The following is a 57,671-nucleotide window of genomic DNA, read 5'->3' as shown; positions in this document are numbered from 1 at the left end:
CAGCGCCTGGGCATCACGCCGCATATCGCGGTGCGCAGCGGACAGTGGGATTTTCTGGCGGCGATGGTGCAGGCGGAGATGGGGCTGGCGATCCTGCCGGAGCCGATCTGTCAGCGGCTGGATAAGCAGTCGCTGCTGTGGCTGCCGCTGGAGTCGGAGCTGATGTGGAGTCTGGGACTGATCTGGCGGGAGGGGAGCTATCTGTCGCGCAGCGCGCAGGCGTGGATCGCCTGCTGCCGCGAGCACTGGCCGGATGAGGCGCCGCGCCTGTCGGTCTAGGCGCGGCGCGGGGCCTACTCTTCTTTTTCGATCAGCACCGCTTCCAGCAGGTCGAGATCGCGCAGCAGCCGCTGCATGCTCTCATCGGAGATCTGCTGGGTTGCGCGCAGGTGATAGACCTCGGCGCGCTCGGCACGCAGCGCGGTCAGGCGGAAGCGACGCTCCAGGTTCTCGGCGAACAGCGCCTGCTCCAGATCGCTTTTGCCGTCGGCGCGGCGGCGCAGATTGCCGATAACGCGCAGGCTGACCTCTTTCAGCAGCTCAGGATCGATATTCTCTTCGCTGCTGTTCTCCAGCCGCTCTTCCATTTTATGCAGGCTTTCAATCGCCACGCTCGCCATCACCGCACGGGCATTCTGCAGCTCGCGGCGGTGTCCGGCTTTATCAATGCCGTCCACGCCGCGCAGCAGCAGCGGCAGCAGCACCACACCCACCAGCAGCGAAAACAGGATCACGCCGGTCGCGATAAAGACCAGCTCATAGCGTGCCGGGAACGGCTCGCCGGAGGTCAGGAACAGCGGGATAGAGAGCACGCCCGCCAGGGTAATGGCGCCGCGCACGCCGGCAAAAGTGGCGATCAGCAGTTCACGCAGCGAGTAGTTGGCGAACTCCATCGGCTTCTTCTTCAGCACGCGCTTGCTGAGACGCTGCATAATCCAGAGCCAGCCGAAGCGCACCACCATCAGCGCGCCGTAGACCAGGATAATGTCGGTAAACAGCATCCAGAGCTCGACGTTGGGATCGGCGTTGGCGGCGTCGATGGAGGTGCCGATAATGTCCGGCAGCTGCAGGCCGAGCATCAGGAACACCATGCCGTTGAAGACGAATTCCAGCATCTGCCAGACGCTGTTGGCGCGCAGGCGCATCGCCAGCGGCGCGCGACGGATAATGCCGGAGCGGGTAATGGTCATGCCTGCCGCAACCGCCGCCAGGATGCCGGAAACGCCGAGATGTTCCGCAATCAGGTAGGAGGCGAACGGCAGCAGCAGCAGCAGCACGGTTTGCGTCGCCGGATCGTCGCCGCTCCAGCGGCTCAGCAGGCGCAGCGATTTACCGTAGAGCCAGCAGACCGCCACGCCCGCAATCAGGCCGCCGATCGCGACTTTGAGGAACTCGACGCTGGCGCCGCCCCAGGTAAAGACCATGGTGCCCATCGCCACCGCAACGGCGAACTTCAGCGAGACCAGGCCGGAGGCGTCGTTCATCAGCGCCTCGCCCTGCACGATCGACATGATTTTCTTCGGAATGCGCCCCTCGCCGACGATGCCGGAGAGCGCCACGGCGTCCGTGGGCGACAGCACCGCCGCCAGCGCGAAGGCAGGAATCAGCGGAATGCCCGGCACCGTCCAGTAGATGAGGTAGCCAATGCCGACCACGGTAATCAGCACCAGCACCAGCGCCAGGCCGATAATTTCCCGTCCATGATGCAGGAACTCGCTGATTGGCGTCTTCCAGCCGTCGGCAAACAGCAGCGGCGGAATAAACAGCACCAGGAAGAGTTCCGGGTCGAAATCGACATGCAGGCCGAAGGTCGGCCAGGCGAGCAGCGCGCCGGCGAGGATCTGCACCAGCGGCAGCGGGATCTGGAACGGCAAGATGCGCGCGGCCACCCCGGAGAGCGACACCACCAGCGTCATAATGAGAATAGTGAAGAAGATTTCCATGCTTTCCTTAGGCGAATCGTAAAGTCAGAAAAAATGTTGTGAGCGCTAAAGTGTAAAGCAAAGTGCGCAGAGAGTGACACGTCACACGTGCGGTGGGGCAAAAATCAGGAGAATGTAACGGACGAGGCTGGCCCCGCCCGCGTTTACAACTAGATCGCCCAGCCTCCGGCATAGAAAACCACCAGCGCGGCCGCGATGACGACGGTGCCCACGTTCAGCCTGCGCCACTCGCCCGCGAACAGGCGGCCGACCACCAGCGTAGCGAAACCAAGCATGATGCCGGTGACGATATTGCAGGTCAGCACGATAAATACTGCCGTAACCAAACCAGACATCGCATCAACGAAATCGCCAAAGTCGATTTTTGCTATGTTGCTCAGCATCAGCAGGCCGACATACATCAGCGCGGGCGCGGTGGCGTAGGCGGGCACCAGATAAGCGAGCGGCGACATAAACAGAATGACCAGGAACAGCAGGCCGACCACAATCGCCGTCAGACCGGTCTTGCCGCCCGCCGCCGTGCCGGCCGCGGATTCGATATAGACCGCCGCAGGCGACGCGCCGACCAGGCCAGCAAAGAGGCTGCTGACCGAGTCGGTGGTCAGGGCGCGTCCGCCGTTGATGATCTGGCCCTTCTCATCCAGCAGGTTCGCCTGCCCCGCCACCGCGCGGATAGTGCCGGTGGCGTCGAATACCGCCGTCATCACCAGCGCCAGCACGCTCGGCAGCACTACCGGCTGTAGCGCGCCCATAATATCCAGGCTGAACAGCAGCGACTCGCCCTGGCTGTCGCGCAGGCTGGGCAAGGCGAACAGCCCCTGAAACTTCACTGCTGGATCGAAGATCAGCCCGAGAATCGAGATGGCAATGATGGTGAGCAGAATGCCGCCTGGCACCCGGCGCTTCTCCAGCCCGACAATCGCCGCCAGCCCCAGCAGCGACATCATCACCGGAAACGAGGTGAAGTGGCCCAGCGCCACCGGCATGCCGGGCGCGGGGTTCTTCACCACCAGCCCGATACCGTCGGCGGCGATCAGCAGCAGAAACAGGCCGATGCCCACCCCGGTGCCGTGCGCCACGCCCATCGGCAGATTGCGCAAGATCCAGGCGCGGATGCCGCTCACGGAGATAAAGGTAAACAGCAGCCCCATCAGGAAGACCGCGCCGAGTGCCACCGGCACGCTGATATGCTGGCCAAGTACCAGGCTAAAGGCGGTAAAGGCGGTGAGCGAGATGGCGCAGCCGATGGCCAGTGGCAGGTTAGCCCACACTCCCATCACGATAGAACCGACGCTGGCGACCAGACAGGTGGCGACGAAGACCGCCGCAGGCGAAAAGCCCGCTTTGCCCAGCATGCCGGGCACCACAATCACCGAGTAGACCATCGCCAGGAAGGTGGTCAGTCCCGCCAGAATTTCCTGCCGGACGCTGCTGCCGCGTGCAGAAACAGAGAACCAGGCGTCCAGCTTGCCAGCGGACGAGCGTGATTCGTATGACATAGTTGAGCCTCAAGAATTTTTTGTTGTGTGAAACGCCCTGCGTCGCTGCCTGCAAAATCCCTGGTTATCAATCCGGCGCAATGGCGCGCCAGACGGCAGGCAAACGTTTACTTCGCGGCGGATAACTCTCCGCTATGCGGAGAGATAAAAGGCAGAGGATTATCCGGCGTTTGGCAGCCGATTTTCAACTGCTTCCTTGCCTTAATTCAGGATACAAAAGGGTGTGTAAAGTGTGGCTGAAGGTGGGTGCGGCGTCGGCATCAGGGACGTCGCCGCGTTACTTGCTGATGTTGCGGGCTTTTTTGCCGTTTAGCCGCCGGGTATTACCTCGCCGCCCTGCTGAACGGCGCGCTGCCAGGCGGCGCGCTGCTGTGCGCTTTCAAGCCAGGCCGCCGTGGCGGGCATATCTTCCAGGCCGCCGCGCGACTGCAGCGCCAGCAAAGGAAAACTCATCTGAATATCGGCAATGCTGAAGCGCTTGCCGGCGAACCAGGGCTGAGCGGCCAGATGGTGCTCGATCATCTGACGGTGCGGCTCCAGCTGCTTATCAAGCCAGGCCTTCTGCATACCCTTGCCCAGCGCCGCGCCCGCCGGACGCAGCAGCCAGGGCACCGGCGCCTTGCCGAGGCGGCCGAAGATCAGCTTCATCACCAGCAGCGGCATTAGCGATCCTTCGGCGTAGTGCAGCCAGTAATTCGCCTGCAGACGCGCCTGCTCGTCGAGAGAGGTGAGTCGCTGTTCGCTGTCATATTTGCCTTCCAGATAAGAAAGGATGGCGCCTGATTCAGCCACCACCTGGTTGCCGTCGGTAATGACCGGCGACTTGCCGAGCGGATGGACCTTTTTCAGCGCCTCCGGCGCCAGCATTGATGCCTCGCGCTGATAGCGTTTGATTTGGTAAGGCACTTCCAGCTCTTCCAGCAGCCACAGCACGCGGTGCGAGCGCGACTGCTCAAGGTGGTGGACGGTAATCATAGTGAATTCCTGTTATGAATGTCAGGCAAGTATAGCGCTCATCCTCTTTAGCGCGGCGGCTCGCCTTTCTCATCCTGCTCCGGATCGAGCAGCACCGCGCCGGAACCCTGCTGCGCCAGCCGGTCGCCAGGGTTGCGCAGCGGACAGTCGCGCATCGACAGGCAGCCGCAGCCGATGCAGCCGTCGAGGTCGTTGCGCAGGCGCGTCAGGGTTTCAATGCGCTTATCCAGCTCCTCGCGCCAGTGCTGCGTCAGGGCATCCCATTCGTGGGTCGACATGCGCTTGTTGGCGGGTATATGCATCAGGCTATCGCTGACGGTGGCGAGCGGAATGCCGATGCGCTGAGCGATTTTGATAATGGCGACGCGCCGCAGCACGTCACGGCTGTAGCGGCGCTGGTTGCCGCCGTTGCGCGTGCTGGAGATCAGCCCTTTGCTCTCATAAAAGTGCAGTGCGGAGACCGCCACGCCGCTGCGGCGCGCGACTTCGCCCGGTGTCAGAACCGGTTTCGGGTAGTTGCGATCTTTTTTCATCTGGCTCTTTACCTCAAGTTAACTTGAGGAATTATACTCGCCTCCGTCAAATAACGAATCCCTCAGAACTAAAGGACGAGATTATGATGCAAGAAGAGATCATTCACTCCCTGACGCGCTGGATCGACCAAAACCTGGATAAGACGCTGTCGATCGATGAAGTGGCGGCCAGGTCTGGCTACTCAAAATGGCACCTGCAGCGTATGTTCCGTACCGTGACGAAACAGACGCTGGGTGGCTATATTCGTGAACGTCGCCTGACGCTGGCGGCGGAAGCGCTGCGCCAGACGCAGCGTCCGGTATTTGATATCGCGATGCAGTATGGCTATGACTCACAGCAGACCTTTTCCCGCGTTTTCCGCCGTCAGTTTTCGCAGACGCCAACCGCCTATCGCCACTTTATGCGTCGCCAGGCGATTCAGCGTCCACGCATGCTGAGCTTCGACTGCAGCGAACCTGCGGCAAGCTATACCCAGCGCACCACCGGGGAATGCTGCCCGGTTCGCTAAGCCCCAGGCGCCCTTAGCGGGCGCACCTTGCCGTTTTCCTCGCCTGATAGCCTCATGTCACCGCCAACATTGCGATAAAAACTTTCTACCATACCAGGTACAAAGTTTGTTCAAAAAATCAAATCTGGTGATATAATGTGACCCAGCTCACACATTACACCCTTTATGACGGCGAAAAGCCTTTCCCTGACCACGCTTTTCGTCGCCAGTGATGTCCGGTAACCGTCAGGGATAATCACTTAGATTCAGAGGCTTAAGTCGATGGCGACCCTAACCACCAGCTTGATTGTCATGCGCTGGGAACTGCTCAGCGCAATCATGATGTTTTTTGCCAGCACCCTTAAAATTAAATTCCGCCAGAGCAGCCATCACGTGATGGCGTTTATGTGCGGCGGCGTCGGTCTCGGGATGACCTGCTGGTTCGTGATGGGGCTGCTGGGCATCTCGCTGAGCATGGAAAACGTGCATCACTTTATGCTGGTGACTAAGGATACCTTTATTCAGGTGATGAGCCAGACCCCGCCCGACTGGCCAATGCCTTAATCGTTAGCCAATAAAAAACCCCGCAGCGCGGGGTTTTTTATTTTGCTGTGATTACACAGAGCTGACGAAGCTGGCATGGCCCGATCGCAAAGTCGCTTAACGCATCCATGCTCGCTCGGCCCGCGCCTTCCATGGCGCGGGACGCTTTGCTCTTCGGCCCATGCCAGCTTCGTTTTGGCTTCGTTAGCCGTCTGTAATAAAAAACCCCGCAGCGCGGGGTTTTTTATTTTGCTGTGTGACTCAAACTTTCTTCAACAGCGCAGGGATGTTCACGTCCTGCACCGAAACGCCCGGTATCTGCGTGCCGCGGCGATCCTGAATCCACATATCTCCCATCATCTGATTAAGCCCACGATCCAGTCCCGTCACCAGACCTGCGCCCGGCGTAAAGGTCAGCTCGCCGAAGTAGATATGATCTTCGTGGATATACCAGTCCACACGCACATAGTCGAAATCGCTCGCCAGCTTTTTGCTCAGATCGAGCGCGTGCTGCAGCGAGTCAGCGATTTTCGTTACATCCAGGCCGGTATCGCGAATCTTGTGGAACGCTTCGGTCAGATTGTTGACGTAAAAATTCATCGAGAGCTGCGGCTGGCAGCGGTTGTAGATCACCTGCAGCACATATTCAAAGCGGCCGTCGCGCTTGTTGAACATATGGAACTTGTAATCAATCGGCGCCGTTTTGCCGTCGCCGATATACTTCTCGACCAGAATACGCGGCTTGATATAGCGATAGTGGATCTCGCGCGCCTCGTTGGCAAAATCGGTCTTCAGCCACTTATAACAGCTGTTGATAATCTGCTGCTTGCGCAGCGCATCCGGCTCTTCCAGCAGGATCTCTACCATGTTGGAAGCGTGGTTCGGCTTGATTACCGTGCCCTTCCAGCATTGCAGGCTGTTTAACGACGCGGGATCGGTCGACTCATGCACCAGCGGAATCAGATACTCGTTGCCAATCTTCTCGGCGATATAGTCACGCACCGAATACTTATCTGAAAGGCGGCCGTAAATCTGGTAGTCGCCATAGACGAACTTGCGATACAGCACCTTTTCGTTGAAGACCTTAGGTTGACGCAAGTTGGGCAATTTTTTGAACTTGTGGAAGTAGTAAATGCGGTCCTGGTATGCCCAGGGCATCTTCTTAATGAAGTACTGCACACTTCTTCTGAGTTCATCTTTCAACTTAAACATATCTGACCTCATTTGTAGGTTTTGTAGTTGAGTGAGGAAACCTGAATTCTTTGAATGACGCCGTTTTTGAAGAAGTAATTCATTACGGTGAGGGACAAGAGTTCCGACACGAAGACGCTCCATGCGGCGCCCATAATGCCGTAGCCCTGGATCAGCCACCATGAAAGCGGCAGGCTGATAACCATCAGGCAGATGATTTTCTTCAACAGATAGTTGAAACCACCCTCTTTCACCATGTAGCGGTAGGCTACGGTGCCCATAGCGGAGAAACAGGTCGCCATTGACAACAACGTAATGAGACTTCCTGACTGTGTGTATTCTGAACCGTACAAAGCGATGATGATTTTCTCGCCGAACAGCGCGATAACCAGCAGCATCATCAGTGAAACTCCCATGACATAGCCGTTAAGCCGCGCTGCCAGCTTAATAGCCACTTCGCCGCGTTCTCTGAAGATTTCAGTGAAGCATGAAGTTATGAGCGCCACGGGGATAAAAATCCACGAAGCCGCAATCGTATTGGCCGCCGCAAAGAGCCCGAGGTCGCTTGCCGACGCGATGCCGGCTAAGAACATCTGCGCCGCTTTTACCTGTACTGAAATAAAGATGCTGGAGATCGCCAGCGGCAACCCGGCGTACATCAGATAGCGCAGATAGGCGCTGCGTTTCTCCTGCGGCGGCGCAATATCCTGCGCTTCGCGGTAAAAGTTGTATCGCTTGATAACGTAAGGCACCAGCGTCACGGCCACGATAGAGAGCGTCAGCCATGCCGGATTCAGACGCAGCCAGGCGATAACGAAGCTAATGGTGAAGCTCAGCAGCATGCCGAGCGAGTTCGCCACGGTATTGAGCCGGGAAGCGAGGCGCGCGTTGTTGTAAACGCTGAAGGTATCCTGCGTCACGAATACCGAAGCGACGAACGACGCCAGCGTGAACGCCAGAAAATTTTGCGGCATGGTAAACCACACCCAGGCCAGCACCGGTACCGCGGTGACCAACAGCAAAATCATGCGCAGCGTGCGCGCTACGTTCATCAGACGCAGCCCCTTCGGCGCGCTTTTGCTGATCCGCTTAAACAAGATAGTTTCGGTACCGAAGATGGCGACGGTCTGGACCATTGAAAATAAAGAGGTAGAAAACGCCATCTGACCAAATACGGTTGGCCCGAATGATTTCGCCACGTAGGAGGTCACAAATATGACGCCAAAAACCGAGACGATCTTCTCAGACATCATCCAGGCGGCATTAGACATTACGCTTAATTTCATTGACTCATCCTTTGCATTACTTACTTCAACCGCTTCGGTACAACGTCCCTGTAACGAATTAACAAGCGCTCAGTGGGCCTGGCGTTATTTAAAGATTTCAAACCAGGCTGGTCCGAAAAATGAGAATCAGAACACGATTCGGTGAATTTTTTCAGGATAATTCTGATTAAATTTGGCTCAGAATGGCAAAACTGGAATCGATTTCACGATGAAAACAGAACCCATTCGTAAGTCATTTCCCTGTGAATTTAGCAAGTACGTTGTGCTAAATATCAAATGTACGTAGAAATTTTTCGTATTTGGGATGGGAAGAATCTATAACAAAAATCCCCCACCAGGAAGGTGCGCCCATCGGATAAGAATAAAATAAGATTTATCCCATGATGATATTTATTCTAAATATCTTAATTTAACCTACGCAATTCTAATCGCGCACTTTAATACTGCATTAATAGTTTATTTACAGTGCCAGATATTAATACAGTACATCTCATCCATTAATCGATAAGAAAGGTAAGAGCATTTATGAGAAAGTCACGATATAGCGAAGAGCAAATCACAAATGCCATTAAAGCTTCTGAATCAGGGGTTAAAGTCAGGGAGATTTGTGACGAGCTGGGGATCTCTGAGGCCACCTTCTATAGCTGGAAAAAGAAATTCTCCGGCCTGTCTTCGGAAGAAGGAAGAAGAATCAAAGAGTTAGAAGATAAACTACAAACACTTACCCGCGAGCTGCAAACGCTCAACTCAGATAAGGAGATGCTGCAAAGCGTATTGAAGAACTTCTTTACTACCAACGAGAAGCGTCAGGCGGTCAACTTTCTGCAGAGCACGTTCGACATCGGCACGCGCCGCAGCTGCCGCCTGCTCGATATTAGCCGCAGCGTTTATCACTATCCATCAGGTTCGGAAAATCGATAAAACCAATAATACTGCTGTAAACTGACATAGCGCTGAGATTGTTCTTACCAGAAGAGATGATGACACTTTAAGATACCATTCGTGGCTTTAATTTTCGCTCCATGCATTCCTGATGGATTTGCAGCCGGATCGATTTTCATTTTTTACGGTAATTTTGATAAACACCAGCAAAAGTCTCGCATTTCTCGCTACTTCTCCTCTTGCCCAATCTCATTTCGATGAGATTGGTGCTTCCTGCTTTGCATCAGGCATGTTAATGCACGGCGCTAAAATCCTCTTTTTCCAGTAAGCCGCGTTGAACAGATTTTCTGATAGCAGCCGTTTTTACTTCAACATAGGCTGGCACTAAGTTTGCATCCAGTGGAGAATATTTAATCAACTCTGAATAAGCGGAGCGGTAAAAAAATGCCAGGATTTTTCCTGGCTAAATGGTTTATCAGTGCTTATCGCTTTTCTTATCCGGATGCCAAATCATATAAGATTATTCAGCCTAAAGATCGCCAAAGCTAAAGTTTCGTAAATTTTCTCATCGGGAATTATTCTTAATAGCCATCCTCTTTCTGGAAAAAAAGGTGGTTTATCAGACGCTATTCTCAGGGCCAAACACCAATAAAAACGCACCGGCAAAAGATAAATATGCAGCAAAATGGCGAATTGTTCGCCACTGATTAAGGCTTTAAGGCCTGTTTAGAATGAAACAGGGCCGTTCGGAAGAGGTGATAACGACTGGAAAAAGGCGTTAAGTGCGCGTTCAGAAGAGAGAAAAATGAGATCGGGATCGCTTTTTATTACGCTGCACGCGGCGGCTTTAGCGATTTAATAGCAAAAGAGCGGCAAATTTTGCCGCTCCGCTCTGCGTATTATTCTTAAAACGGGGTGAAATCAACGGGTCAGCGTCTGTTAAAGAGGGGGCTGTCCGGGGAATTAATGTTCAATCGAAGCCAACAGCGGCTCAGGCTTGATGCGCATCGCCCAAATCACGCCGAGGATCAGACAGAAAATACCGCTCAGCGTCAGCAGCGGTGGCCAGCTTTGCCGCCAGATAAAGGTCCACAGCAGGCCGGACAAGGTTTCGAAGACGATAAGCGGCCCCATGAAAACCGTCGGCAGTCGCTGGCTGGCAGCATTCCAGCACAGGGTGCCGAGCCAGGAGCAGAGCAGGCCAATCATCAGCATCAGCGGCAGAAACCGCTGCGGCTGCGGGCCAAACGGCAGCGTAAAGTTCGGCTGCTGCCACGCCAGCTGGGCGCTGACCAGCGCATACATCATCAGCGCCAGCGGCAGCGTCACGATCCCCTGCGCTGTCGCCCAGGTGGATGGCTTATGCTGCGGATGGGTGCGCAGCCAGCGCGCGTTGCGCAGCGGATACCAGGTCCAGCACGCCACCGCCAGCACCGCCAGCGCGATGCCGCTCAGGTAGCGGGTTAAATCCCACTCGCCCTCCTGCCCGCGCAGCTCGGCGATATTAACGCACGCCAGACCGGCGAAGATCGCCAGTAATGCAGGCGCCAGCCGACGCCAGGCCAGGCGTCCTTCCAGATGGCCGTAAAGAAGGTTGGCGGTAATCGCCATCACCACCGGCAGCGTGCCGATAATCATGGTGGATACCGGCGCGCCGGTGCGCTGAATCGCGCTGGCGAGCAAAGAGTAATAAAGAAGGTTGCCCACCAGCGACAGCTTTAGCGCTTCGCGCCAGTCAGAAGGCAGCAGCTTACGCAGGCGACGGCGATCCAGCCAGGCGAGCGGCAGCGCGATCAGACCAAACGCGACATAGCGTCCGGCAGACTGCAGCGCGCCAGGATAGTCCGGTACCAGCAGCGGCCCAACAAATATCAGTCCCCACATCAGCCCTGCGGCAAGGGCAAACAACACGCCAGCTAACATCATCTCTTCCTTTATTAAAGCGCTTCAGGAAGTGTGGCGGAAAAAGCAGGGAAAAATCTTGTAGCAGATTGCGGTTCGCCCTAAGCGCTGCGCACCTGTTTTTGATAGCGCACCGGCGTAATGCCGTAACGCTGGGCGAAGGCGCGGGTGAGATGCGCCTGGTCGCTCAGGCCGACGTTCGCCGCCACGCTGGCGGCCGACAGCCCGCGCGCCAGCAGCAGCTTGGCTTCATATAGCCGATAGGCCATCAGCATCTGATGCGGTGTCACATGAAAGTGGGCGCGGAAGGCGCGCAGGAAATGCCACGGCGAGAGCCCTGCCAGCAAAGCCAGCTCTTCCAGCCTCACCGGCTCGGCCAGATTGTCGCGCAGATAATCGCGCACCTGGTCAAAGCGGTGCCTCCCCTCTTCTTTGCCTTTTTGCGCCATGCGCGCCAGCGGTCGCAGCTGTGCCAGCACTTCGCCCAGCAGGCTTTGCCGCGCCAGTGGACTATCGGCCAGCCACAGCGCCGACAGCGTCTGCGACAGCGGCCGTGCCAGATGCGGATCGGTGCGCAGCGCATCGCTGAACCACCAGCCGCGGTCGCCGGTGAGCTGCGCCATTTCATCTGGCTGGATATAGATCATCTGGTAACGCCAGCCCTCGTCGCAGGCGGACTCGCCGGTGTGCAGCTCATCGGGATTCATCATGACCAGCGAATGGGTCGGCGCCGTGTACTGCGCACCGCGATAGCGAAATCGCTGCGCGCCTGCCTCAATAGTGCCGATGCCGAAAGCCTCATGCGTATGCGGCTCAAAAGCATAGCGGGTGATATGCGCCTGGTAGAGTTCTACGCCTGGCAGCTCGGCAAACTGGCGAAACTGCGCGCGATCTTTTTCGCAGGGAAAAATAGCCGGAACGCCCTCCACCTTAATCTCCTCGTTAACCAGACAGGCTTTCAGCATGCCAGCGAAAGCTGGCGAATTGCAAAAGAGTTTTGCTCTTTCGCCACGGCTGGTTGACACTGAAGCGCACCGTTCACAAGGAGAAAGAAGATGGCCCAGCGAGTGCTTGTCATTGTCGATATGCAAAACGGCGTTTTCGCCACGCCGCGCTTCGATCGCGCCGGACGTGTCGCGCGCATCAATCAACTGACGGACGCAGCCGACCGGGCAATCTTCATCACTCACCGTGAAGGCGAGATGCAGCCAGGCACCGAGGCGTTTGAACTGCTGCCGGAGCTGCGCCAGCCGGCGAGTTCGCTTTACGTGACGAAGACCGCCTGCGACAGCTTCTGGCAAACCGAACTGGCCACCGTGCTGGCGCAGCTCGGCGTCGATAGTTTTGTGATTTGCGGCTGCGCGAGTGATTACTGTGTCGATACCACCGTTAAAGTCGGCGCGGGCTCAGGCTATCGCATTACCGTCGCCGCCGATGCGCACACCACGGCGGATCGCACCTACGCCAGTGCGGAGCAGCTGATTGGGCAACACAATGAGGTGTGGGCAGGTTTGTCTCTGCCGGGAAATGTGCCGCAGGTTGTCAGCACGGCAGACATATTAACCCGATGGGCTGATTAGCTCCATTTTGCCGGGCGATTCCCGCAGGCGCTGTGCTGCGGTTTAGATGAGGCTGACGATAGCGGTTTTGCCGCCGTTTAAAGAGGCGAAAAAAAGCCCCGCGTAAACGGGGCCTGCGATTGTGATGCGATGGCGCAACAATCAGAACGGGATGTCGTCGTCGAAATCCATCGGCGGTTCGCTGTTGTTGCTCGCCGGCGCGCTCTGCGGTTGCGGGCGCGACTGTGCGCCGCCGCTGAACTGATTGCCGCCCTGCGGCTGCTGCGGCTGGCCCCAGCCGTTGTTGTTGCCGCCGCTCTGCTGACCGCCGCCCATCGGCGCGCCGCCTGCGCTGGCGCCGCCCTGCTGACGGCCGCCCAGCATCTGCATGGTGCCGCCAACGTTAACCACTACTTCGGTGGTATAACGATCCTGGCCGCTCTGATCCTGCCATTTACGGGTACGCAGCTGGCCTTCAATATACACCTGCGAGCCTTTACGCAGATATTCGCCAGCGACTTCCGCCAGCTTGCCGAAGAGCACCACACGGTGCCACTCGGTAATCTCTTTGTTTTCACCGGTCTGCTTGTCACGCCAGCTTTCCGACGTGGCCAGCGTAATGTTGGCAACCGCGCCACCATTCGGCATGTAGCGCACTTCCGGATCCTGACCCAGATTCCCGACAAGAATCACTTTATTTACGCCACGACTGGCCATGTTGCTCTCTCCCGATGAGTTGATACTTAAGAGTCTAAACGATCAATTCTACCACGTCCTGCCAGGCGTTCCCACTTTCGAGCCGTCTCGCAGAAGCGCTCATTTTACACCCAAAATGCAAAAAATACTGGATATTTAATCAGTCTATTTTTTGTGCCATAATACCCTGTTTACGCTAATCGTGTCCGCAAGACACGCGGCGTGCTGCTCAATCCGGGAAAGGTGAATGGATAAGATCGAAGTTCGTGGTGCCCGCACCCATAATTTGAAAAACATCAACCTGATCATCCCTCGCGACAAACTCATAGTGGTCACCGGCCTCTCAGGCTCCGGCAAGTCCTCTCTGGCGTTTGATACGCTCTATGCGGAAGGTCAGCGCCGCTACGTAGAGTCGCTCTCTGCCTATGCGCGTCAGTTTCTCTCCTTGATGGAGAAGCCGGACGTCGACCATATTGAAGGTCTGTCGCCCGCGATCTCTATCGAGCAGAAGTCCACCTCACACAACCCGCGCTCGACGGTCGGCACCATCACCGAGATCCACGACTATCTGCGTCTGCTGTTCGCCCGCGTCGGCGAGCCGCGCTGCCCGGATCATGACGTGCCGCTGGCGGCGCAAACCGTCAGCCAGATGGTGGACAATGTGCTGGCGCAGGATGAGGGGCGACGCTTGATGCTGCTGGCGCCGGTGGTGAAAGATCGCAAAGGTGAGCACACCAAAACGCTGGAGAACCTGGCGGCGCAGGGCTACATTCGCGCGCGGATCGACGGAGAAGTGTGCGATCTCTCCGATCCGCCGAAGCTGGAGCTGCAGAAAAAGCACACCATCGAAGTGGTAATTGATCGCTTCAAGGTGCGCGAGGATCTGGCGACGCGTCTCGCCGAATCCTTCGAAACCACGCTGGAGCTTTCCGGCGGCACGGCAATTGTCGCCGATATGGACGACCCGAACGCGGAAGAGCTGCTCTTCTCCGCTAATTTCGCCTGCCCCATCTGCGGCTACAGCATGCGCGAGCTGGAGCCACGCCTCTTCTCGTTTAACAACCCGGCAGGCGCCTGCCCGACCTGTGACGGCCTGGGCGTACAGCAATATTTCGATCCTGACCGCGTGGTGCAGAACGGTGAGCTGTCGCTGGCCGGCGGCGCCATCCGCGGCTGGGATCGCCGCAACTTCTACTATTTCCAGATGCTGCGTTCGCTGGCCGAGCACCTCAATTTCGACGTCGAAGCGCCGTTCAATACCCTGAGCGATAAAGCGCGGCAGGTGATTCTTTACGGCTCTGGCAAAGAGAACATCGAGTTTAAGTACATTAACGACCGCGGCGATACCTCAGTACGTCGCCATCCGTTTGAAGGCGTGCTGCACAATATGGAGCGCCGCTATAAAGAGACGGAATCCACCGCAGTGCGCGAGGATCTGGCGAAGTTCATCAGCAACCGCGCCTGCGCCAGCTGCGAGGGCACCCGCCTGCGTCGCGAAGCGCGCCACGTGTTTGTCGAGAACACCAATCTGCCGACCATCTCTGATATGAGCATCGGCCACGCGATGGATTTCTTCCGCAACCTGAAGCTGAGCGGCCAGCGCGCCAAAATCGCGGAGAAGGTGCTGAAGGAGATTGGCGACCGCCTGAGCTTCCTGGTGAACGTCGGCCTGAACTACCTGTCGATGTCGCGCTCCGCGGAGACGCTTTCCGGCGGTGAAGCGCAGCGTATCCGTCTGGCGAGCCAGATCGGCGCCGGGCTGGTGGGCGTGATGTATGTACTGGATGAGCCGTCAATCGGCCTGCATCAGCGCGACAACGAGCGCCTGCTCAGCACCCTGATCCACCTGCGCGATCTCGGCAATACCGTGATTGTGGTTGAGCATGACGAAGATGCCATTCGCGCGGCGGACCACGTGATCGATATCGGCCCTGGCGCTGGCGTGCACGGCGGCCAGGTCGTGGCGGAAGGATCGGTGCACGAGATCATGGCGGTGGAAGCGTCGCTGACCGGCCAGTTCCTTAGCGGCAAGCGCGAGATTGCCGTGCCGCAGGAGCGCGTGAAAGGCGATCCGACTAAAACGCTGAAGCTCAGCGGCGCGCGCGGCAACAACCTGAAAGATGTGACGCTGACGCTGCCGGTCGGCCTGTTTACCTGTATCACTGGCGTCTCCGGCTCGGGCAAATCGACGCTGATCAACGATACGCTGTTCCCGATTGCGCAGCGCCACCTGAACGGTGCGACCACCGGTGAAGCGGCGCCCTACCGCGAGATTAACGGGCTTGAGCATTTCGACAAAGTGATCGATATCGACCAGAGCCCAATCGGCCGTACGCCCCGCTCCAACCCGGCGACCTACACCGGCATCTTTACGCCGGTGCGCGAGCTGTTTGCGGGCGTGCCGGAAGCGCGTTCGCGTGGCTACAATCCGGGCCGCTTTAGCTTTAACGTGCGCGGCGGCCGCTGCGAAGCCTGCCAGGGCGACGGCGTGCTGAAGGTCGAGATGCACTTCCTGCCCGATATCTACGTGCCCTGCGACCAGTGCAAAGGCAAGCGCTATAACCGCGAGACGCTGGAGATTAAGTACAAGGGCAAGAGCATCCACGAAGTGCTGGAGATGACCATCGAAGAGGCGCGCGAGTTCTTTGACGCCGTTCCGGCGCTGGCGCGCAAGCTGCAGACCCTGATGGACGTCGGGCTCTCCTATATTCGTCTCGGTCAGTCAGCGACGACGCTTTCCGGCGGCGAAGCACAGCGCGTCAAGCTGGCACGCGAGCTGTCGAAACGCGGCACCGGCCAGACGCTCTACATTCTGGATGAGCCGACCACTGGCCTGCACTTCGCCGATATCGCCCAGCTGCTGGAGGTGCTGCATCAGCTGCGCAACCAGGGCAATACCATCGTGGTGATTGAGCATAACCTTGACGTGATCAAAACGGCGGACTGGATTGTCGATCTCGGCCCGGAAGGCGGCAGTGGCGGCGGCGAGATCCTCGTTGCAGGCACGCCGGAAACGGTAGCGGAGTGCGAGAAATCGCATACCGCGCGCTTCCTGAAGCCGCTGCTGGCGAAAAAGAGCGCCTAGCTTACATTTCCTGCGAGCGGCTGGCGTAGAGCGAAAAGCGAAGCGTCCCGCATAGCCTATACCGCTCCTCTCAGGCCCGCCGCAAGCGGGCCTTTTTTCTGCATATTCCCTCCGATAAAAACAGAATCAGGCAAGATTCAGGCATGTATAGGCATAGCCGCGCTGGCCTTCTGTCACTATTCTTTTAACGGTTCTCACTGGCGCGCCCTGCTGGCTGCGCCCTCTTACCGCGGCGCTTTGCGCGCCGAACTCAAAACGCTATTCACGACACAACGAACCTGGAGACACCATGAATATTACGCACGCCTATGCTGCTCAGGACGCGAAATCCCCACTGGCGCCGTTCGATTACAAACCGCGCGAGCTGCGCGCGCATGATGTACAGATTGACGTGTTGTTCTGTGGCGTTTGTCACTCTGACCTGCATCAGGCCCGCAACGAGTGGAAAAACACCCTTTTTCCGGTCGTGCCGGGACATGAAATCGTTGGCCGCGTGACCGCTGTCGGCAGCCACGCCAGCAAATATAACGTTGGCGATCTGGTTGGCGTCGGCTGTATGGTCGACTCCTGCCGCAGCTGTCCGAGCTGTCAGGAAGGGCTGGAGCAATATTGCGAAGTCGGCTTTGTCGGCACCTATAACGGCCAGGATCGCGAAACCGGCGACGTCACCTACGGCGGTTACTCAACGGCGGTGGTGGTTGATGAAAACTTCGTGCTGCGCGTGCCGGAAAATCTGGATCTGGCAGGCGTCGCGCCGCTGCTGTGCGCCGGCATCACCACCTATTCGCCGCTGCGCCACTGGAACGTCGGTCCGGGCAAAAAAGTCGGTATCGTCGGCCTGGGCGGCCTGGGCCATATGGGCGTGAAAATTGCGCACGCGATGGGCGCGCATGTGGTGCTGTTCACCACCTCGCCGTCAAAAATCGAAGACGGCAAGCGCCTGGGCGCGGATGAAGTGGTGATCTCGAAAGATGCGGATCAGATGGCGCAGCACGCCAACAGCTTCGATTTCATCCTGAATACCGTGGCGGCGCAGCACGATCTCAACCCCTTTATCGCCCTGCTCAAGCGCGACGGCAATATGACGCTGGTCGGCGCGCCGGAGCACGATCACCCGGCGCCGCAGGTATTTAACCTGATCATGAAGCGCCGCAGCATCGCCGGCTCGCTGATCGGCGGCATCGCCGAAACGCAGGAGATGCTCGATTTCTGCGGCAAGCACGGCATTACGTCTGATATCGAACTGATTGCGATGAATCAGATCAACGACGCCTATGAGCGTATGCTGAAAAGCGACGTGAAGTACCGCTTTGTTATCGATATCAATACGCTGCGCGACGAAGCGGCAGCGTAAGCGACACCCGGCGCGCGGCTTCAGGCCGTGCGCCTCTTTTAGACGCCCGCCGCGCGGGTCGTGCCAGCCTGCTGATAAGAGGCATCCACCAGATAGTAGATCTGCGAATCTTTCAGCGATCCGTCCAGCAGCAGCGTGCTCCAGTGTGTCTTATTAAGATGCTCGCTTGGGAAGACGTCGCTGTGCTCCTCACGCAGCAAGTCCGCCAGCGCAGGCGTCGTTTTCAGCGACACCGCCGGACGCCCCTCAATCTCATGCACCATGGCGAACAGCACCCCGCCGCTTTTAATTTGCGTCGCTTTCCAGTCGCTGTGGACGCTCTGCTCCGCGTCCGGTTTGCTCATACAGTAAGTCAGCAGATCTGACGTATTCATTTCGACTCCCCTTGTAAAGTGGCGACAATGCGCCGCGCGCCGCCGTGGATGCGGTGTTCCCCTAACCAGATGCCCTGCCAGGTGCCCAGCACCAGCCTGCCGCGCTGAACCGGCAGCAGCAGCGATACGCCAAGCGTGGAGGATTTAATATGGGCCGGCATATCGTCGCGGCCTTCATAGTCATGTTGGTAAGACGTCGCTTCCGGAACCTGGCGCATAAAATGGTTTTCCATATCGCTGCGCACCGTGGGATCGCAGTTTTCATTCAGCGTCAGCGACGCTGAGGTATGCTGCAGCAGCAGGTGCAGCAGGCCAATCTGTACCTGAGCCAGCGCCGGAATTTGGCCGACGATCTCGTCAGTGACCAGATGAAAACCGCGTGATTTCTCACCGAGCGTGAGCGTTTGTTGATGCCACATGCCTTATTCCTGAGTTGGTTACACCGTTTAAGTGTGCAATAAGTCGCGAAAAGGTAAACCTGAAGGCGAAAAAAAACCGTCAGCCTGAGCGGACGGTTTGCCTGTGAAACAGCACAGGGATGCGGGTGTCAGAGGCAGATGGCAAAGACGCAAACTCGGCATCCCTGCCTGCTCGGCCCCTCTCCCGCCTGGAGAGATCACATCACGGCGGCAAACGCCTGCGCGACCTGCTGCACGTTATTGCTGTTTAGTCCGGCGACGCAGATACGGCCGCTGCCCACCAGATAGATGCCGAACTCTTCACGCAGCCGATCAACCTGCTGCGCGCTCAGGCCCGTGTAGCTAAACATGCCGCGCTGCTTCAGCAGGTAGTCGAAGTTTTTGCCAGGCAGCGCGGTGCTGAGCACGTCCACCAGCGTTTTGCGCATGGCGATAATACGCAGGCGCATCGCCTCGACTTCCGCCAGCCAGTTCGCTTTCAGGGCATCATCGTTGAGGACGCGCGCCACCACCTGCGCGCCGAAGTTCGGCGGGCTGGAGTAGTTGCGACGCACCGTGGCTTTCAGCTGGCCCAGCACGCGTCCCGCCTCTTCGGCGCTGTCACACACGATAGAGAGGCCGCCGACGCGTTCGCCATAGAGCGAAAAGATTTTCGAGAAGGAGTTGCTGACCAGCGCCGGCAGACCTGCGGCGGCGATAGCGCGAATAGCATAGGCGTCCGCTTCCATACCCGCGCCGAAGCCCTGGTAGGCGATATCGAGGAACGGGATCAGCTCCTGCGCCTTCAGTACCTCAACGGTTTGATCCCACTGCGCGTCAGTGAGGTCGGCGCCGGTCGGGTTATGGCAGCAGGGGTGCAGCAGCACGATGCTCTGCTTCGGCAGCGCTTTCAGCGCGGCGAGGAAGGCGTCGAATTTTACGCCGTGGGTCTCGGCGTCGTACCACGGATAGCTCTTAACCTCGAAACCTGCGCCGTTGAAGATCGCCACATGGTTATCCCAGGTCGGATCGCTGACCCAGACACCGGAGTTTGGGAAGTAGCGCTTGAGGAAATCCGCGCCGACTTTCAGCGCGCCGGAGCCGCCCAGCGTCTGAATCGACGCGATACGGCCCGCCTTCAGCATCGGGTGTTCAGCGCCGAACAGCAGCGGCGCAATGGCGTTGCGGTACGCGTTGAGGCCTTCCATCGGCAGATAGAGCGACGCCTGCTGCGGCTCGGCCTTGAGCTGCTCTTCTGCGGCGGCGACCGCCTGCAGCTGAGGAATAATGCCCTGCTCGTCGTAGTAGAGGCCGATGCTGAGATTCACTTTATTCGTGCGCGGATCCTGTTTAAAGGTTTCCATTAGCGACAGAATCGGATCGCCGGCGTAGGCATCAACGTTTTGAAACACGGTGCAGATCTCCATGTGTGGTCTTAAAAATCAGAGGTGTATGCAGCATTAAACCATGTACCGTCCGGGACGATGGTTCATGGCGATAATCAGGTTAAGGATCACTGCGCCCGCGACCGACGCCAGCAGCATCGGCCCGCTGACGACGAACAGCGACGCCAGCACGACGCAGGTATCGACAGCCATTTGCAGTTTGCCGGCGCGCAGCCCAATGCGATCCTGCAGCCACAGCGCCAGGATATTGATCCCGCCCAGGCTGGCTTTATGACGAAACAACACTATAAACCCAATGCCCATGATTACGTTACCGAACAGTGTCGCATAAAAGGGATTGAGCGCGGAAAAGTGGACAAAGAGCGGATGCAGATGGGTAAAGAGCGACACCAGCCCCACCGCGCAGAAGGTTTTCAGCGTGAATTCCCAACCCATGCGGCGCACTGCAAGCCAGTAAAACGGCAGGTTGATCAGGAAAAAGGCGCTGCCGAACGAGAGCGGCGACAGGTAGCTGATCAGGAAGGCGATGCCGGCGGTGCTGCCGGTTAGCGCGCCCGCTTGCTTCAGCATTATGACGCCGAAGGAGACCATCAGCGTGCCGAGCAGAATGGCCAGCGCGTCTTCGATACGCGAATGGGGGATGCGGGTAGGTTCTACGACGTTATCCATAGGAAATCTTATTGCACTCTCAGCGAAATAAAGCGTGGCCTTAAGATGCAAAAAACGCACCATGCCGTCAGCGTTGAGTCGCCTTCGGCAGGTGCAAGTAATTATCCAGTTGATAACTAAGGCGCTTTTGTTGCTTGTTTTTGTGCACGCCTTGCGGATAAACCGTCAATTCATGCACAAATTCGAATTTCGACGCATATTTTTTGCATTATCTGGCGCACGGCTGCACCAATTAAGCACATCATGCACTTTTTTGGCGCATTTTGTGCGCTGGCGCCATCATCAGCCCGTTCTCTTTCAGGCGCCCCAGCACCACCGAGGTTTTTACATGCGACACGCTTTGATGGCCCGCCACCAGTTGGCTTATCAGCGCGCTCAGCGAAGCGAGATCCGCTACGGCGACTTTCAGCAGGTAATCGGCGTCGCCGGTGGTTTTGTAGGCGTCGACAATCGCCTCTTCTTGCTCAACCATGCGGTGAAAGCTGTCAACGTATTCGGCGGTGTGGTTAATCAGCCGCACCTCAATCAGACCCACCATGCCCAGTCCAACCGCATCAGGCGACAGACGCGCATGATAGCCGAGGATCAAATTCGCCTGTTCAAGGTTAATGCGGCGACGCGAACATTGCGAAGCCGACAGGCCCACTAAATCGCTCAGCTCCTGGTTGGTCAGGCGGCCGTTAGACTGCAATAAGGTCAGGATTTTCAGATCGTAATCATCTACATGAGTCATGCTGCTTCCAGTGCGTAATCGTGCGCTGTAATACAGATAACCTGATTAACGGCGGGGTTGTCCAACACTATTTTCTGATGATGCGAGGCAGCATGCACAGATCGTGCATGCCGACAGAAGGGGTTATTCGTCGTCGTAAGCCGGACCGGCATAGTTGTCGAAGCGCGACCACTGGCCGTTAAAGGTCAGGCGCACCGTACCGATAGGGCCGTTACGCTGTTTACCCAGAATAATCTCGGCGATGCCTTTAAGATCGCTGTTTTCATGGTAAACCTCGTCGCGGTAGATAAACATAATCAGGTCGGCGTCCTGCTCGATAGAGCCAGATTCACGCAGGTCGGAGTTGACCGGACGCTTATCGGCGCGCTGCTCCAGCGAGCGGTTGAGCTGCGACAGCGCCACTACCGGCACGTTGAGCTCTTTCGCCAGCGCCTTAAGCGAGCGAGAGATTTCGGCGATCTCCAGCGTACGGTTGTCGGAGAGCGACGGCACGCGCATCAGCTGCAGGTAGTCGATCATGATCATGCTCAGCCCGCCGTTTTCGCGGAAGACGCGTCGCGCGCGCGAGCGTACTTCGGTCGGCGTCAGGCCGGAGGAGTCGTCGATATACATATTTTTCTTCTCCAGCAGGATGCCCATGGTGCCGGAGATACGCGCCCAGTCTTCATCGTCAAGCTGGCCGGTACGGATGCGCGTCTGATCCACGCGCGACAGCGACGCCAGCATACGCATCATGATCTGCTCGCTGGGCATCTCCAGACTGAAGATCAGCACCGGCTTGTCGTGCAGCATGGCGGCGTTTTCGCACAGGTTCATGGCGAAAGTGGTTTTACCCATCGACGGTCGCGCCGCGACGATAATCAGATCCGACGGCTGCAGGCCGGCGGTCTTTTTATTCAGGTCCTGATAGCCGGTGTCGACGCCGGTCACGCCGTCGTGCGGCGTCGAGACCAGGGATTCGATACGCGAAACCGTAGCTTCCAGCACCTCCTGGATGTTCTTCGGCCCTTCATCTTTGCTGGCGCGCGACTCGGCGATTTTAAAGACGTTGGACTCCGCGAAGTCGAGCAGTTCGTCGCTGTTACGTCCCTGCGGATCGTAACCGGCGTCGGCAATCTGATTCGCTACCGAGATCATTTCGCGTACCACCGCGCGTTCGCGCACGATATCCGCATAGGCGCCAATGTTCGCCGCGCTGGGGGTATTTTTCGCCAGCTCCGCCAGATAGGCGAACCCGCCCGCCATCTCCAGCTCACCGCGCGTTTCCAGCGACTCGGAGAGCGTGATCAGGTCGATGGGCTGGCCCGCTTCCAGCAGACGCTGCATCTCGGAAAAGATCAGGCGGTGCGAGCGGTTGAAGAAATCTTCCGCCACGACGCGCTCGGAAACGTTGTCCCAGCGCTCGTTATCCAGCATCAACCCACCCAGCACCGACTGCTCCGCTTCAATCGAATGCGGCGGCATTTTAATACCTTCCAGCTGCCGGTCGGGCGTGTCGTTCGATTTGTTGGTGGGTTTATTTCCTGCCATAGTGAATGCAATACCGATCTTCTGAGGGGACGCGCCAGTATACCTTATGGCGGCGCACCTCTCACGCCTCATGTTGAACAATCACAGGAGTAAAAATGGCAAAGCGTATTCAGTTTACCGCGCAGGGCGGGCCTGAGGTTTTGCAGTGGGTAGATGTCGATCCTGCCGATCCTGGTGAACGCGAAGTGCAGGTAGAGAACCGCGCCATCGGCATTAACTATATCGATACCTACGTGCGCGGCGGTCTTTATCCGGTTCCCGCACTGCCGTCAGGCCTTGGCACCGAAGCGGCGGGCGTGGTGAAGCGCGTCGGCAGCGCGGTCACGCGCTTTAAGCCGGGCGATCGCGTTGTCTATTGCCAGGCGACGCTGGGCGCCTACAGCGAACTGCACAACGTGGCGGAAGATCGCCTGATGCTGCTGCCGGACGCCATCAGCTTTGACCAGGCTGCCGCCAGCTTTCTGAAGGGGCTGACCGTGCACTATCTGCTGCGCCAGACCTACCGGGTGAAGCCGGACGAGACCTTTCTGTTCCATGCGGCGGCGGGCGGCGTCGGTCTGATCGCCTGCCAGTGGGCGAAAGCGCTCGGCGCGCATCTTATCGGCACCGTCGGTTCGGCGGAAAAGGCGAAGCTGGCGAAAGCGGCAGGCGCCTGGGCAACCATCAACTACCGGGAAGAGAATATCGCCGAGCGCGTCAGCCAGTTGACCGACGGCAAAAAGGTCGCGGTGGTGTATGACTCGGTGGGCAAAGATACCTGGGAAGCGTCGCTGGATTCGCTGCGTCGTCAGGGGCTGATGGTGAGTTTTGGTAATGCTTCCGGGCCAGTGACCGGCGTAGATTTGAGCATTCTCAACCAGAAAGGCTCGCTGTTCGTCACCCGCCCTTCGCTCTACGGCTATATCACCAATCGCGAAGAGCTGGAGCAGGCGAGCAACGATCTCTTCTCGCTGCTCGCCAGCGGCGCAATTAAGGTTGAGGTGCCGGAACAGCAGAAGTTCCCGCTGAAAGAGGCGGAGCGAGCGCACCGCACGCTGGAAAGCCGCAGCACTCAGGGATCCAGCCTGCTTATTCCCTGATGCCTGAACGCAAACGGGGCTTCCCGTAGGAAGCCCCTTTTCTTTTTATCGTTCGCGCTGGTGTAGGGACAGCGGCGATGAATTCATGTCGACTCAACGGCAATCATCCTGGCAGAAAACATAAGTAAAAAATATGTTTAATTGCGAAACGCGCATAAGCAATCTGTCAGTCTGTGATCGCACCCGCAATTAATAGCCGCGGCGTCGTTCTAACTTGCTGATTTTACGACGCAGCCTGCGACGCGCCCGTTCGCGACCGTCGCCGTAAAAAGCGCGATACACCCAGGCGGCAACCAGCGCCAGCGCCAACCAGGGCAACAATTTGATTACAAGCGCAAACAGGCCGCCGATGAACATCACTGCTGTCGCGACGACCAGCGCCGCCAGCACGCCCAGCAGCGAGACGCCTGTCACCAGAAGCATCAGAAAAAAGCCCAGCACAAACAGAATTTCCACGTTTTTACTCCTCTTGTGAATTCTACAGCTTTATTACAAGAAGCGTGCCAGAGCTTATCTGTTTGAATATAATGAATAAAATCCGCACTCACCGCCAAAACCATGGTGAATTTCCTCACTTTTTGGCGTAAAAAAAACCAGCACTCAGGCTGGCTTTTTCTGCTCCCACAGAGGGTCAGGCTTCCTGCGGGATCCTATCTGCTACCAGCGCCAGCGCCGCTTCCAGCACGCGTACGTCTGCACCCGGCTTATGCGCGTTTTCACTCAGATGGCGACGCCACTGACGCGCACCAGGAATGCCCTGGAACAGGCCGAGCATATGGCGCGTAACGTGGCCAAGATAGGTGCCCTTCGCCAGTTCCGCCTCGATATAGGGATACATGCTGCGCACCACCGCGACCGGATCCGCGGCTGGCGCGTCACGGCCGAACAGCTCGCGATCGACCTGCGCCAGCAGGCCCGGATTCTGGTAGGCCTCGCGTCCCATCATCACGCCATCAAGATGCTGCAGATGCGTTTTGGCCTCTTCCAGCGACTTTACGCCACCGTTGATGGCGAGAGTAAGCTGCGGGAAATCACGCTTTAGCTGATAGACGCGCGGATAGTCGAGCGGCGGAATTTCACGGTTCTCTTTCGGGCTCAGGCCGGAAAGCCAGGCTTTACGCGCATGGATGATAAAAGTGTCACAGCCGCCGCGCTGCGCGACGGTGCCGATAAAATCGGTCAAAAATGCGTAGCTGTCCTGCTCGTCGATGCCGATGCGGGTTTTTACCGTCACCGGAATCGACACCACCTGACGCATGGCGTCGATGCACTCGGCCACCAGCGACGCTTCCGCCATCAGGCAGGCGCCGAAGCGTCCATTCTGGACGCGATCGGAAGGGCAACCGACGTTGAGGTTGACCTCATCGTAGCCACGCTCTTCCGCCAGCTTCGCACACTGCGCCAGCGCTGCCGGATCGCTGCCGCCAAGCTGCAGCGCGACCGGATGTTCCGCCTCGCTGTAGGCCAGGTAGTCCCCCTTGCCGTGAATAATGGCGCCGGTGGTCACCATTTCGGTGTAGAGCAGCGCGTCGCCAGTCAGCTGACGATGGAAATAGCGACAGTGTCGGTCGGTCCAGTCGAGCATCGGCGCGATAGAAAAACGTTGCGGGGAGAAAGAATTGCTCATGAAGCGCAGAAAATCCGTATAAGGGTGATGATAATCTGCGCAATGATAGCACATTAACAAGGTGCCGGGCGACTCTGCGTCGCCCGGCCTGAAGACGGCTGCGAATCGGCCGATCAGAAGTTAAACCCGAGCTGCATCATTGCGCCCCAGGTATTGTTGTCGCCGACCGAACCTGCCAGATCCAGATGCACCGCGTTGTTGAACGGCGAGACGCCGAAGCCGGCGGTGAAGACGTTTTCGTCGTTGGATTTCATATCTGCGCGGTAGCCAGCGCGCAGCGCCAGCCAGTCCAGCACGCGGTATTCGCCGCCGACGCCAGCGTACTGGCTGCTCTCTTCCGATTTAAAGCGTTTCGTTTCGGTAAGATCGACATCCAGCGCCGCGGTAAAAGGTCCACTGTTCCACGACAGACCAGAGGTCACCAGCGGACGGATCTGATAGGTGTCGCGATAGCCGTTAGTCTCTTTCGTTTTCAAATCGCGCGACACCAGGTTCTGTCCGGTGACGCCCAGCGTCCAGCTGTCGCTCAGCGGCGTCGCTAAGCCAGCGTCGACGTTAAAGCCGGTGTTATCGCTGCGGTAGCGGCTGCCGTTGAGGTCGTTTTTATCGTAGTTGTAGATGCTGGCGGTGTAGTTATAGAGCCAGGTTTTCTGAATCTTCGGCGTGACGCCGATCGAAACCGGATGCCCCGCCACGCTGAACTCGTGCGCAACGGCGATGCCGTAGTCAGTGACCAGCGCCGCCAGTCCGTTTGCGCTGGAGCGCAGATTATTCTGGTCGCCCGGTACGGGGATCACGGTACCGTTGGCTACGCCGTCAAGATAGGCGATGTCGCTCTGCGCCACGTTGGCGCGCAGGTGCACCGTGCCGTACGCCTTGGTGATAAAGGCAAAGGGCAGCGTTTCGTTGGGAACGGTCACCGCCAGCGCAACGCCCGCCGTGCCGTTGGCCTTATTGCCGCGCAGGTCGCGCAGCTGGTTCGCCACGTCTCGCGACGCCGTTTTGAGCTGCGGATAGCCGTTAAGGAAGTCACGAAAGGTCAGGCCATTGATGACGCCACGATAGCGGTCAACGGTGTCGCTGATGTCATCAACCTTATCGACCATCTTGTCTTTATCGGTAATCTGCAGGCCAGCAGAAGGAAAAATAATGCCGACGTTATCGTCCGGCTGCGCACGCGTCATCAGCGCCGGGTTCGCCAGCACGGCGGAGCTCCACGTAGAGGAGGCAACGCCGGTACCGCCCATCGCATCGTTGCGCGCGTCATACCAGGTCCCCGCGGCCATCGCAGAAGAAGAGATAAAGAGCGCGTTTAAAACAGCAGGATATAAAAGCGCAGAGCGCCGGGAAATTTTGTTCGCCATTTGTCTGCCATCACCTTGATCAGGAAAACATTCATCATCGGAATTTGTCGTTAGCGCTATTGTGAATCCTGACTAACGGTTCATTGCTGTGAATTGAGTCGAAACAGCACTGTTATTCGCCGGATTGGATGTTTTAGCTACAAATCGGCGCTTTTATTATTTAGCGGGGTAGTCAAAAAGGATATTAAGGCCAGCCGTTGCTTAAGGCCTCATGAACATTAGTGCTTAACCTGGTGAGTTGTAAAGTAAAACGCTATTTTTGTGAGTTAATATCTCAATGAGGGTGGCACTGATTAGCATCACAGAGAGAACGTTATCTACCCTTTGCCAGCCTAATGCATTGATATTAATAGATCATGACAGGGATTAGGCTGAACGCGCGCAACCTAAGCGCAAGTGCGTCTGCTGTGATAAGATAACATCTCGTTTTCAGCGGAGAATCACCATGTCGACAATGACGCCAGAAAAAATCATGACGCAGGCGGAAAAGCTCTGCCTGCAACGCGGCGTGCGGCTGACCGCGCAGCGCGCTGAGGTGTTACGTCTGATGGCGGCGCAGCATGGATCGATTAGCGCATACGACCTGCTGGATCAGTTACGCGCCAGCGAGCCGCAGGCAAAACCGCCGACGGTTTATCGCGCGCTCGATTTTTTACTGGAACAGGGATTTATCCATCGCGTGGAGTCGAACAACAGCTACGTGGTTTGCCATCACTTCGAGGCACCGGCACATACTTCGGTGATGCTGGTATGCGAGCGCTGCGCGGCAGTCACGGAAAAGCAGGCGGAGGGCGTAGAGAATATCATCGCCGATCTGGCTGGCGAGGCACGCTTTACGCTACGGCACAGCGTGATTGAAGCGCATGGTCTCTGTACACGCTGTGCGGAAGTCGAGGCCTGTACGCATCAGGATAGCTGCAGTCACGATCATGAGTCTGAGGGGAAAAAGCGCGGAAAAAGAGGGTAAGCGGCACATCCCTGTGCCGATCGCTAAGGTGAATCCTGAGCGAGGAGATTACCAGCGGTAATCTTTATTCTGGGTTTCCCAGTCTGAGACTTCTTTCTCTGCCTCATCCTTAGCGTAACCGTAGCGTTCCTGAATTTTGCCGACGAGCTGATCGCGTTTGCCTTCGATAACCTGCATGTCATCGTCGGTCAGCTTGCCCCATTTTTCTTTGAATTTACCTTTGAACTGCTTCCAGTTACCGCTCGCTTCGTCTTTATTCATTTTAGACCTCCACGTCATCCTTAGTTTTACATACCACCGCATAGCGGCAGTACGACAATACAAAGCGCTGCTGTATCGCGCTGTTGTAAGACAATTATAGTAGACGAATCGGCAAGTGGCGGATAAATACAGAATAATCTGTCAGGCGCAGCGCACTACGACTGGCGCAGTGCGCATAAATTAACTTTGAAACCAGCGGTTTAAGCGCCATTCATGCCGCCAGATCAACCAAAGCGAAACGCCACGCAGCGCAAGAAAAACCGTTACCGCCAGCCACAAGCCGTGATTGCCTAACCAGGGGAGAGTCAGCAGCGTCAGAAAGTAGCCAAGCGCGGCCACCGCCATACTGTTACGCATTTCGCGTCCGCGCGTTGCGCCGATAAACAGGCCGTCCAGCAGATAGCACCATACGCCCGCCAGCGGCAGAACGATCTGCCAGATAAGATAGCGATCTACCAGCTGCCGCAGGGAATCCAGCGACGTCAGCATCGACACAATAGCGTCGCCGCTCGCCGCGTAGATGAGCGCAAAGGCCAGTGCGACCATGCCCGCCTGTCGGCAGGCAGCGTGCCATACCGACAGCAGCCGTTCTCCATCGCGTGCGCCATAGGCCTCGCCAGAGACAGCTTCCACTGCATAAGCGAAGCCGTCGAGCGCATAGGCGGTAAAGGTGATGAACATCAGCAGCACGGCGTTAGCGGCGACAATCTCCGGCCCCAGCCGCGCGCCAATAAGCGTCAGTGAAGCAAAGCAGAGCTGCAGCAGCAGCGAGCGCAGCATAATGTCGCGATTGAGGCGCAGCAGGCGGCTGATATCCCCGCGCCAGCTCGCTTTTAACATCGCAATCGAGATGCCGCGCAGCTTCAGCACGCGCCACACCATCGCCAGTCCGACCGCCAGCGTGACATACTCGGCCAGCGCCGTGGCGCTCGCTGCCCCTGCCACGCCCCACTTCATCCCGAGTACCAGCCAGAGATCGAGCAGAATATTGACCGCGTTGCCTACCACCAGCAGCACGACCGGCGCACGGGCGTACTGCACGCCCAGCAGCCAGCCGAGGATCACCATGTTCGCCAGCGTCGCCGGTGCGCTAAGCCAGCGGATATTGATAAAGATGGCTGCCTGCGCCTGCACCTGTGGATCGCCGCCCGCCAGCCGACCTGTCAGCACGCTAAGCGGCTCGCGCAGCAGGATAAACAGCAGGCCCGCAAGCAGCGCCATCAGCAGCGGCTGCGTCAGGGCGCGCGCCAGCGCTTGCGTATCGCGTGCGCCGAAAGCCTGCGCGGTGATGCCGGTGGTGCTCATGCGCAGAAAGAGTAAAAGCATGAAGACGAAGCTGGTCGCGGTCGCGCCAATCGCTACGCCGCCAAGATAAACCGGGCTGTCGAGATGGCCGATAACGGCGGTATCCACCAGGCCAAGCAGCGGTACGGTGATATTGGAGAGGATCATCGGCAGCGCCAGCCGCCAGAGTTGTCGGTCGTCAGCAGAGAAGAGACGCATCAGCCGGTCCATGCCTGAAAACGTAAAAAGAAGCGAGGCGGCCCCGGCGCGGCGTCAGCCGCAGGAGGCGCATGAAAAGATTATCGTACAGACGCCTGACGAAGGGATGCAGGCGTCTGAAGGCCAGCGGTCAGAGCCACTCGCCGTTGCGCACTACGCCTACCGCCAGACCTTCGACGGTCAGCGACTGCGTGCGAGTGTCGACGACAATCGGTTCGAAGTCGTTGTTTTCCGGCAGCAGATGAACCACAGTGCCCTGCTTTTTCCAGCGCTTTACCGTGACTTCATCATCAATGCGCGCCACCACAACCTGACCGTTACGCACATCCTGCGTTTTATGCACCGCCAGCAGATCGCCATCCATAATGCCAATATCTTTCATCGACATACCGGCGACGCGCAGCAGGAAGTCAGCAGAAGGCTTAAACAGGTCGGGGTCAACTTTGTAATGGGTTTCAATGTGTTCCTGCGCCAGCAGCGGCTCACCGGCGGCGACGCGGCCGATTAACGGCAGGCCATTGGACTCTTCCTCTTCCATCAGCAGGCGGATGCCGCGTGATGCGCCGGAAACGATTTCAATAACGCCTTTACGCGCCAGCGCTTTGAGGTGTTCTTCAGCGGCGTTAGGGGAACGGAACCCCAGCTGCGAGGCGATCTCCGCACGCGTTGGCGGCATGCCCGTCTGGTTGATATGGTCGCGAATCAGGTCATAAACCTGTTGCTGCCTGGTGGTTAATGCTTTCATCCCGCCCCCTGGTTGTTTATACAGTCGCTGTGAGTATATACAGGTATTGGTGAAATGAAAACCAAAACCCAGGGAAATAACAGCCGTTTGGGCAATAATGGAAAGGCTATCGCAAATGGGTCCAGAGCAGCGCGATCCAGACAAACAGTGCCAGTATGATAGCGATCAAGACGGCGGCAGAGCCCATATCTTTCGCCCGCCCCGCCAGCGGATGACGCTCCTGGCCGATACGGTCAACTACCGCTTCAATCGCGCTGTTAAGGATCTCAACGATGATCACCAGCACGACCGAGCCGATCATCAGAATGCGCGCGACGGTGTCGACATCCAGCCAGCAGGCGATCGCGATCGCGACAAGGGCGGCCGTGGCTTCCTGACGAAACGCAGCTTCATGCTGCCAGGCGGCGCGTAGCCCTTGCCACGAGTAGCCTGCCGCTTTCACTATCCTGAGTAAACCGGTGGTATGACTTGCCATTGCGAGGGAACCCTTTTAGTTGTTTGACGTCAATGTCTGGGCCAGGTGCGTTTGGCACCACCACAGATCTTCGCAGCACTTTCTGATATGCTTGCGGCGCTTTGCTAACAAGAGGCTTCATGTTGTCTATGTCAGGTTGGCGTAAACTTTATTATAAATTGTTGAATTTACCACTTTCTATTCTGGTAAAAACGAAGGCTATTCCGGGCGATCCCGTTTCCGAACATGGGCTCGATCCGACGCGGCCGATTATGTACGTGCTGCCATACGATTCCAAGGCGGATTTGCTGACGCTGCGCCAGCAGTGTCTGAAGCATAATTTGCCCGATCCGCTCTCGCCGCTGGAAATTGACGGCGCGCTGCTGCCGCGCCACGTGTTTATCCACGACGGCCCGCGCGTATTTCCCCATTTTGGGCCGAATACGGAATCGGTGAAAATTTTTCACGAGTACCTCGATCTGCATCGCAACAATCCTCAGCTCGATATTCAGATGCTGCCGGTATCGGTGATGTTCGGCCGCGCGCCTGGCCGCGAGGTTCAGGGTGACGATACGCCACATCTGCGCGAGCTTAACGGGGTTGAGAAGTTTTTCGCCATTATCTGGCACGGCCGGGACAGCTTTGTGCGCTTTTCCCCAACGGTTTCATTGCGCTGGATGGCGACGCAGCACGGCACCGATAAATCGATCGCGCAGAAACTGGCGCGCGTGGCGCGAATTCATTTTGCCCGCCAGCGATTAGCCGCAGTCGGCCCGCGTCTGCCAGCGCGTCAGGATCTTTTCAACAAGCTGCTGCAGTCCAAGGCGATTGAAAAAGCGGTGGAAGACGAGGCGCGCAGTAAAAAGCTTTCCCATGAGAAGGCGCAGCAGAACGCCGTCGAAATGATGGAGGAGATCGCTGCAGACTTCTCTTATGAGGCGATACGCGTCACCGATCGCGTGATGGGCTGGCTGTGGAGCCGTCTCTATCAGGGCATCAACGTCAACGGCGGCGAACGCGTACGCCAGCTGGCGGAAGATGGCCATGAGATTGTCTATGTGCCCTGCCACCGCAGCCACATGGATTACCTGCTGCTCTCCTACGTGCTGTATCACCAGGGTCTGGTGCCGCCGCATATCGCCGCAGGCATCAACCTGAATTTCTGGCCAGCCGGCCCGATCTTCCGCCGCCTGGGCGCGTTCTTTATCCGCCGCACCTTTAAAGGCAATAAACTCTACGCCACCGTGTTCCGTGAATATCTCGGCGAGCTCTTCAGCCGTGGCTACTCGGTCGAATATTTCGTTGAGGGTGGGCGCTCACGTACCGGTCGTCTGCTCGATCCGAAAACCGGCACGCTGGCGATGACGCTGCAGGCGATGCTGCGCGGCGGCAAGCGACCGATTACGCTGGTGCCGATCTATATCGGCTATGAGCACGTCATGGAAGTGGGCACTTACGCCAAAGAGCTGCGCGGCGCGGCAAAAGAGAAAGAAGGCTTTATGCAGATGGTGCGCGGCCTGCGTAAGCTGCGCAATCTGGGCCAGGGCTACGTTAACTTTGGCGAACCGCTGCCGCTGGTGAACTACCTCAATAAGCAGGTGCCAGAATGGCGCGACGCCATTGACCCGATTGAACCGCAGCGTCCCAGTTGGCTGACGCCAACGGTGAACGATATTGCGGCGCGCCTGATGGTGCGCATCAATGAGGCAGGCGCCGCCAACGCCATGAACCTGTGCGTGACCGCGCTGCTCGCCTCACGTCAGCGCTCGCTAACCCGCGAGCAGCTGATTGAGCAGCTGGAGTGCTATACCGAACTGCTGCGCAATGTGCCCTATTCTCCGGAATCGACCGTGCCGCCGCTGTCAGCGGAAGCGCTGCTAAACCATGCCATGAGCATGAATAAGTTCGAAACCGAGCAGGACAATATTGGCGATATCATCATTCTGCCGCGCGAGCAGGCGGTGCTGATGACCTATTACCGCAACAATATTCACCATATGCTGGTGATGCCGTCGCTGATCGCCGCCATTATTCAGCAGCATCCAAACCTGAGCGAAGCCGAGCTGCTGCGACAGGTGCGGCTGATCTACCCGATGCTGAAAAGCGAGCTGTTCCTGCGCTGGGAAATCGACGCGCTGCCGGCGCTGCTGAGCGCCCTCTGTCAGGAGCTGGCGCGTCAGGGGCTGATTACCCTGCAGGATGGCCAGATGCGTCACACCGCCGCGCGTTATCGCACGCTGCAGCTGCTGGCTGCGGGCATCCGCGAGACGCTGCAGCGTTTCGCCATCACCTTCTCGATCCTCAGCGCGAAGCCAACCATCAACCGCGGCACGCTGGAGAAAGAGAGCCGTATGCTGGCGCAGCGTCTTTCGGTGCTGCACGGCATCAATGCGCCGGAGTTTTTCGATAAGGCGGTGTTTACCACGCTGGTGCTGACGCTGCGCGACGAGGGGTATATCAGCGACACCGGCGACGCCGACGTCGAGCGTACGCAGGCAACCTGGCATATTCTGGCCGACCTGGTGACCAGCGACGTGCGGCTGACCATCGAAAGCGCGGTGGCGCACGAGTAGCCCGCCGCGGGCAGCAAAAAAAGAGGGCGACAGAGATGTCGCCCTTTTTTGTTGCCTGGAAGGTGCCTGCGCGGTGGGCATGGGTGCCCGTTAAAAAACGGCGTTCAAAAAAGCTGGCTAAACGGCGGCGTATTCAGCACTACGCCGATAAACACCACCAGGCCGACATAGTTATTGTTGAGGAAGCCCTGAAAGCAGGCGTCGCGCTCGCGGCCAACGATTAGCTTTTGCTGGTAGAGAAACAGCGCGGCGGCACCGAGCAGCGACCAGTAAAAGAAGGCGTTAAGCTGCATTAGCAGGCCCACCAGCGCCAGCAGACCCAGCGTTGCGAGCTGCAGCAGGCCGATAATCAGCTTGTCGTAACGTCCGAAAAGAATCGCCGTTGATTTGACGCCAATCTTGATATCATCGTCGCGGTCAACCATGGCGTACTGCGTATCATAGGCGACGGTCCAGCAGATGTTTGCCAGGAATACCAGCCAGCATTCTAATGGTAAGGACTCACTAACCGCAGCCCAGGCCATCGGAATTGCCCAGCCGAACGCCGCGCCCAGCACCACCTGCGGCAGATGGGTATAGCGCTTCATAAAGGGATAGCACCAGGCCAGCGCCAGACCACCGAGCGAAAGCAGAATCGTCATCAGGTTCATGGTCAGCACCAGCGCGAACGCCAGCAAGCCCAGCAGCACAAATAAGATCTTCGCCTCTTTCTCGCTGACCGCGCCGCTGGGCAGCGGACGGCCCGCGGTACGCTTCACGAAGCCGTCGACCTTGCGGTCGGCGAAATCGTTAATCACACAGCCCGCCGCGCGCATCACAAACACGCCGAGCACAAACACCACCAGCACCGGCAGCGGTGGCACGCCCATACCCGATAGCCAGAGCGCCCACAGCGTCGGCCACAGCAGCAGCAGCGTGCCGATCGGTTTATCAATACGCATCAGGCGGCTATAGGCCTGAAACTTGCTCATCTGTACGCTTTTTTCCACGTTTAGTCATCCTCAGGCCAAGTCGCGATAGAGCGGCGAGGCGGGTAAAAACAGTTCGGTTAGCAGTAGCGGCTTGCCTGACAGCCGCAGGCGCGAGCGACGTCCCCAGAGCGCGCCGATGTTGCCCGGTTCGATAAAGTCGCGGCTTAAGGTTGAAGAGGAGAAGAGATAGCGGCCAAGCGGGCGCGTGCCCAACTGTTGCAGCATCAGCTCCGGGCCGTTGAGCGTGCTCTCCGGCACCAGCGTGCGGCCGATGAGCCAGGGCTCGTCATCGCCGCACAGCACGATCTCGCGCAGCCAGAAGCGCGCATCGTCCGGCAGAAGCGCCCTTTCGTCGGTGAGCTCATCGGCGTTGATAAAGCCTTCGCGCATCGGCCGCACCGTCACCTGCCGACAGTGCTGCTCAAAGCGGCGCGTCATGGAGTCCTCCTCCATTAGCCAGTCCAGCAGCGGCGCAGTCAGCGTCGGATGCGTGGATGGCAGCCAGTTGAGCGCGCGTAATAAGCTGAGCGCCTCTTGCGACATATCACCACTCCCGTCAATTTTGAGGGCAACAGTGTAGCGCAGAGGCGCGGCGGGCACACCTGGCGACGCTTATTCGCGCTTGAGGCGGTTGCTGTTCGCCAGCCACAGGGTCACCACCAGGATCAGGATGGCGCCGGAATAGCAGAGCGTATCGAAGGGATTTTTATGGTCGACGATAATCAACCGAATGATCGCCGTAATGCCGATGTAAACAAAATAGCGCAACGGGAAGTGATAGCCGGACTGGAAGTATTTGACGATCAGCGCGATAAATTCAAAGTAGAGGAAATAGATCACAATCCCCTCAATCAACAGATAAGAGGAGGCCTGTTCCCCAACGTTCAACAGCACGTTAGCAAGATGCAGGGTCTCTTTGCCCAGAAACACCGCCAGAATAACCGCCAGCGCCAGCAGTCCCAGGTTCAGCACCCATTGCAGCGCCAGTGCGATGTACTGACCGCCAGTGGGTTTAACGTTCATGATTTGCCTCGATAATGGCTTGTTAGTAAAGAATCGCCATCATGCTGTAATGTGATATCGATCACAAGATACCGCCCGCGCTTCCCTTGCTGCTGCAAACAACAATCCAGCATCGTTTCTCTTCTCGACTCAGCGAACTGGTCTACAGTTAAAAGGTCGGCAGCGCACGCAGGTCGCTTAAAATTCAGGAAAAATTGCGCCCGTCTGACCGTTCGTTTTGCAGATTGCTTTTTCCGTCAGGCTGGCTCTCTGCTGCTTTTTAGCCTGACGGTTATGGAGTGGCATGACGTGTTGACCCTGCTTAATCTTCTCTCCGCCGTTGCCCTGCTGGTATGGGGCACCCATATCGTGCGCTCCGGCATTATGCGCGTCTTCGGCGCCGACCTGCGCCGCGTGCTCAGCCGCAGCATCGAAAAGAAACCCATGGCTTTTCTGGCGGGTATCGGCGTAACCACGCTGGTGCAGAGCAGTAACGCCACCACGCTGCTGGCGACCTCGTTTGTGGCGCAGAAGCTGATGGGCCTGACGCCTGCGCTGGTGGTGGTGCTGGGCGCCGACGTCGGCACCGCTATCATGGCGCGTATTTTGACCTTCGATCTCTCCTGGCTGTCGCCGCTGTTTATCTTCTTCGGCGTGGTCTTTTTCCTGTCGCGCAAGCAGACGCGCATCGGCCAGATGGGCCGCGCCAGCATCGGGCTCGGGCTGATTTTGCTGGCGTTGCAGCTGATTGTCAGCGCTGCCCGGCCGATTACGCAGGCGGCTGGGGTGCAGGTGCTCTTCTCCAGCCTGACCGGCGATATTCTGCTGGATGCGCTCATCGGCGCGGTCTTCGCCATTATCAGCTACTCCAGCCTGGCGGCGGTGCTGATTACCGCCACGCTGACCGCCGCAGGCGTCATCTCGTTCAAAGTGGCGCTCTGCCTGGTCATCGGCGCCAACCTCGGCAGCGGCCTGCTGGCAATGCTGAACGCCAGCGGCGCCAACGCCGCCGGCAAGCGGGTGGCGCTCGGCAGCCTGCTGTTCAAACTGCTCGGATCGCTGGCGGTGCTGCCCTTTATCAACCTGCTGGCCCTTTGGCTGGATAAGATGCCGGTCAACGACGAAGAGCTGGTGATCTTCTTTCACGTCTTCTACAACCTGATCCGCTGCCTGATTATGGTGCCCTTTGCCGACCCGATGGCGCGGCTCTGCACCCGCCTTATCGGCGACGATGCTGAGGCGGAGATGGCGATGAAGCCTCGCCATCTCGACCGCAGCGCGCTGGATACGCCGACGCTGGCGCTGGTCAATGCCGCGCGCGAGACGCTGCGCATCGGCGACGTGCTGGAGATGATGCTGGAGGCGTTTAATAAAGTGGTGCACGGCGAAGTGCGCGAAGAGCGCACGGTGCGGCGGCTGGATGATGACGTGGACGTGCTCTATACCGCCATCAAGCTCTATCTGGCGCGCATGCCGAAAGAGGATCTGTCGGAGGAGGATTCGCGCCGCTGGGGTGAAATTATTGAGATGTCGCTCAATCTTGAGCAGGCGGGCGACATTATCGAACGCATGAGCGGCGACGTGGCGGATAAGGCGCTGACGCCGCGTCGCGCCTTCTCGGCGGAGGGCATCAGGGAGTTAGAGACGCTGCATGAGCAGCTGCTGGCGAACCTGCGCCTCAGCCTGTCGGTGTTTCTCTCGCGCGACGTCACCAGCGCGAAACGGCTGCGCCGCGCCAAGCATCGCTTCCGCATTCTGATTCGTCGTTTTTCGCATGCGCATGTCGAGCGGCTGCATCAAAAGAACGTCCAGAGCATTGAAACCAGCTCGCTGCATCTCGGTCTGCTGGGCGATATGAAGCGTCTGAATTCGCTGCTGTGCAGCGTGGCCTATACGCTGCTGGAGCAGCCGGACGACGAGCGGGACGAGGAGTGAAGCGGGGGCGCCCGGCCCCCGCTCTGTTACTTTTTGTCGACCGGTTTGCCTGACCAGTAGCCCGCCAGCAGCGAACCAGAAAGATTGTGCCAGACCGAAAAGAGCGCGCCCGGCAGCGCGGCCAGCGGCGAGAAGTAGAGCTTGCCCAGCGTCGCCGCCAGTCCGGAGTTCTGCATGCCAACCTCCAGCGCCAGCGTGCGGCAGGTCGACTCGTCGAAGCCGAACAGCTTGCCGCCCCAGTAGCCGCCCAGCAGCCCGATGGCGTTATGCATCACCACGGCGGCGATGACCATCAGGCCGACCGATCCGATAAAGCTCTGGCTGCCCGCCACCACGGCGCTGATGATCAACAAAATGCATACCATTGAGAACGCCGGCAGATAAGGCTCGATGCGGCGTACCAGACCGTTAAAGCTGTGGTGGACGATCAGCCCCAGGCTAATCGGGATCGCCACGATCTTCACGATGCTGAGCAGCATACCCACCACATCTACCTGAATATGCGTATCGACGTAGAATCGCGTCAGCAGCGGCGTTGCGAAAACGCCCACCAGCGCGGAGACCGAAGAGATGGTCACCGACAGCGCGACGTCACCTTTCGCCAGATAGATCATCACGTTCGAGGCGGTGCCGCTGGCCACGCTGCCCACCAGGATCATGCCTGCGGCGAGATCCGGCGGCATCTGGAACAGCTTCGCCAGCGCCCAGGCGGCGAGCGGCATCACCAGATAGTGCAGAAAGGTGCCGGCGATCACCGGCGCCGGACGCACCAGCACGCGTTTGAAATCGTCGATATTAAGCGTAACGCCCATACCAAACATAATCAGCATCAGCAGCCAGGAGACCCAGGGTCCGATGCCGAGAAAGGTGCCGGGCGAGTAGTAGGCGGCCACCGAGAGCAGCACGGCCCACAGCGGAAACAGGCGGGTTAATTTGGCGAGCATAGCCAGACTTCCTTCTTTGTATGTTGTGTTTTTTCGCGGATTTGCCACAGAGAAACGCGACGCAGGAACGGGTGCGCCAGCGGAGCGGGATCATAACATTTCGTTATCGCAAGGTGAGGCCAGAAGGGAAAATGGGGATCGACTGCTGCCGATCCGCCAGACAGGGCCAGCAATACGCTGGCTTTTACGCAAAAAAGCGGTCGATCGCACCAGCCGGATCCGATCCGGCCGGGCAGATCCTTACTCGAACAGGTTTTTATGCAGCGCGCGCACCACGCTTTCTGCATCTTCGCCCGGCACCAGGAAACAGAGGTTGTAGCTGCTGGCGCCGTAGCAGATCAGGCGCAGGTTAAACGGCTCAAGCGTGCCGAACACCTCTTTGCCAACGCCGCGCGCTCGGGAAAGGTTGTTGCCGATGAGCGCCACCAGCGCCAGGTTCTCTTCTACTTCAACGCGGCAAAGTGACGACAGCTCCGTCAGCAGCGCCTGGGTCAGCAGGCTGTCGCCGGTGGAGGTCGAGCCGGTGGTGTCGAGCGTCAGCGCCACGCTCACTTCCGAGGTGGTAATCAGATCCACGGAGATATTATGGCGCGCCAGAATAGTGAACACTTCGACGAGGAAGCCGCGCGAGTGCAGCATGTTCAGGCTGTGCAGCGTCAGCAGCGTCTGGCGACGACGCAGCGCCAGCGCGCGGAACAGCGGCGGGTTGGCGGTTTCGCGATGCACGCGCGTGCCGCCGGCGGCGGGATCTTTGCTTGAGCCGACAAACACAGGAATGTCGCTGCGCACCGCCGGCAGCAGCGTCGCCGGATGCAGCACCTTGGCGCCGAAGATCGCCATTTCGGTCGCCTCTTCAAAGGTGATGTCGTCGATACGCTTCGCGGACGGCACCACGCGCGGGTCGGTGGTGTAGATGCCCGCCACGTCGGTCCAGATATCGACGCGCGCCGCTTTCAGCGCCTCGCCGAGCAGCGCGGCGGTATAGTCGCTGCCGCCGCGTCCCAGCGTGGTTGTGCGGCCCTTTTGCTCGCTGCCGATAAAGCCCTGGGTAATCACCAGCGACTGCGCCAGACGCGGCGTCAGCAGCGTGGCGGCCTGTTCGGCCAGCGTCGCGATTTCCGGCTCGGCGCGGCCAAAACGGTCATTGGTGCGCATCACTTTACGCACGTCGAACCACTCCGCCTCAACCTGACGCTCGCGCAGGATCTCCACGAACAGCAGCGTGGACATCAGCTCGCCGTGGCTGACCAGTTCATCGGTAAGCGCGTTGGAGGTCGCCAGCGAGGCGGCGTCGGAAAGCATGGTGATGTTTTCGAGCATGCGGTCGATTTCATCACGGATAACGGCCGGATTTTGCAGGCGTTCGACAATCGCATACTGGATGCGGCGAATTTCGTCCAGCAGGTAAGCGCGCTGCGCCTGCTCCTGGCCTTCCGCCAGCGAAACCAGCAGGTTGGTCACGCCCGCCGAGGCGGAGAGCACCACCAGACGCGTGTTGGCATTGGCCAGCACCACATCGGCGCTGCGGTTCATAGCATCGAAATCGGCAACGCTGGTGCCGCCAAATTTCGCCACGATCAGAGTTTGAGACATTTACGACCTCGTGTCAGGTTATCTTCTCCCGCGTTTATGGGACGGGAGACATTGTATCAGCCTTGGCACAAGGGAAGAGCAGAATTGGGCAGACAAGATCAGGAGACGAGTCACCCAGAAGCACTTCACCTTGCGAAGCGACCGACTGTGGACGCCTCTGGTGACAACCCAGGGGATTCAGCCCCTGCAGCCGACAGGCAACACTCCGTGTGTTGACCACCTCGGCGTCGCTCCCCCTGATGTGTTATCCCCGGATACGGTTCCTCCAACACACTGCCTGGGCGACGCGCCTCTTCTGGCTTGCGCACGGGTGCGCAAGTAGCCGCATAAAAATACCGGGTCATAAGGTTGCTGTCTACGTCTGTCGGCGATTTGCTGCGCCCGCAGCGCTAAATGGCCCTCTTCAGACCGGTTTATTCTGATTCGGCACAAGGTTCAGCAGCGCCATTCACGGCACAATACGCGCCGACTGAACTGAACATCGCCCGCGGCGACTGGCTAAAACGGCGCACGCTTTCCGGCGCGCGATCCGCTGCCGCCTGCTGCAAAGGTGACGCCGCCGACAAAATTTTTCCTTTCAGCGGACACTATTGTCATACTGAAACGCTATAGGGTGTGGTTACCCACGATGGAATGACGGTTCTTAAATCAACAAGAGTGTTGCCATGAAAAATATCAATCCGACCCAAACCGCAGCCTGGAAAGCGCTGCAACAGCATTTTGAACAGATGAAATCGGTGACTATCGCCGAGCTGTTCGCCCAGGATGCCGATCGTTTTGCTACATTCTCCGCCACCTTTGACGACCAGATGCTGGTGGATTTTTCGAAAAACCGCATTACCCAGGAGACGCTGGACAAGCTGCAGGCGCTGGCGAAAGAGACCGACCTGAGCGGTGCGATTAAATCGATGTTCTCTGGCGAGAAGATCAACCGCACCGAAGATCGCGCCGTGCTGCACGTCGCGCTGCGCAACCGCAGCAATACGCCGATTCTGGTAGACGGCAAAGATGTGATGCCGGAAGTGAACGCGGTGCTGGAGAAGATGAAGCACTTCTCCGAGCGTATTATCAGCGGCGAGTGGAAAGGCTATACCGGCAAAGCGATCACCGACGTGGTGAATATCGGCATCGGCGGCTCGGATCTGGGTCCGTTTATGGTAACGGAGGCGCTGCGCCCCTATAAGAACCACCTCAATATGCACTTCGTCTCCAACGTGGACGGCACGCATATCGCGGAAACCCTGAAAGATCTCAGCCCGGAAACCACGCTGTTCCTGGTGGCGTCGAAAACCTTCACCACCCAGGAAACCATGACCAACGCCCACAGCGCGCGCGACTGGTTTCTGAAAACCGCCGGCGATCGGCAGCATGTGGCGAAACATTTCGCCGCGCTCTCCACCAATGCGAAAGCGGTGGGCGAATTCGGCATCGATACTGCCAATATGTTTGAGTTCTGGGACTGGGTCGGCGGTCGCTACTCGCTCTGGTCAGCCATCGGCCTGTCAATTATCCTCTCTATCGGCTTCGACAACTTCGAGCAGCTGCTGAGCGGCGCGCATGCCATGGACCAGCACTTCTCCACCACGCCAGCCGAGCAGAACCTGCCGGTGCTGCTGGCGCTGATCGGCATCTGGTACAACAACTTCTTCGGCGCCGAGACCGAAGCGATCCTGCCTTACGATCAGTACATGCACCGCTTCGCGGCCTACTTCCAGCAGGGCAATATGGAGTCTAACGGCAAGTACGTCGATCGCGACGGTAACCCGGTAGATTACCAGACCGGCCCGATTATCTGGGGCGAGCCGGGCACCAATGGCCAGCATGCGTTCTACCAGCTGATCCATCAGGGCACCAAGCTGGTACCGTGCGACTTTATCGCGCCAGCCATTACCCACAACGCGCTGGCGGATCACCACCAGAAACTGCTCTCTAACTTCTTCGCCCAGACCGAAGCGCTGGCGTTCGGTAAGTCGCGCGACGTGGTAGAGAAAGAGTTTACCGACGCCGGCAAGTCTGCCGAGTCTGTCGCACATATCGTGCCGTTCAAGGTGTTTGAAGGCAATCGCCCGACCAACTCCATCCTGCTGCGCGAGATCACCCCCTATAGCCTTGGCGCGCTGATTGCGCTTTACGAGCACAAGATCTTCACGCAGGGCGCGATCCTGAATATCTTCACCTTCGATCAGTGGGGCGTTGAGTTAGGCAAGCAGCTGGCTAACCGTATTCTGCCGGAGCTGGAAAGCAGCGCCGATATTACCAGCCACGACAGTTCCACTAATGGCTTAATTAATCGCTATAAATCCTGGCGTTAATAAGCGCTGAATTGGGTAAAGGCGACCGCGAGGTCGCCTTTTTTTTACTGTAGCGAACAAAATAACCGCACTGGCGCAGAAAATATGCGCAGTGCAGACGGGATAATTCTTAAATTACGCTGAGATTCCTCTGAAGCTGAAGCGGGAAATACCTCTTTTCTCGCGTTTTAAATGGCCCTTACTCGTCCACTACTCTTTTCTTAAACGCTGTTTTTTAAAGAAATTTAATTTCCAGGCACTCCGGCAAAATCTGATAATACCGTTTTCGGTCCAGCCATTAACAAAAAAGCGTAAAACGCTTTGCATTTAATTTTCCACCAGCAATAAATTCTGGCTTCGGTCAAATCCTGCCAATAAAAAGGGGGTTATCGCTGTCTGGCCCTCTTTTTGGCCAAAATAAACCGCCCTTTCCAACCGCTTTTTCCCGCGCTGAACTCTGGTAATTTGTTGCCCTATACTGAACGCGCCCGTAACGGGCATATCCTTCATTCACTCAATGCAGGACAAGCTGTATGAAAAAAATCATGGTTGCCGGAGCAGCCGTACTATACGTCGCAGCGCATTCCGTGGCTTTTGCCGCCCCGGAAGAAGCGGGTGCCGCAGCGGGCGCGCAGGCGGGAGCAATCTCCGCCGGCACCTCAACCGCTGTCGGTATCGGCGCGCTCGGTGCATTAGTCGGTGTCGGCATTGCCGCTTCTGGCGGTGGTGACGGCGCGAATACCGGTACAACAACCACGACCACAACGAGCACCACTCGTTGACGTAGCACCTTTAAACATAACCACACAGCCGTGTGGTTATTTTTTGCTTTGGCTTCTTTTACAGGGACACACAGTGCGCCAACTTCCTTTGTTGCTGGCTTGCCTGCTGCTGCAGGCCTGCACGCAGACGCAAAAAGGGCTGGAACAGACCGTCATGATGGCGGTTTCCGGCCCCGATGACGTGATTAAAACCGACCAGCAGATCGCCGATTTGCCCTACGCCAGCCTCTACGCGCGAATTAATGAAGGCCCGCAGATTTTCGTGGTGCTGGGCTATAACGAAAATGGCCAGCAGAAGTGGATCACGCAGGACAACGCCATGCTGGTGACCCGGCATGGTCGCCTGGTGAAAACGCTCGGCCTGCCGGATAACCTGCAGGAAGTGAGTAATCTGCCGCAGGATCCGCTGGCGGATGCGCTCCATCTGCGCGACGGCGCCAGCTGGACGCGCATCGCGCAGTGGACCGAGCACGGCGAGACGCGCGCCGCGACGGTGAGTTCGCGCTTTACGCGCGGCGCTGACGAGGTGCTGACGCTGGCGGGCCGCCGCGTTCCCTGCCGCGTCTGGATCGAGCAGGCGCGCATCGAGGCCACCGGCCGCGCGTGGGAGAACACCTTCTGGATCGATAACAGCAGCGGCGATGTGGTGCAGGCGCGCCAGATGCTGGCTGCGGACGCCTTCCCTGTTGCCACCACCCTTCTGAAGCCGGCGAAATCATGAAAACAACACTCTCTTTGCTGGCCGCCCTGATGCTGGCCGGCAGCAGCGCCGCATGGGCGGCGGGTCAGGTGACGGTGCATAGCGCGCAAGGCAGCGCCACGCTCGAAAACGTGCAGGATCTGGCGCAGCTTACCACGCAGCCTGCGCTGATGGAGGCCGTCTGGTGGCGCGGCGCGGCGATCGCGGAGCGACACGCCAGCGCGGCCGCACAGCGCCAGCAACAGCAGACGCTGGCCGATCTGCGCGCCTGGCGGGCGCAGAGCAGCGGCGATCGCGCCGCCGCCATCGGCGAGGTGCTGCGCCAGCTCAGCGCCGTCAAGGTTGCTGGTCGCCAGTTCGTCTCGCTCGACCCCGACCAGATCCGCCTTCACCCCGAGAGCAACCGTCGCCTGGAGGGCCGCTACGACCTCTGGCTGACGCCGCCGTCCGACAGCGTATGGCTGCTGGGTGCGCTGAGCGGCGCAGGCAGAGTCAGCTGGCAGCCGGGCCAGACGGTGCGCGGCTATCTGGCGCAGCATCCGCCTCTTTCCGGCGCAGAGAAGAGCTACGCCACGGTGATCGCCCCCTCCGGCGAAACGCAGCGCGTGCCGGTGGCCTACTGGAATCAGCGCCACCGGGAAGTCGCGCCCGGCAGCATTATCTGGCTGGGCTTCTCCTCCTGGAGCCTGCCTGACGCGTATGGCGATTTGAACCAGCGCATGATTTCTGTTCTGACTCACCGGGTGCCAGAGTGATGAATAAACGACTTCTTTTCAGCCTGCTGGCTGTTTCCGTGGCCGCCGCATGCCAGGCGCAGGCCGAGACCTTTCCCGATCCGGTGGGCCCGTCGCAGTCTGACTTCGGCGGCGTCGGCCTGTTGCAGGTGCCGACCGCGCGCATGGCGCGTGAAGGCGAGTTCAGCCTGAACTTCCGCGACAACGATCAGTATCGCTACTACTCCGCCTCGCTGCAGCTGCTGCCCTGGCTGGAGACGACAGTGCGCTATACCGACGTGCGCACGCGACGCTACAGCGCCGTGGAGAGCTTCAGCGGCAACCAGAGCTACAAAGACAAGGCGTTCGACCTCAAGCTGCGCCTGCTGAAAGAGAGCTACTGGCTGCCGGAGATCGCTTTAGGCTCGCGCGATCTCGGCGGCACCGGCCTGTTCGACAGCGAATATCTGGTGGCGAGCAAAGCCTGGGGACCCTTCGACTTTACGCTCGGGCTCGGCTGGGGCTATCTCGGCAATAGCGGCACGGTAAAAAACCCCTTCTGCTCCTACAGCGACAGCTACTGCCAGCGGCCCGGCGTCGGCGAGGCGGGTTCGATCAACGGCTCGCAGATGTTTCACGGCCCGTCGGCGCTGTTTGGCGGCGTGGAGTATCAGACGCCGTGGCAGCCGCTGCGCCTCAAGCTGGAGTATGAAGGCAACGACTATCAGGATGACTTCGCCGGCAGGCTCGAACAGCGCAGCAAGGTCAACGTCGGCGCGATTTATCGCGTTACCGACTGGGCCGATATCAACGCCAGCTACGAGCGCGGCAACACCTTTATGTTCGGCGTGACGGTGCGCACCAACTTCAACGATCTGCGCCAGACGCATATCGACAGCGCGAAGCCCGCCTACCGTCCTCAGCCGCAGGAGCGCATGCTGGAGCCGACCGTGGTCGCCAGCCAGCTGAGCGATCTGAAGTACAACGCCGGACTGAGCGGGCCGCGCATTCAGACCCGAGGCAGCACGCTCTTCGTCTCGGGCGAGCAGACCAAATATCGCGATACGCGCGAAGGGGTCGATCGCGCCAACCGCATCATTATGAATAACCTGCCGGCGGGCATCGACACGATCGAGGTGACCGAGTCGCGCTTCAATATGGCGCAGGTCACGACGCGCACCGACGTCAGCAGCCTGCGCAATGAGCTGGCTGGCTATCCGCTCGGCCAGGAGCAGCCGCTGCGCCAGACGCGCGAGAACCCGGTGGATGCAGGCGAGACTGAGCAAGGCTTCTTTATTCGTAAAGAGCGCCTCAACTACAGCCTGTCCCCGGTGCTGAACCAGTCGGTCGGCGGCCCGGAAAGCTTTTACATGTATCAGGTCGGCGTGATGGGCAACCTGGATTACTGGTTTACCGATCATCTGCTGGTGGGCGGCAGCCTGTTCGGCAACCTCGCCAATAACTACGACAAGTTCAACTACAACGGCGCACCCTCTGACTCGACGCTGCCGCGCGTCCGCACCCATATTCGTGACTACGTTGAGAACAATGTCTACGTTAACGATCTGCAGGCCAACTACATGGGTTACCTCGGCAACGGCTTCTACGGCCAGATGTACGGCGGTTACCTGGAGACCATGTACGGCGGCGTCGGCGGCGAGATGCTCTACCGGCCGATCGACAGCAACTGGGCCGTTGGCGTCGACGCCAACTACGTGCGCCAGCGCGACTGGGACAACATGATGCAGTTCACCAACTACAAGGCGCCGACCGGCCATGTAACGGCGTACTGGCGTCCGTGGTTTATGCAGGATCTGCTGGTGAAGGCGAGCGTCGGGCAATATCTGGCCAAAGACAAAGGCGTGACGCTCGACGTGTCGAAGCGCTTCGACAGCGGCGTGATGGTGGGCGTCTATGCCACCAAAACCAACGTGTCGTCGGAACAGTATGGCGAAGGGGATTTCACCAAAGGTTTCTACCTGTCGATTCCGATGGATCTCTTTACCGTGACGCCAACGCGCGGCCGCGCGCAGGTGAACTGGGTGCCGCTGACGCGTGACGGCGGGCAGATGCTGGGACGCAAGTATCAGCTTTATGACCTGACGTCCGATCGCGACGCGCGTTTCAATTGATGAAAAAAGGCGGCCTGATGGCCGCCTTTAGTATTGGTCAATGCAGATCGCAAAGTCGTTCAAGCATTCCTGCTCGTTCGGCCCGCGCCACCTGCCTTTAAACTTCGAAGCCGTCCGTGGTTTTAATCCGCGTCATACCCTAAATTCGGCGCCAGCCAGCGCTCAACCTCGCTCACCGCCATGCCCTTACGCGCCGCATAATCCTCGACCTGATCGCGCTGGATCTGCGCCACCGCGAAGTAGCGGCTATCGGGATGACTGAAGTACCAGCCTGACACCGACGCGCCCGGCCACATGGCGAAGGATTCGGTGAGCTTCATGCCGGTGTGGGTTTCCACATCCAGCAGCTGCCAGATCGCCGCTTTCTCGGTATGTTCGGGACAGGCGGGATAGCCCGGCGCGGGACGAATGCCCTGATAATTTTCGCGGATCAGCTCTTCGTTGCTGAGGTTCTCATGGGCGGCAAAGCCCCAGATCACCTTACGCACCCGCTCGTGCAGATACTCGGCGAAGGCTTCCGCCAGCCGATCGGCCACCGCTTTCACCATGATTTTGTTGTAGTCGTCGTGCTGCGCGTCATACGCCTCCGCCAGCGCATCCTCTTCCAGGCCGCCGGTCACGGCGAAGGCGCCCAGATAGTCCGCCTTGCCGCTCCCTTTCGGCGCGACATAATCGGCCAGACAGTAGTTGGGAAAATCGCTCTTCTCCGTCTGCTGGCGCAGATGATGACTGACAGCAACCACCTCGCGGCGGCTCTCGTCGCGATAAATCTCAATATCGTCGCCGACGCGGTTAGCCGGGAAAATGCCTACTACGCCGCGTGGCGTCAGCGCTTTTTGCGCGCTCAGCCTGTCCAGCATCCCGTTGGCGTCGGCAAACAGACGTTTTGCCTCTTCGCCAACCACCTCATCCTCCAGAATGCGCGGATACTTGCCCGCCAGCGACCAGGTCATAAAGAATGGCGTCCAGTCGATGTAGTTGCGCAGCGTATCGATGCCGACCGCTATCTCACTGACGCCGAGACGGTGCGCCACCGGCGGCGTATAACTTTCCCAGTCAATGGCGACCGCATTGTCGCGCGCAGCCTGCAGCGAAACCGGCGGCGTGCGCGGTTTCTTACGCGCGTGCTGGATGCGCACGGTTTCGTACTCCTTGCGCATGCGCGCCACAAAATCTTCTTTCAGCGTCGAGGAGAGCAGCGACGACACCACGCCCACGGTGCGCGAGGCGTTCTGCACGTAGACCGTCGGCCCGCTGTAGTTCTGCTCGATCTTCACGGCGGTGTGCGCCTTTGAGGTGGTGGCACCGCCAATCAGCAGCGGCAGCGTAAAGCCCTGACGCTCCATCTCTTTGGCAACGTTAACCATCTCATCCAGCGACGGCGTAATCAGCCCCGACAGCCCGATAATATCGGCTTTCTGTTCGATGGCGGTTTTCAGAATCTTGTCGCTCGGCACCATCACGCCAAGGTCAATAATCTCGTAGTTGTTGCACTGCAGCACCACGCCGACGATATTCTTGCCGATGTCGTGCACGTCGCCTTTTACCGTCGCCAGCACGATTTTGCCGTTGCTGCGGCCCGCCTCTTTGCTGGCCTGAATATAGGGTTCAAGATAAGCCACCGCCTGTTTCATCACGCGCGCCGACTTCACCACCTGCGGCAGAAACATCTTGCCTTCACCGAACAGATCGCCCACGACGTTCATACCCGCCATTAGCGGACCTTCAATCACCTCAATCGGGCGCGTCGAGGCCTGACGCGCCTCCTCGGTGTCCTGCTCAATAAACTCGGTGATGCCTTTTACCAGCGAATATTCAAGACGCTTAACCACACCCCAGCTGCGCCATTCCGCCTGCTGCCTCTCCTCGCCGCCGTCGCCTTTACTGGTGCGATACTGCTCCGCCAGCGCCAGCAGGCGTTCGGTGCCGTCGTCGCGACGGTTCAGGATGACGTCCTCGACCGCCTCGCGCAGCTCGGCGGGCAGATCGTCGTAAATCGCCAACTGACCGGCGTTAACGATGCCCATATCCATGCCGTTGCGAATGGCGTAATAGAGGAACACGGCATGGATGGCTTCGCGCACCGGATCGTTGCCGCGAAATGAGAAGGAGACGTTAGAGACGCCGCCCGAGATCATCGCGTGCGGCAGCTCGCGCTTGATGTCCTCGCAGGCGCCGATAAAGTCCATGGCGTAGTTGTTGTGCTCCTCGATGCCGGTGGCGACGGCAAAGATATTCGGGTCGAAGATAATGTCTTCCGGCGGGAAGCCGACCTGCTCGGTAAGAATGTTATAGGCGCGGCGGCAGATCTCGATTTTGCGCGCGCGCGTATCCGCCTGGCCCGCTTCGTCGAAGGCCATCACCACCATCGCTGCGCCGTAGCGGCGCACCAGCCGCGCGTGGTGGATAAAGGTCTCCTCGCCCTCTTTCATCGAGATCGAGTTGACGATGCCTTTGCCCTGGATGCACTGCAGCCCCTTTTCAATCACCTCCCACTTTGAGGAGTCGATCATAATCGGCACCCGTGCGATATCGGGCTCGCCGGCGATCAGGTTAAGAAAGCGCACCATCGCCGCTTCGGCGTCGAGCATGCCCTCATCCATATTGATGTCGATCACCTGCGCGCCGTTCTGCACCTGCTGCAGCGCCACTTCCAGCGCCTCGTTATATTTCTCTTCTTTAATCAGTCGCTTGAATTTGGCCGAGCCGGTGACGTTGGTGCGCTCGCCCACGTTGACGAATAGCGTGTCGCCGCTGATGTTAAGCGGCTCAAGCCCGGAGAGACGACAGGCGACCGGCAGTTCAGGCAGTTTGCGCGGCGCCACCCCGGCGACGATATCCGCCATCGCCCTGATATGCTGCGGCGTGGTGCCGCAGCAGCCGCCAATAATGTTGAGAAAACCGGCGCGCGCCCATTCGCCGATCTGATCGGCCATGACGTCGGCATCAAGATCGTATTCACCGAAGGCGTTGGGGAGTCCGGCGTTCGGGTGCGCGGTGACATAGCACTCGGCGATGCGCGACAGCTCCGCCACATACTGACGCAGTTCGTCCGGCCCGAGCGCGCAGTTGAGGCCGAACGATAGCGGCTCGGCGTGGCGCAGCGAATTATAGAACGCTTCCGTGGTCTGGCCGGAGAGCGTACGGCCAGAGGCGTCGGTAATGGTGCCAGAGATCATCAGCGGCAGCTTAACGCCCAGCGCCTCCATTTCGGTCTGCACCGCGAAAATCGCCGCTTTGGCGTTCAGCGTGTCAAATACCGTTTCGATCATGATGAGATCGGCGCCGCCTTTAACCAGCGCGCGCGTCGATTCGCGGTAGGCGTCTACCAGCTGGTTAAAGGTGACGTTGCGGTAAGCGGGATCGTTGACGTCCGGCGAGATTGAGCAGGTGCGGTTGGTTGGGCCGAGCACGCCAGCGACGTAGCGCGGACGATGGGGGGTTTTCACCGTCCACTCGTCGCAGCAGGCGCGCGCCAGTCGGGCAGCCTCGACGTTAATCTCCGCCGAAAGCGCTTCCATCTGGTAATCCGCCATCGCAATGGTGGTGGCGTTAAAAGTATTGGTTTCCAGAATATCGGCGCCCGCTTCCAGATAGGCGTGGTGGATCTCGCGGATCACGTCAGGCTTGCTGAGCACCAGCAGATCGTTGTTGCCTTTGAGATCGCAGGGCCAGTCGCCGAAGCGGCTGCCGCGAAAATCCTGCTCATCCAGCCTGTAGCTCTGGATCATTGTGCCCATGCCGCCGTCCAGCACCATGATGCGTTGCGCGAGCTGCTGATGCAGCGCTTCGATTCTGTTGCTCACTCTTGCCTCGTTTAGCTCAGTTTACTGGCTAAAACGCCAGCGCCTCATACTGTCATAACTTACGCAGGGGAGAAAGCCGCAGCAGGTGAGACATTTTCAGGCAAATCGCGCAACAGATCGGACCAGAACGCGCGGGTTTGCAAATTGCCCAATTAAGCTGAAAATGATTTCCACTTTGCGCAAGGAGATACCTCAATGGTAACGCTCGTTCCCGCTAAACGCGGCAAAAAACCGCGCGGCACCCCCGCCGCGCCGTCGGCCAGCGGTCAGGTGCAGTCTCTGCAACGCGGCCTGCACCTGCTGGAGCTGATCGCCGATGCCCACGGCAGCGTGGCGCTGACCGAACTGGCGCAGCAGGCTGGATTGCCTAACTCCACCACGCACCGTTTGCTGACGACGATGCAGCAGCAAGGCTTCGTGCATCAGACCGGCGATCTTGGCCTGTGGACGATTGGCGCGCACGCCTTTGTGGTCGGCAGCAGTTTTTTGCAGAGCCGAAATCTGCTGGCGCTGGTTCATCCTGTGCTGCGCACGCTGATGGAAACCTCGGGCGAAACGGTCAATCTGGCCGTGCTGGATCTCAGCGATTATCAGGCGGTGATTATCGATCAGGTGCAGTGCACCCAGCTGATGCGCATGTCGGCGCCGATTGGCGGCAAGCTGCCGATGCACGCCTCAGGCGCGGGCAAGGCTTTTCTGGCGCACCTGAGCGATGAGCAGGTTACCGCGCTGCTGCACCAGAAAGGACTGCATTACTACACGCCCAACACCCTGATGTCGCCACAAAGCCTGAAGGCCAATCTGGCGCAGGTGCGCAAAGGCGGCTTCGCCTTTGACGATGAGGAGCATGCGCTGGGACTGCGCTGCGTCGCCGCGCCCATCTATGACGAGCACGGCGAGCCCTTTGCCGCCCTGTCGATATCCGGGCCGATCGCGCGTATGACGGACGATCGCATTACCGAGCTGGGGGCGCTGGTGATCCGCGAGGCGCGTCAGGTGACGCTGGCCTACAGCGGCCGCTAAGCCAGCGCGCGGGCGTAGCGCACGCTGAAGCGCTGCGTTTGGCGCCAGGCCATCACCTCTTCCACATGCCCCTGCCGGATGCGCTGCTGCTGCGCACGCCACCAGCCTGCATCGAAGAGCTCAGGATGCAGCTGCTGCAGCAGCGCGCCGGTCGCGGCCTCGCTGCACAGCGCGTAGCGGAAGGTTTCAGGAAAGACATCGTCCGGGCCGACGCTGTACCAGGGTTCGGCGCTCAGTTCGTCTTCGTCATAGCGCGCCTGCGGCACGTCGCGGAAGTGCAGCTCATCCATTGGCCGGATTTCGTCGTAGTCATAAAACACCACGCGCCCATGCCGCGTCATGCCGAAGTTTTTAAACAGCATATCCCCTGGAAAAATATTGGCCGCCGCCAGCTGTTTGATGGCGTTGCCATACTCCTCAACCGCGTGACGGCGCTCTTCGCTGTTCGCCTGCGCCAGATAGAGGTTGAGCGGCTGCATACGCCGTTCCAGCCACAGATGGCGGATAATCAGGCGGTCACCGTCGATATGCATCTTCGTGGCAATGCTGGCCTGAAACTCCGCCATCAGCGCAGGCGGGATACGCGACAGCGGCAGCGCAAACTGCTCGAACTCCAGCGTGTCCGCCATACGTCCGACGCGGTCGTGCTCTTTGACCTGCTGATAACAGGCGCGCACCTGCGCCTCCGTCACCTCTTTCTGCGGCGCAAAGCGATCGCGGATGACTTTGAAGACGCGATCAAAGCCCGGCAGCGTAAAGACCAGCATCACCATGCCGCGCACGCCGGGCGCTATTTCGAATGCCGCGTCGCTGTGCGCCAGCGCATGCAGATAGTCGCGGTAGCTTTCGGTTTTGCCGTGCTTCTGGCAGCCGATAGCCATATAGCGTTCAGAGAGCGTTTTGCCTGGCAGAATCGGCTGGAGCCACGCCACCAGCGCAGCGGGCACCGGTGCGTGCACCATAAAGTAGGCGCGGGCAAAGCCGAACACGATGCTGGCGTCGTTAGCATCCGTCAGGCAGGTATCGATCCACAGCTCGCCCTGTACGGTGCGCTGAACCGGTAGCAGACAGGGAAAGATGGCGTGCGGCAGGTGTAAACGCGCCACAATCCACGCGGTTTTATTACGAAAAAAGAGCTCGCTGGCCACCTCCAGCGAGCCGCCATCCAGCCTGAAATGCTGTTGCAGATGGCGCAGGATGTAGCGGGCGTCGCGCGCGCGGTCCTGCCAGGGCAGCGTCAGCGTGGTATCGCGCAGCACCTGCTCCAGCATCGCCTGCCAGCCGTGCTGCGGCTGATAGCGACGCGCCAGCGGTCTTGCAGGCTGCGCGGCGCGCTGCTGGGTCGAGAAGATAAACAGCCGCTTCGGCTGCAGATGGGTATGGCCATGCAGACGGCAGTAGACCGAATTGAAAAAGCTTTCGGCGATTTCCGCGCGCGGATAGTCCGGCAGCAGCGCTTCGTAATCCCGTTTGACCTGTAGCCAGAACGCATCGTCCCAGTGTGCCGCGCCGTTGAGTATGCGCAGCTGATCCACCACCAGCGCGACGTGGCTATCGTAAAGGTGGATGCGCGTTTTCATCGCCTGCTGTACCGCCTGCCAGTCCGCCCGTTCGAAGCGCTGCTGTGCGCCAGCGGTAATATCAAGAAAGCGGCCATACTGCGCGTCGAAACCTTGCAGGATGGTATGAGCAATTAAGGATTCGCGTGGTGGCACAGTCACCTCCCAACAAAAGCCTGCCCAGACGCGCTGGGCAGGCAATCTGACACGGGGTTAAAACTGGTGCTGCTCGGTCGAGCCGGTCAGCGCCGTCACTGACGAATGGCCGCCCTGGATCAGCGTGGTGACCCGATCGAAGTAGCCTGTCCCGACCTCCTGCTGATGAGATGAGAAGCTGTAGCCTTTATTACGCGCCGCAAACTCCGGCTGCTGCACCTTTTCGACGTAGTGGCGCATGCCCTCGCCCTGGGCATAAGCGTGCGCCAGGTCGAACATGTTGAACCACATACTGTGAATGCCCGCCAGGGTGATGAACTGGAAGCGATAGCCCATCTCGCTCAGCGCCTGCTGAAACCCGGCAATGGCGTGGTCATCAAGGTTCTTTTTCCAGTTAAATGAGGGCGAGCAGTTATAAGCCAGCAGCTTGCCGGGATAGCGGGCGTGAATAGCCGTGGCGAAGCGCTGCGCCAGCGCCAGATCCGGCGTCGAGGTTTCGCACCACAGCACATCAGCATAGGGCGCATAGGCCAGGCCGCGGCTAATCGCCTGCTCGATGCCCGCATGCGTGCGAAAGAAACCTTCTGCCGTGCGATCGCCGCGAATAAAAGGCCGATCATACTCGTCACAGTCGGAGGTAATCAGATCGGCCGCATCGGCGTCGGTGCGCGCTAACAGAATGGTCGGCACATCCATTACGTCGGCCGCCAGCCGTGCCGCCACCAGTTTCTGTATCGCTTCCTGCGTTGGTACCAGCACCTTTCCGCCCATATGACCGCACTTTTTCACCGCCGCCAGCTGATCTTCAAAATGCACCGCTGCAGCGCCGGCGCTAATCATCGCTTTCATCAGCTCGAACGCGTTGAGCACCCCGCCAAATCCCGCTTCGGCATCAGCGACAATCGGCAGGAAATAGTCGATGTACTCTTTACCGCCCGGTTCAGCGCCGCTCGCCCACTGAATTTGATCGGCGCGCTGAAAAGTCTGGTTGATGCGCTGTACCACTTCCGGCACCGAATTCACAGGATAGAGTGACTGATCGGGATACATCTGCCCGGCAAGATTGGCATCCGCCGCCACCTGCCAGCCGGAAAGGTAGATCGCTTCAATGCCCGCTTTCGCCTGCTGCAACGCCTGGCCACCGGTGAGTGCGCCGAGGCTGTTAATATAGCCTTTGCGCGCTGCGCCGTTGAGCAGCGTCCAGAGCTTTTCCGCGCCGCGCTGCGCCAGCGTGCAGGCCGGATTAACCGAGCCGCGCAGGTTAACCACCTCTTCCGCGCTGTAAGGGCGTGTAATACCTTCCCAGCGCGGTGCACGCCAGGCTTGTTCAAGCTGCTGAATCTGTTGGGTACGAGTCATGGCAACGGCTCCTTTTTCAGGGGATCAGGCGATAGCCCGGCAGAGTAAGAAATGAAACCAGTTCGTCTTCAGTGGTGATTTGCGTCATCAGCCGCGCCGCATTGTCGTAACGCGCATCATTGAGCTGGCGTCGTTCTTCATCCAGCATGCGCAGAAAGCTTTCGGCGCTGACAGGCTGGCCGTCGCTCAGGGTTTGCTGATGATGGATCCACTGCCAGATGGAGGTGCGAGCAATTTCCGCCGTGGCGGCATCTTCCATCAGACCGTCGATCGGTACGCAGCCGTTGCCGCTCAGCCAGGCCTCCAGATAACGCAGCGCAACGCGGATATTGGCGCGCATACCCGCTTCGGTGCGTTCGCCTGTGCAGGGTGCCAGCAGCTGTGCGGCGTCGACAGGCGCATCCTTTTCGCGCAGCACGTCGAGCTGGTTTTGCCGCCCGCCGAGCGCGGCGTCGAAGACGGCCATTGCCGTATCAGCCAGTCCAGGATGGGCTATCCAGGTACCGTCATGGCCGTTATCCGCTTCACGCTGTTTATCTTCGCGCACGCGCTGCAGCACCCATTCGTTGCGCGCGGGTTCTTTGGCGGGGATTAAGGCCGACATACCGCCCATCGCGAACGCGCCGCGACGATGGCAGGTTTTCACCAGCAGACGCGAATAAGCATCCAGGAAAGGCTGCGCCATGGTGATCGACTGCCGATCGGGCAGGATGCGATCGCCATGCTGACGCAGCGTTTTGATATAGCTGAAGATATAATCCCAGCGGCCACAGTTTAGGCCAACGATATGGTCGCGCAGGTTCCACAGGATCTCATCCATCTGGAATACCGCTGGCAGGGTTTCAATCAGTACCGTGACCTTAATGGTGCCGCGCGGCAGCTGGAAGCGATCTTCAGCGAAGCTAAAGATTTCGCGCCACCATGCCGCTTCCTGCCAGCTTTCGCTTTTCGGCAGATAGAAGTAAGGCCCGCTGCCTTTGCTGAGCAGCGCGGCGGCGTTGTGAAAAAAGTAGAGGGCGAAATCAAACAAGCCGCCGGGGATCGCCTTGCCCTGCCACTGCACATGTTTTTCATCCAGATGCAGACCGCGCACGCGGCACATTAGCACCGCAGGATCGGCGCGCAGCTGGTAGATCTTTCCGCTTTCGCTGGTAAAGCTGAGCGTCCCGTTTACCGCCTCACGCAGCGTTTGCTGCCCCTCCATCAGCCTGTCCCACTGCGGCGTCAGCGAGTCTTCAAAATCCGCCATATAGACTTTCACGTTAGCGTTCAGAGCGTTGATGACCATTTTGCGTTCGGGCGGCCCGGTAATTTCCACGCGCCTGTCTAACAGATCATCAGGTATGGCGCCGATGCGCCATTCACTTTCACGAATGGAAGCGGTTTCCATATCGAAGTCGGGAAGCTGGCCAGCGTCATAACGCTGCTGGCGCTGCTGCCTGAGATCAAGCAGCCTTTCGCGCTCAGCGGAGAAATGCGTGACCAGTTCAAGCAAGAACTGCTGGGCCTCAGGGGTTAGCAGCTGCTGTTCCGCATGGGAGAAGGGTTGTGTGAAGGTAAGATCGCTATGAATTATCGTGTCGGTCATGCGAGATCGCTCCTGTCGCCGATCGGATCCTGTCATAGCGATCCGGTTAAAGGATAATTTTTGCGCTACAGGATCCAAGCATATACATGCTAAATTTAAAATCAAAAACTATTTCCATTTTAATCCAAAAAATCACATAACCAGCTGATTAAAGTGCGATTAAAGTTCTTTATTGAGAGAGAGAGGCGCTTTCAAAAAGAGAGAGGCATAAAAAAACCGTGACAGCTTTACAGCTGGCACGGTAAGGACAAACGAGGAAAACGATTATTCGAGGGTAGGATTCATGCGGCGCAGATCGAATGGCGTAATCTGGTAAACGTAATAGTTCAGCCAGTTAGAAAACAGCAGATTGCCATGGCTGCGCCAGGTGGCGCGTGGCGGCAGCTCAGGATTGTCCTGCGGGAAGTAGTTGAACGGTACCTCCGGCTGCAGGCCCGCCTCGTAGTCCCGATGGTATTCACCTGACAGGGTCAGCGCGTCATATTCTGGATGGCCGGTGACGAAGACCAGACGCTTGTCTTTGCTGGCCATCAGATAGGCGCCGGTCTGTTCAGATTCGGCGAACAGTTCCAGATCGGTGTAATCGGTGATGAGCTGCGTCGGGAAATCAGCATAGCGCGAATGGGGCGCCAGAAAGTTATCGTCAAAACCGCGCGTCAGCAGCGCGTGCGGATGCAAAATTTGATGTTCATAGACGCCCGACAGTTTGCTTTGCCGCGTCTGTTTGGGAATGCCGTAGAGAATATTAAGCGCCGCCTGCACCGCCCAGCAGACAAAGAGCGTCGAGGTAACGTGTTCTTTCGCCCAGTGCAGCACGCGCTGGATCTGCGGCCAGTAGGCGACGTCGTTGAAATCGACCAGGCCCAGCGGTGCACCGGTGACGATCAGCCCGTCGAAGTTATCGTGCTGGATATCGTCAAAGTTGCAGTAGAAGTTATTGAGATGTTCTGTTGGCGTATTACGCGATTCGCGGCTGTCGATGCGCAGCAGCTGAATATCGATCTGTAAGGGCGAGTTAGAAAGCAGACGCAGGAACTGGTTTTCCGTCTCAATTTTTTTTGGCATCAGATTGAGAACCAGAACTTTCAACGGACGGATTTCCTGAACACTGGCGCGTGACGAGGTCATGACAAAGACATTCTCTTCACGCAAGAAATTTACTGCCGGTAATTCGTCGGGAACCCTGATTGGCATGTGCGACTTTCCTCTTTACAACCGTATATACGTTTAGACATCCAGATGCCCAACAATAGCCTGGCGGGCTGATGATGTCGAGTCTTCATGCGATTTATGAAAATCTTTCAGCTTTAAACGGCAAAAAAGAGGGTAAAGGTAAAAGAGGCGGTAAGATGAGGATGTCAGGCATTATTTTCTGGCCTGAAACGCAAAAAACCCTGACCGTGAGGTCAGGGTTATCGCAAATGGATGCCTGGCAGTTCCCTACTCTCGCATGGGGAGACCCCACACTACCATCGGCGCTACGGCGTTTCACTTCTGA

50 protein-coding genes and 1 riboswitch (1 of these 51 running past the window's edge) are annotated in these 57,671 nt (G+C 58.4%); of the genes, 18 read left to right on the top strand and 32 right to left on the bottom strand.

Annotated elements, in window-relative coordinates:
- On the top strand, nucleotides 1-279 hold the 3' end of the coding sequence (locus tag ACR6A7_RS07300; protein ID WP_434124177.1) for a LysR family transcriptional regulator. 624 nt of this gene lie to the left of the window's left edge; the window shows 279 of its 903 coding nt (coding positions 625-903); its start codon lies beyond the left edge, outside the window; it ends in the stop codon at nucleotides 277-279.
- 14 nt (nucleotides 280-293) lie between these two features.
- Here the strand turns inward: ACR6A7_RS07300 and ACR6A7_RS07295 are convergent, their stop codons facing one another.
- The 4 genes from ACR6A7_RS07295 to soxR form a co-directional block, all read right to left on the bottom strand.
- Nucleotides 294-1,943: a Na+/H+ antiporter gene (locus ACR6A7_RS07295; protein WP_434124176.1), complete on the bottom strand. Its 1,650-nt coding sequence runs from the start codon at nucleotides 1,941-1,943 to the stop codon at nucleotides 294-296.
- 149 nt (nucleotides 1,944-2,092) lie between these two features.
- Nucleotides 2,093-3,442: an NCS2 family permease gene (locus tag ACR6A7_RS07290; RefSeq protein ID WP_434124175.1), complete on the bottom strand. Its 1,350-nt coding sequence runs from the start codon at nucleotides 3,440-3,442 to the stop codon at nucleotides 2,093-2,095.
- Nucleotides 3,443-3,751: 309 nt separating this feature from the next.
- The gene (locus ACR6A7_RS07285; RefSeq protein ID WP_434124174.1) at nucleotides 3,752-4,417 is read right to left on the bottom strand and encodes a glutathione S-transferase family protein; all 666 of its coding nucleotides are present in this window, start codon (nucleotides 4,415-4,417) and stop codon (nucleotides 3,752-3,754) included.
- 47 nt (nucleotides 4,418-4,464) lie between these two features.
- Nucleotides 4,465-4,950: a redox-sensitive transcriptional activator SoxR gene (gene soxR, locus ACR6A7_RS07280; RefSeq protein WP_434124173.1), complete on the bottom strand. Its 486-nt coding sequence runs from the start codon at nucleotides 4,948-4,950 to the stop codon at nucleotides 4,465-4,467.
- Nucleotides 4,951-5,033: 83 nt separating this feature from the next.
- Between soxR and soxS the strand changes: the two genes are divergently transcribed.
- Together soxS and ACR6A7_RS07270 are read left to right on the top strand one after the other, a co-directional pair.
- A complete protein-coding gene (gene soxS / locus ACR6A7_RS07275) occupies nucleotides 5,034-5,459 on the top strand; it encodes a superoxide response transcriptional regulator SoxS (protein WP_033749167.1) in 426 nt (141 codons plus the stop codon).
- 261 nt (nucleotides 5,460-5,720) lie between these two features.
- On the top strand, nucleotides 5,721-6,002 hold the full coding sequence (locus tag ACR6A7_RS07270; RefSeq protein WP_434124172.1) for a YjcB family protein: 282 nt from the start codon (nucleotides 5,721-5,723) through the stop codon (nucleotides 6,000-6,002).
- Nucleotides 6,003-6,242: 240 nt separating this feature from the next.
- Here the strand turns inward: ACR6A7_RS07270 and ACR6A7_RS07265 are convergent, their stop codons facing one another.
- Both ACR6A7_RS07265 and ACR6A7_RS07260 read right to left on the bottom strand, forming a co-directional pair.
- Nucleotides 6,243-7,193, bottom strand: coding sequence for an ATP-grasp fold amidoligase family protein (locus ACR6A7_RS07265; RefSeq protein WP_434124171.1), 951 nt, complete (start codon nucleotides 7,191-7,193; stop codon nucleotides 6,243-6,245).
- An 8-nt stretch (nucleotides 7,194-7,201) separates the two neighbouring features.
- The gene (locus ACR6A7_RS07260; RefSeq protein ID WP_434124170.1) at nucleotides 7,202-8,458 is read right to left on the bottom strand and encodes an MATE family efflux transporter; all 1,257 of its coding nucleotides are present in this window, start codon (nucleotides 8,456-8,458) and stop codon (nucleotides 7,202-7,204) included.
- A gap of 525 nt (nucleotides 8,459-8,983) precedes the next feature.
- On the opposite strand from ACR6A7_RS07260, the gene ACR6A7_RS07255 reads away from it, so the two are divergent.
- Nucleotides 8,984-9,379, top strand: coding sequence for a transposase (locus ACR6A7_RS07255; protein ID WP_033749162.1), 396 nt, complete (start codon nucleotides 8,984-8,986; stop codon nucleotides 9,377-9,379).
- 924 nt (nucleotides 9,380-10,303) lie between these two features.
- On the opposite strand, the gene ACR6A7_RS07250 is transcribed toward ACR6A7_RS07255, so the two are convergent.
- Together ACR6A7_RS07250 and ACR6A7_RS07245 are read right to left on the bottom strand one after the other, a co-directional pair.
- Nucleotides 10,304-11,263, bottom strand: a complete 960-nt coding sequence (locus tag ACR6A7_RS07250) for a DMT family transporter (RefSeq protein WP_434124416.1) — start codon at nucleotides 11,261-11,263, stop codon at nucleotides 10,304-10,306.
- A gap of 80 nt (nucleotides 11,264-11,343) precedes the next feature.
- On the bottom strand, nucleotides 11,344-12,171 hold the full coding sequence (locus ACR6A7_RS07245; RefSeq protein ID WP_434124415.1) for an AraC family transcriptional regulator: 828 nt from the start codon (nucleotides 12,169-12,171) through the stop codon (nucleotides 11,344-11,346).
- Between the two features lie 126 nt (nucleotides 12,172-12,297).
- Here ACR6A7_RS07245 and ACR6A7_RS07240 point away from each other — a divergent pair, with 126 nt between their 5' ends.
- Nucleotides 12,298-12,822: an isochorismatase family protein gene (locus ACR6A7_RS07240; RefSeq protein WP_434124169.1), complete on the top strand. Its 525-nt coding sequence runs from the start codon at nucleotides 12,298-12,300 to the stop codon at nucleotides 12,820-12,822.
- 141 nt (nucleotides 12,823-12,963) lie between these two features.
- On the opposite strand, the gene ssb1 is transcribed toward ACR6A7_RS07240, so the two are convergent.
- Nucleotides 12,964-13,518: a single-stranded DNA-binding protein SSB1 gene (ssb1, locus tag ACR6A7_RS07235; RefSeq protein WP_434124168.1), complete on the bottom strand. Its 555-nt coding sequence runs from the start codon at nucleotides 13,516-13,518 to the stop codon at nucleotides 12,964-12,966.
- A gap of 226 nt (nucleotides 13,519-13,744) precedes the next feature.
- On the opposite strand from ssb1, the gene uvrA reads away from it, so the two are divergent.
- Nucleotides 13,745-16,582 (top strand): excinuclease ABC subunit UvrA, encoded by a 2,838-nt coding sequence (uvrA, locus tag ACR6A7_RS07230; protein ID WP_434124167.1) that lies wholly within the window; start codon nucleotides 13,745-13,747, stop codon nucleotides 16,580-16,582.
- A 289-nt stretch (nucleotides 16,583-16,871) separates the two neighbouring features.
- Entirely contained in the window at nucleotides 16,872-17,936 is a 1,065-nt protein-coding gene (locus tag ACR6A7_RS07225) for an NAD(P)-dependent alcohol dehydrogenase (protein WP_434124166.1), read from the top strand.
- Nucleotides 17,937-17,974: 38 nt separating this feature from the next.
- Here the strand turns inward: ACR6A7_RS07225 and ACR6A7_RS07220 are convergent, their stop codons facing one another.
- From ACR6A7_RS07220 to dnaB, 6 genes are all read right to left on the bottom strand, one after another.
- Nucleotides 17,975-18,310 (bottom strand): MmcQ/YjbR family DNA-binding protein, encoded by a 336-nt coding sequence (locus ACR6A7_RS07220; RefSeq protein ID WP_434124165.1) that lies wholly within the window; start codon nucleotides 18,308-18,310, stop codon nucleotides 17,975-17,977.
- Complete coding sequence (locus tag ACR6A7_RS07215) at nucleotides 18,307-18,729, bottom strand: secondary thiamine-phosphate synthase enzyme YjbQ (protein ID WP_434124164.1); 423 nt, start codon at nucleotides 18,727-18,729, stop codon at nucleotides 18,307-18,309. The genes ACR6A7_RS07220 and ACR6A7_RS07215 overlap by 4 nt, the downstream gene beginning before the upstream one ends.
- A gap of 197 nt (nucleotides 18,730-18,926) precedes the next feature.
- Nucleotides 18,927-20,120 (bottom strand): amino acid aminotransferase, encoded by a 1,194-nt coding sequence (locus tag ACR6A7_RS07210; protein WP_434124163.1) that lies wholly within the window; start codon nucleotides 20,118-20,120, stop codon nucleotides 18,927-18,929.
- Between the two features lie 48 nt (nucleotides 20,121-20,168).
- Nucleotides 20,169-20,783, bottom strand: a complete 615-nt coding sequence (locus tag ACR6A7_RS07205; RefSeq protein ID WP_048781400.1) for a YitT family protein — start codon at nucleotides 20,781-20,783, stop codon at nucleotides 20,169-20,171.
- 241 nt (nucleotides 20,784-21,024) lie between these two features.
- Nucleotides 21,025-21,516, bottom strand: a complete 492-nt coding sequence (locus tag ACR6A7_RS07200) for an Lrp/AsnC family transcriptional regulator (RefSeq protein WP_434124162.1) — start codon at nucleotides 21,514-21,516, stop codon at nucleotides 21,025-21,027.
- Between the two features lie 123 nt (nucleotides 21,517-21,639).
- A complete protein-coding gene (gene dnaB / locus ACR6A7_RS07195; RefSeq protein ID WP_033793192.1) occupies nucleotides 21,640-23,046 on the bottom strand; it encodes a replicative DNA helicase in 1,407 nt (468 codons plus the stop codon).
- A gap of 95 nt (nucleotides 23,047-23,141) precedes the next feature.
- Here dnaB and ACR6A7_RS07190 point away from each other — a divergent pair, with 95 nt between their 5' ends.
- Entirely contained in the window at nucleotides 23,142-24,125 is a 984-nt protein-coding gene (locus ACR6A7_RS07190) for a quinone oxidoreductase (protein WP_434124161.1), read from the top strand.
- 189 nt (nucleotides 24,126-24,314) lie between these two features.
- Here ACR6A7_RS07190 and pspG read toward each other — a convergent pair whose 3' ends face one another.
- The 3 genes from pspG to ACR6A7_RS07175 form a co-directional block, all read right to left on the bottom strand.
- Complete coding sequence (pspG, locus tag ACR6A7_RS07185) at nucleotides 24,315-24,581, bottom strand: envelope stress response protein PspG (RefSeq protein ID WP_434124160.1); 267 nt, start codon at nucleotides 24,579-24,581, stop codon at nucleotides 24,315-24,317.
- 175 nt (nucleotides 24,582-24,756) lie between these two features.
- Nucleotides 24,757-25,752, bottom strand: coding sequence for a tRNA dihydrouridine(20/20a) synthase DusA (gene dusA / locus ACR6A7_RS07180; RefSeq protein WP_434124159.1), 996 nt, complete (start codon nucleotides 25,750-25,752; stop codon nucleotides 24,757-24,759).
- 113 nt (nucleotides 25,753-25,865) lie between these two features.
- Nucleotides 25,866-27,116: a conjugal transfer protein TraF gene (locus ACR6A7_RS07175; protein WP_434124157.1), complete on the bottom strand. Its 1,251-nt coding sequence runs from the start codon at nucleotides 27,114-27,116 to the stop codon at nucleotides 25,866-25,868.
- Nucleotides 27,117-27,561: 445 nt separating this feature from the next.
- Between ACR6A7_RS07175 and zur the strand changes: the two genes are divergently transcribed.
- Entirely contained in the window at nucleotides 27,562-28,083 is a 522-nt protein-coding gene (gene zur / locus ACR6A7_RS07170) for a zinc uptake transcriptional repressor Zur (RefSeq protein ID WP_434124155.1), read from the top strand.
- A 48-nt stretch (nucleotides 28,084-28,131) separates the two neighbouring features.
- Here zur and ACR6A7_RS07165 read toward each other — a convergent pair whose 3' ends face one another.
- From ACR6A7_RS07165 to ACR6A7_RS07150, 4 genes are all read right to left on the bottom strand, one after another.
- Entirely contained in the window at nucleotides 28,132-28,344 is a 213-nt protein-coding gene (locus tag ACR6A7_RS07165; protein WP_033749146.1) for a CsbD family protein, read from the bottom strand.
- A gap of 180 nt (nucleotides 28,345-28,524) precedes the next feature.
- Entirely contained in the window at nucleotides 28,525-29,847 is a 1,323-nt protein-coding gene (gene dinF, locus ACR6A7_RS07160; RefSeq protein ID WP_434124153.1) for an MATE family efflux transporter DinF, read from the bottom strand.
- Between the two features lie 130 nt (nucleotides 29,848-29,977).
- Nucleotides 29,978-30,592 (bottom strand): transcriptional repressor LexA, encoded by a 615-nt coding sequence (gene lexA, locus ACR6A7_RS07155; protein WP_371242798.1) that lies wholly within the window; start codon nucleotides 30,590-30,592, stop codon nucleotides 29,978-29,980.
- A 106-nt stretch (nucleotides 30,593-30,698) separates the two neighbouring features.
- Nucleotides 30,699-31,067, bottom strand: a complete 369-nt coding sequence (locus ACR6A7_RS07150) for a diacylglycerol kinase (protein WP_434124152.1) — start codon at nucleotides 31,065-31,067, stop codon at nucleotides 30,699-30,701.
- Between the two features lie 128 nt (nucleotides 31,068-31,195).
- Between ACR6A7_RS07150 and plsB the strand changes: the two genes are divergently transcribed.
- Complete coding sequence (gene plsB / locus ACR6A7_RS07145; protein ID WP_434124412.1) at nucleotides 31,196-33,619, top strand: glycerol-3-phosphate 1-O-acyltransferase PlsB; 2,424 nt, start codon at nucleotides 31,196-31,198, stop codon at nucleotides 33,617-33,619.
- 104 nt (nucleotides 33,620-33,723) lie between these two features.
- Here the strand turns inward: plsB and ubiA are convergent, their stop codons facing one another.
- The 3 genes from ubiA to psiE form a co-directional block, all read right to left on the bottom strand.
- Nucleotides 33,724-34,590, bottom strand: coding sequence for a 4-hydroxybenzoate octaprenyltransferase (gene ubiA, locus ACR6A7_RS07140; protein WP_434124410.1), 867 nt, complete (start codon nucleotides 34,588-34,590; stop codon nucleotides 33,724-33,726).
- A 30-nt stretch (nucleotides 34,591-34,620) separates the two neighbouring features.
- Nucleotides 34,621-35,133, bottom strand: coding sequence for a chorismate lyase (ubiC, locus tag ACR6A7_RS07135; RefSeq protein WP_434124151.1), 513 nt, complete (start codon nucleotides 35,131-35,133; stop codon nucleotides 34,621-34,623).
- Nucleotides 35,134-35,202: 69 nt separating this feature from the next.
- Nucleotides 35,203-35,613, bottom strand: a complete 411-nt coding sequence (psiE, locus tag ACR6A7_RS07130) for a phosphate-starvation-inducible protein PsiE (protein WP_033749140.1) — start codon at nucleotides 35,611-35,613, stop codon at nucleotides 35,203-35,205.
- Between the two features lie 288 nt (nucleotides 35,614-35,901).
- Here psiE and ACR6A7_RS07125 point away from each other — a divergent pair, with 288 nt between their 5' ends.
- The gene (locus tag ACR6A7_RS07125; protein ID WP_434124150.1) at nucleotides 35,902-37,527 is read left to right on the top strand and encodes a Na/Pi cotransporter family protein; all 1,626 of its coding nucleotides are present in this window, start codon (nucleotides 35,902-35,904) and stop codon (nucleotides 37,525-37,527) included.
- Nucleotides 37,528-37,553: 26 nt separating this feature from the next.
- Here the strand turns inward: ACR6A7_RS07125 and panS are convergent, their stop codons facing one another.
- Entirely contained in the window at nucleotides 37,554-38,471 is a 918-nt protein-coding gene (panS, locus tag ACR6A7_RS07120) for a ketopantoate/pantoate/pantothenate transporter PanS (RefSeq protein WP_434124149.1), read from the bottom strand.
- Nucleotides 38,472-38,711: 240 nt separating this feature from the next.
- Nucleotides 38,712-40,064, bottom strand: a complete 1,353-nt coding sequence (gene lysC / locus ACR6A7_RS07115; RefSeq protein WP_434124148.1) for a lysine-sensitive aspartokinase 3 — start codon at nucleotides 40,062-40,064, stop codon at nucleotides 38,712-38,714.
- Between the two features lie 110 nt (nucleotides 40,065-40,174).
- Nucleotides 40,175-40,367: riboswitch (Lysine riboswitch) on the bottom strand.
- Between the two features lie 362 nt (nucleotides 40,368-40,729).
- On the opposite strand from lysC, the gene pgi reads away from it, so the two are divergent.
- From pgi to ACR6A7_RS07090, 5 genes are all read left to right on the top strand, one after another.
- Nucleotides 40,730-42,376, top strand: a complete 1,647-nt coding sequence (gene pgi / locus ACR6A7_RS07110) for a glucose-6-phosphate isomerase (protein ID WP_434124147.1) — start codon at nucleotides 40,730-40,732, stop codon at nucleotides 42,374-42,376.
- A 512-nt stretch (nucleotides 42,377-42,888) separates the two neighbouring features.
- Entirely contained in the window at nucleotides 42,889-43,137 is a 249-nt protein-coding gene (gene yjbE, locus ACR6A7_RS07105) for an exopolysaccharide production protein YjbE (RefSeq protein WP_033749135.1), read from the top strand.
- Between the two features lie 73 nt (nucleotides 43,138-43,210).
- The gene (locus ACR6A7_RS07100; protein ID WP_434124146.1) at nucleotides 43,211-43,858 is read left to right on the top strand and encodes a YjbF family lipoprotein; all 648 of its coding nucleotides are present in this window, start codon (nucleotides 43,211-43,213) and stop codon (nucleotides 43,856-43,858) included.
- Nucleotides 43,855-44,592: a capsule biosynthesis GfcC D2 domain-containing protein gene (locus ACR6A7_RS07095; RefSeq protein WP_434124145.1), complete on the top strand. Its 738-nt coding sequence runs from the start codon at nucleotides 43,855-43,857 to the stop codon at nucleotides 44,590-44,592. The genes ACR6A7_RS07100 and ACR6A7_RS07095 overlap by 4 nt, the downstream gene beginning before the upstream one ends.
- Complete coding sequence (locus ACR6A7_RS07090) at nucleotides 44,592-46,682, top strand: YjbH domain-containing protein (protein WP_434124144.1); 2,091 nt, start codon at nucleotides 44,592-44,594, stop codon at nucleotides 46,680-46,682. Before ACR6A7_RS07095 ends, ACR6A7_RS07090 begins: the two co-directional genes overlap by 1 nt.
- 122 nt (nucleotides 46,683-46,804) lie before the next feature.
- Here ACR6A7_RS07090 and metH read toward each other — a convergent pair whose 3' ends face one another.
- Entirely contained in the window at nucleotides 46,805-50,488 is a 3,684-nt protein-coding gene (metH, locus tag ACR6A7_RS07085; RefSeq protein WP_434124142.1) for a methionine synthase, read from the bottom strand.
- Nucleotides 50,489-50,683: 195 nt separating this feature from the next.
- Here metH and iclR point away from each other — a divergent pair, with 195 nt between their 5' ends.
- Nucleotides 50,684-51,511, top strand: a complete 828-nt coding sequence (iclR, locus tag ACR6A7_RS07080) for a glyoxylate bypass operon transcriptional repressor IclR (protein ID WP_434124141.1) — start codon at nucleotides 50,684-50,686, stop codon at nucleotides 51,509-51,511.
- Here iclR and aceK read toward each other — a convergent pair.
- The 4 genes from aceK to metA all read right to left on the bottom strand — a co-directional run bounded on the left by aceK (nucleotide 51,508) and on the right by metA (nucleotide 57,367).
- On the bottom strand, nucleotides 51,508-53,226 hold the full coding sequence (gene aceK, locus ACR6A7_RS07075; RefSeq protein WP_434124140.1) for a bifunctional isocitrate dehydrogenase kinase/phosphatase: 1,719 nt from the start codon (nucleotides 53,224-53,226) through the stop codon (nucleotides 51,508-51,510). The genes iclR and aceK overlap by 4 nt on opposite strands.
- A gap of 57 nt (nucleotides 53,227-53,283) precedes the next feature.
- On the bottom strand, nucleotides 53,284-54,585 hold the full coding sequence (gene aceA / locus ACR6A7_RS07070) for an isocitrate lyase (protein WP_434124138.1): 1,302 nt from the start codon (nucleotides 54,583-54,585) through the stop codon (nucleotides 53,284-53,286).
- A 16-nt stretch (nucleotides 54,586-54,601) separates the two neighbouring features.
- Entirely contained in the window at nucleotides 54,602-56,173 is a 1,572-nt protein-coding gene (aceB, locus tag ACR6A7_RS07065) for a malate synthase A (RefSeq protein WP_434124137.1), read from the bottom strand.
- Nucleotides 56,174-56,437: 264 nt separating this feature from the next.
- Nucleotides 56,438-57,367 carry a homoserine O-succinyltransferase MetA gene (gene metA, locus ACR6A7_RS07060; RefSeq protein ID WP_434124136.1) on the bottom strand — a complete coding sequence of 310 codons (930 nt, stop codon included), beginning with the start codon at nucleotides 57,365-57,367 and terminating at the stop codon, nucleotides 56,438-56,440.
- A gap of 71 nt (nucleotides 57,368-57,438) precedes the next feature.
- On the opposite strand from metA, the gene ACR6A7_RS07055 reads away from it, so the two are divergent.
- Nucleotides 57,439-57,671 (top strand): hypothetical protein (locus ACR6A7_RS07055; RefSeq protein WP_434124134.1); only part of this gene is annotated, 233 nt, incomplete at its 3' end.

This window comes from Pantoea phyllosphaerae (assembly GCF_051025595.1).
GTDB lineage: Bacteria > Pseudomonadota > Gammaproteobacteria > Enterobacterales > Enterobacteriaceae > Pantoea.
This window is presented reverse-complemented; position numbering and strand designations above follow the sequence as displayed.

Coding starts and splice junctions, on each gene's coding strand:
- ubiA (WP_434124410.1), bottom strand. CDS start 34,590: ATGAGCAAGTTTCAGGCCTATAGCCGCCTGATGCGTATTGATAAACCG.
- ACR6A7_RS07150 (WP_434124152.1), bottom strand. CDS start 31,067: ATGGCAAGTCATACCACCGGTTTACTCAGGATAGTGAAAGCGGCAGGC.
- metA (WP_434124136.1), bottom strand. CDS start 57,367: ATGCCAATCAGGGTTCCCGACGAATTACCGGCAGTAAATTTCTTGCGT.
- panS (WP_434124149.1), bottom strand. CDS start 38,471: ATGCTCGCCAAATTAACCCGCCTGTTTCCGCTGTGGGCCGTGCTGCTC.
- plsB (WP_434124412.1), top strand. CDS start 31,196: ATGTCAGGTTGGCGTAAACTTTATTATAAATTGTTGAATTTACCACTT.
- ACR6A7_RS07095 (WP_434124145.1), top strand. CDS start 43,855: ATGAAAACAACACTCTCTTTGCTGGCCGCCCTGATGCTGGCCGGCAGC.
- uvrA (WP_434124167.1), top strand. CDS start 13,745: ATGGATAAGATCGAAGTTCGTGGTGCCCGCACCCATAATTTGAAAAAC.
- yjbE (WP_033749135.1), top strand. CDS start 42,889: ATGAAAAAAATCATGGTTGCCGGAGCAGCCGTACTATACGTCGCAGCG.
- ubiC (WP_434124151.1), bottom strand. CDS start 35,133: ATGTCGCAAGAGGCGCTCAGCTTATTACGCGCGCTCAACTGGCTGCCA.
- ACR6A7_RS07205 (WP_048781400.1), bottom strand. CDS start 20,783: ATGGATAACGTCGTAGAACCTACCCGCATCCCCCATTCGCGTATCGAA.
- ACR6A7_RS07175 (WP_434124157.1), bottom strand. CDS start 27,116: ATGGCGAACAAAATTTCCCGGCGCTCTGCGCTTTTATATCCTGCTGTT.
- ACR6A7_RS07260 (WP_434124170.1), bottom strand. CDS start 8,458: ATGAAATTAAGCGTAATGTCTAATGCCGCCTGGATGATGTCTGAGAAG.
- soxS (WP_033749167.1), top strand. CDS start 5,034: ATGATGCAAGAAGAGATCATTCACTCCCTGACGCGCTGGATCGACCAA.
- pgi (WP_434124147.1), top strand. CDS start 40,730: ATGAAAAATATCAATCCGACCCAAACCGCAGCCTGGAAAGCGCTGCAA.
- ACR6A7_RS07220 (WP_434124165.1), bottom strand. CDS start 18,310: ATGAATACGTCAGATCTGCTGACTTACTGTATGAGCAAACCGGACGCG.
- ACR6A7_RS07090 (WP_434124144.1), top strand. CDS start 44,592: ATGAATAAACGACTTCTTTTCAGCCTGCTGGCTGTTTCCGTGGCCGCC.
- ACR6A7_RS07250 (WP_434124416.1), bottom strand. CDS start 11,263: ATGTTAGCTGGCGTGTTGTTTGCCCTTGCCGCAGGGCTGATGTGGGGA.
- ACR6A7_RS07215 (WP_434124164.1), bottom strand. CDS start 18,729: ATGTGGCATCAACAAACGCTCACGCTCGGTGAGAAATCACGCGGTTTT.
- psiE (WP_033749140.1), bottom strand. CDS start 35,613: ATGAACGTTAAACCCACTGGCGGTCAGTACATCGCACTGGCGCTGCAA.
- ACR6A7_RS07200 (WP_434124162.1), bottom strand. CDS start 21,516: ATGACTCATGTAGATGATTACGATCTGAAAATCCTGACCTTATTGCAG.
- ssb1 (WP_434124168.1), bottom strand. CDS start 13,518: ATGGCCAGTCGTGGCGTAAATAAAGTGATTCTTGTCGGGAATCTGGGT.
- aceB (WP_434124137.1), bottom strand. CDS start 56,173: ATGACCGACACGATAATTCATAGCGATCTTACCTTCACACAACCCTTC.
- dusA (WP_434124159.1), bottom strand. CDS start 25,752: ATGAGCAATTCTTTCTCCCCGCAACGTTTTTCTATCGCGCCGATGCTC.
- lexA (WP_371242798.1), bottom strand. CDS start 30,592: ATGAAAGCATTAACCACCAGGCAGCAACAGGTTTATGACCTGATTCGC.
- dinF (WP_434124153.1), bottom strand. CDS start 29,847: ATGCGTCTCTTCTCTGCTGACGACCGACAACTCTGGCGGCTGGCGCTG.
- ACR6A7_RS07265 (WP_434124171.1), bottom strand. CDS start 7,193: ATGTTTAAGTTGAAAGATGAACTCAGAAGAAGTGTGCAGTACTTCATT.
- ACR6A7_RS07290 (WP_434124175.1), bottom strand. CDS start 3,442: ATGTCATACGAATCACGCTCGTCCGCTGGCAAGCTGGACGCCTGGTTC.
- ACR6A7_RS07270 (WP_434124172.1), top strand. CDS start 5,721: ATGGCGACCCTAACCACCAGCTTGATTGTCATGCGCTGGGAACTGCTC.
- ACR6A7_RS07240 (WP_434124169.1), top strand. CDS start 12,298: ATGGCCCAGCGAGTGCTTGTCATTGTCGATATGCAAAACGGCGTTTTC.
- ACR6A7_RS07225 (WP_434124166.1), top strand. CDS start 16,872: ATGAATATTACGCACGCCTATGCTGCTCAGGACGCGAAATCCCCACTG.
- ACR6A7_RS07165 (WP_033749146.1), bottom strand. CDS start 28,344: ATGAATAAAGACGAAGCGAGCGGTAACTGGAAGCAGTTCAAAGGTAAA.
- zur (WP_434124155.1), top strand. CDS start 27,562: ATGTCGACAATGACGCCAGAAAAAATCATGACGCAGGCGGAAAAGCTC.
- iclR (WP_434124141.1), top strand. CDS start 50,684: ATGGTAACGCTCGTTCCCGCTAAACGCGGCAAAAAACCGCGCGGCACC.
- dnaB (WP_033793192.1), bottom strand. CDS start 23,046: ATGGCAGGAAATAAACCCACCAACAAATCGAACGACACGCCCGACCGG.
- ACR6A7_RS07285 (WP_434124174.1), bottom strand. CDS start 4,417: ATGATTACCGTCCACCACCTTGAGCAGTCGCGCTCGCACCGCGTGCTG.
- ACR6A7_RS07295 (WP_434124176.1), bottom strand. CDS start 1,943: ATGGAAATCTTCTTCACTATTCTCATTATGACGCTGGTGGTGTCGCTC.
- ACR6A7_RS07255 (WP_033749162.1), top strand. CDS start 8,984: ATGAGAAAGTCACGATATAGCGAAGAGCAAATCACAAATGCCATTAAA.
- soxR (WP_434124173.1), bottom strand. CDS start 4,950: ATGAAAAAAGATCGCAACTACCCGAAACCGGTTCTGACACCGGGCGAA.
- ACR6A7_RS07190 (WP_434124161.1), top strand. CDS start 23,142: ATGGCAAAGCGTATTCAGTTTACCGCGCAGGGCGGGCCTGAGGTTTTG.
- aceA (WP_434124138.1), bottom strand. CDS start 54,585: ATGACTCGTACCCAACAGATTCAGCAGCTTGAACAAGCCTGGCGTGCA.
- lysC (WP_434124148.1), bottom strand. CDS start 40,064: ATGTCTCAAACTCTGATCGTGGCGAAATTTGGCGGCACCAGCGTTGCC.